52 protein-coding genes and 1 pseudogene (1 of these 53 running past the window's edge) are annotated in these 57,671 nt (G+C 42.9%); 28 read left to right on the top strand and 25 right to left on the bottom strand.

What is annotated here, in order from left to right:
* The 10 genes from ACMWKK_RS20550 to ACMWKK_RS20505 form a co-directional block, all read right to left on the bottom strand.
* Nucleotides 1-218, bottom strand: the 5' portion of a protein-coding gene (locus ACMWKK_RS20550; protein WP_000069824.1) for a hypothetical protein. 211 nt of this gene lie to the left of the window's left edge; only the first 218 of its 429 coding nucleotides appear in the window; it begins with the start codon at nucleotides 216-218; the stop codon falls past the left edge of the window.
* A 91-nt stretch (nucleotides 219-309) separates the two neighbouring features.
* Entirely contained in the window at nucleotides 310-687 is a 378-nt protein-coding gene (locus ACMWKK_RS20545) for a hypothetical protein (protein WP_000645320.1), read from the bottom strand.
* Nucleotides 688-1,092: 405 nt separating this feature from the next.
* Nucleotides 1,093-2,238: a hypothetical protein gene (locus tag ACMWKK_RS20540; RefSeq protein ID WP_000339750.1), complete on the bottom strand. Its 1,146-nt coding sequence runs from the start codon at nucleotides 2,236-2,238 to the stop codon at nucleotides 1,093-1,095.
* Between the two features lie 44 nt (nucleotides 2,239-2,282).
* Nucleotides 2,283-2,579: a type II toxin-antitoxin system RelE/ParE family toxin gene (locus ACMWKK_RS20535; RefSeq protein WP_000581857.1), complete on the bottom strand. Its 297-nt coding sequence runs from the start codon at nucleotides 2,577-2,579 to the stop codon at nucleotides 2,283-2,285.
* 49 nt (nucleotides 2,580-2,628) lie between these two features.
* The gene (locus ACMWKK_RS20530; RefSeq protein WP_000170639.1) at nucleotides 2,629-3,099 is read right to left on the bottom strand and encodes a hypothetical protein; all 471 of its coding nucleotides are present in this window, start codon (nucleotides 3,097-3,099) and stop codon (nucleotides 2,629-2,631) included.
* A gap of 433 nt (nucleotides 3,100-3,532) precedes the next feature.
* Nucleotides 3,533-5,923 (bottom strand): Ig-like domain-containing protein, encoded by a 2,391-nt coding sequence (locus ACMWKK_RS20525; protein ID WP_000694551.1) that lies wholly within the window; start codon nucleotides 5,921-5,923, stop codon nucleotides 3,533-3,535.
* Nucleotides 5,924-6,325: 402 nt separating this feature from the next.
* Entirely contained in the window at nucleotides 6,326-6,577 is a 252-nt protein-coding gene (locus tag ACMWKK_RS20520) for a hypothetical protein (RefSeq protein ID WP_000115760.1), read from the bottom strand.
* A 32-nt stretch (nucleotides 6,578-6,609) separates the two neighbouring features.
* A complete protein-coding gene (locus tag ACMWKK_RS20515) occupies nucleotides 6,610-6,813 on the bottom strand; it encodes a hypothetical protein (RefSeq protein WP_012477421.1) in 204 nt (67 codons plus the stop codon).
* A gap of 221 nt (nucleotides 6,814-7,034) precedes the next feature.
* The gene (locus tag ACMWKK_RS20510; protein ID WP_001251242.1) at nucleotides 7,035-7,466 is read right to left on the bottom strand and encodes a hypothetical protein; all 432 of its coding nucleotides are present in this window, start codon (nucleotides 7,464-7,466) and stop codon (nucleotides 7,035-7,037) included.
* Between the two features lie 103 nt (nucleotides 7,467-7,569).
* Nucleotides 7,570-8,085, bottom strand: coding sequence for a hypothetical protein (locus tag ACMWKK_RS20505; protein ID WP_012695482.1), 516 nt, complete (start codon nucleotides 8,083-8,085; stop codon nucleotides 7,570-7,572).
* Between the two features lie 331 nt (nucleotides 8,086-8,416).
* On the opposite strand from ACMWKK_RS20505, the gene ACMWKK_RS20500 reads away from it, so the two are divergent.
* The 5 genes from ACMWKK_RS20500 (at nucleotide 8,417) to ACMWKK_RS20480 (ending at nucleotide 13,896) form a co-directional block, all read left to right on the top strand.
* Entirely contained in the window at nucleotides 8,417-9,181 is a 765-nt protein-coding gene (locus tag ACMWKK_RS20500; protein WP_000277498.1) for a hypothetical protein, read from the top strand.
* 80 nt (nucleotides 9,182-9,261) lie between these two features.
* Nucleotides 9,262-10,023 carry a methyltransferase gene (locus tag ACMWKK_RS20495; RefSeq protein ID WP_001167418.1) on the top strand — a complete coding sequence of 254 codons (762 nt, stop codon included), beginning with the start codon at nucleotides 9,262-9,264 and terminating at the stop codon, nucleotides 10,021-10,023.
* Between the two features lie 93 nt (nucleotides 10,024-10,116).
* A complete protein-coding gene (locus ACMWKK_RS20490) occupies nucleotides 10,117-10,380 on the top strand; it encodes a hypothetical protein (protein ID WP_000149862.1) in 264 nt (87 codons plus the stop codon).
* A 43-nt stretch (nucleotides 10,381-10,423) separates the two neighbouring features.
* On the top strand, nucleotides 10,424-11,011 hold the full coding sequence (locus ACMWKK_RS20485) for a hypothetical protein (RefSeq protein ID WP_000491820.1): 588 nt from the start codon (nucleotides 10,424-10,426) through the stop codon (nucleotides 11,009-11,011).
* A 464-nt stretch (nucleotides 11,012-11,475) separates the two neighbouring features.
* Nucleotides 11,476-13,896: an Ig-like domain-containing protein gene (locus tag ACMWKK_RS20480; protein WP_000681217.1), complete on the top strand. Its 2,421-nt coding sequence runs from the start codon at nucleotides 11,476-11,478 to the stop codon at nucleotides 13,894-13,896.
* Between the two features lie 2,077 nt (nucleotides 13,897-15,973).
* Here ACMWKK_RS20480 and repHI2 read toward each other — a convergent pair.
* Complete coding sequence (repHI2, locus tag ACMWKK_RS20475; RefSeq protein WP_000159528.1) at nucleotides 15,974-17,062, bottom strand: IncHI-type plasmid replication initiator protein RepHI2; 1,089 nt, start codon at nucleotides 17,060-17,062, stop codon at nucleotides 15,974-15,976.
* 1,107 nt (nucleotides 17,063-18,169) lie between these two features.
* Nucleotides 18,170-20,626: an Ig-like domain-containing protein gene (locus tag ACMWKK_RS20470; protein WP_001232713.1), complete on the bottom strand. Its 2,457-nt coding sequence runs from the start codon at nucleotides 20,624-20,626 to the stop codon at nucleotides 18,170-18,172.
* A 372-nt stretch (nucleotides 20,627-20,998) separates the two neighbouring features.
* Between ACMWKK_RS20470 and ACMWKK_RS20465 the strand changes: the two genes are divergently transcribed.
* Nucleotides 20,999-21,625, top strand: a complete 627-nt coding sequence (locus ACMWKK_RS20465) for a hypothetical protein (protein ID WP_000966518.1) — start codon at nucleotides 20,999-21,001, stop codon at nucleotides 21,623-21,625.
* 57 nt (nucleotides 21,626-21,682) lie between these two features.
* On the opposite strand, the gene ACMWKK_RS20460 is transcribed toward ACMWKK_RS20465, so the two are convergent.
* The 5 genes from ACMWKK_RS20460 to ACMWKK_RS20440 form a co-directional block, all read right to left on the bottom strand.
* Nucleotides 21,683-21,964 carry a hypothetical protein gene (locus ACMWKK_RS20460; protein ID WP_000535423.1) on the bottom strand — a complete coding sequence of 94 codons (282 nt, stop codon included), beginning with the start codon at nucleotides 21,962-21,964 and terminating at the stop codon, nucleotides 21,683-21,685.
* Entirely contained in the window at nucleotides 21,951-22,394 is a 444-nt protein-coding gene (locus ACMWKK_RS20455; protein WP_001805248.1) for a hypothetical protein, read from the bottom strand. Before ACMWKK_RS20455 ends, ACMWKK_RS20460 begins: the two co-directional genes overlap by 14 nt.
* Before the next feature lie 60 nt (nucleotides 22,395-22,454).
* On the bottom strand, nucleotides 22,455-22,631 hold the full coding sequence (locus ACMWKK_RS20450; protein ID WP_000070862.1) for a hypothetical protein: 177 nt from the start codon (nucleotides 22,629-22,631) through the stop codon (nucleotides 22,455-22,457).
* Complete coding sequence (locus ACMWKK_RS20445; RefSeq protein WP_000096325.1) at nucleotides 22,628-24,319, bottom strand: DUF4942 domain-containing protein; 1,692 nt, start codon at nucleotides 24,317-24,319, stop codon at nucleotides 22,628-22,630. Before ACMWKK_RS20445 ends, ACMWKK_RS20450 begins: the two co-directional genes overlap by 4 nt.
* A 247-nt stretch (nucleotides 24,320-24,566) precedes the next feature.
* The gene (locus tag ACMWKK_RS20440) at nucleotides 24,567-25,730 is read right to left on the bottom strand and encodes a hypothetical protein (RefSeq protein ID WP_000114860.1); all 1,164 of its coding nucleotides are present in this window, start codon (nucleotides 25,728-25,730) and stop codon (nucleotides 24,567-24,569) included.
* A 369-nt stretch (nucleotides 25,731-26,099) separates the two neighbouring features.
* Between ACMWKK_RS20440 and ACMWKK_RS20435 the strand changes: the two genes are divergently transcribed.
* Entirely contained in the window at nucleotides 26,100-26,912 is an 813-nt protein-coding gene (locus ACMWKK_RS20435; RefSeq protein WP_001121574.1) for a DNA adenine methylase, read from the top strand.
* An 8-nt stretch (nucleotides 26,913-26,920) separates the two neighbouring features.
* Here ACMWKK_RS20435 and ACMWKK_RS20430 read toward each other — a convergent pair whose 3' ends face one another.
* From ACMWKK_RS20430 to ACMWKK_RS20415, 4 genes are all read right to left on the bottom strand, one after another.
* Nucleotides 26,921-27,775: a hypothetical protein gene (locus ACMWKK_RS20430; RefSeq protein ID WP_000970401.1), complete on the bottom strand. Its 855-nt coding sequence runs from the start codon at nucleotides 27,773-27,775 to the stop codon at nucleotides 26,921-26,923.
* Nucleotides 27,776-28,009: 234 nt separating this feature from the next.
* On the bottom strand, nucleotides 28,010-28,726 hold the full coding sequence (locus ACMWKK_RS20425; RefSeq protein WP_000838219.1) for a zinc finger-like domain-containing protein: 717 nt from the start codon (nucleotides 28,724-28,726) through the stop codon (nucleotides 28,010-28,012).
* Nucleotides 28,723-28,923, bottom strand: coding sequence for a hypothetical protein (locus ACMWKK_RS20420; protein ID WP_000594930.1), 201 nt, complete (start codon nucleotides 28,921-28,923; stop codon nucleotides 28,723-28,725). Before ACMWKK_RS20420 ends, ACMWKK_RS20425 begins: the two co-directional genes overlap by 4 nt.
* A gap of 19 nt (nucleotides 28,924-28,942) precedes the next feature.
* Entirely contained in the window at nucleotides 28,943-29,995 is a 1,053-nt protein-coding gene (locus ACMWKK_RS20415; RefSeq protein WP_001065778.1) for a hypothetical protein, read from the bottom strand.
* 476 nt (nucleotides 29,996-30,471) lie between these two features.
* Here ACMWKK_RS20415 and ACMWKK_RS20410 point away from each other — a divergent pair, with 476 nt between their 5' ends.
* The 14 genes from ACMWKK_RS20410 to ACMWKK_RS20345 all read left to right on the top strand — a co-directional run bounded on the left by ACMWKK_RS20410 (nucleotide 30,472) and on the right by ACMWKK_RS20345 (nucleotide 48,200).
* Nucleotides 30,472-31,347, top strand: a complete 876-nt coding sequence (locus tag ACMWKK_RS20410) for a RepB family plasmid replication initiator protein (protein ID WP_000594611.1) — start codon at nucleotides 30,472-30,474, stop codon at nucleotides 31,345-31,347.
* A 1,148-nt stretch (nucleotides 31,348-32,495) separates the two neighbouring features.
* Nucleotides 32,496-32,849: a hypothetical protein gene (locus ACMWKK_RS20405; protein ID WP_000423602.1), complete on the top strand. Its 354-nt coding sequence runs from the start codon at nucleotides 32,496-32,498 to the stop codon at nucleotides 32,847-32,849.
* A 17-nt stretch (nucleotides 32,850-32,866) separates the two neighbouring features.
* Nucleotides 32,867-33,217 carry a type IV conjugative transfer system protein TraL gene (locus ACMWKK_RS20400; RefSeq protein ID WP_001447770.1) on the top strand — a complete coding sequence of 117 codons (351 nt, stop codon included), beginning with the start codon at nucleotides 32,867-32,869 and terminating at the stop codon, nucleotides 33,215-33,217.
* Between the two features lie 11 nt (nucleotides 33,218-33,228).
* Complete coding sequence (locus ACMWKK_RS20395) at nucleotides 33,229-34,017, top strand: TraE/TraK family type IV conjugative transfer system protein (RefSeq protein ID WP_000783153.1); 789 nt, start codon at nucleotides 33,229-33,231, stop codon at nucleotides 34,015-34,017.
* A complete protein-coding gene (locus ACMWKK_RS20390) occupies nucleotides 34,017-35,288 on the top strand; it encodes a TraK domain-containing protein (RefSeq protein WP_000592092.1) in 1,272 nt (423 codons plus the stop codon). Before ACMWKK_RS20395 ends, ACMWKK_RS20390 begins: the two co-directional genes overlap by 1 nt.
* Before the next feature lies 1 nt (nucleotide 35,289).
* Nucleotides 35,290-35,751, top strand: a complete 462-nt coding sequence (htdO, locus tag ACMWKK_RS20385; protein WP_000521242.1) for a plasmid transfer protein HtdO — start codon at nucleotides 35,290-35,292, stop codon at nucleotides 35,749-35,751.
* The gene (gene trhB / locus ACMWKK_RS20380; RefSeq protein WP_000351841.1) at nucleotides 35,741-37,096 is read left to right on the top strand and encodes an IncHI-type conjugal transfer protein TrhB; all 1,356 of its coding nucleotides are present in this window, start codon (nucleotides 35,741-35,743) and stop codon (nucleotides 37,094-37,096) included. Before htdO ends, trhB begins: the two co-directional genes overlap by 11 nt.
* Nucleotides 37,097-37,103: 7 nt before the next feature.
* Nucleotides 37,104-37,586, top strand: a complete 483-nt coding sequence (locus ACMWKK_RS20375) for a hypothetical protein (protein WP_000377632.1) — start codon at nucleotides 37,104-37,106, stop codon at nucleotides 37,584-37,586.
* A 118-nt stretch (nucleotides 37,587-37,704) separates the two neighbouring features.
* On the top strand, nucleotides 37,705-38,457 hold the full coding sequence (htdT, locus tag ACMWKK_RS20370) for a protein-disulfide isomerase HtdT (RefSeq protein ID WP_182911723.1): 753 nt from the start codon (nucleotides 37,705-37,707) through the stop codon (nucleotides 38,455-38,457).
* Nucleotides 38,458-38,466: 9 nt separating this feature from the next.
* Nucleotides 38,467-39,417: an IncHI-type conjugal transfer lipoprotein TrhV gene (trhV, locus tag ACMWKK_RS20365; protein WP_001022588.1), complete on the top strand. Its 951-nt coding sequence runs from the start codon at nucleotides 38,467-38,469 to the stop codon at nucleotides 39,415-39,417.
* An 8-nt stretch (nucleotides 39,418-39,425) separates the two neighbouring features.
* Nucleotides 39,426-42,107: a TraC family protein gene (locus tag ACMWKK_RS20360; protein WP_000387412.1), complete on the top strand. Its 2,682-nt coding sequence runs from the start codon at nucleotides 39,426-39,428 to the stop codon at nucleotides 42,105-42,107.
* Nucleotides 42,108-44,655: 2,548 nt separating this feature from the next.
* Complete coding sequence (locus tag ACMWKK_RS20355) at nucleotides 44,656-44,817, top strand: hypothetical protein (protein ID WP_001371949.1); 162 nt, start codon at nucleotides 44,656-44,658, stop codon at nucleotides 44,815-44,817.
* Nucleotides 44,818-45,945: 1,128 nt separating this feature from the next.
* Complete coding sequence (locus ACMWKK_RS20350; protein WP_001050364.1) at nucleotides 45,946-47,199, top strand: ParA family protein; 1,254 nt, start codon at nucleotides 45,946-45,948, stop codon at nucleotides 47,197-47,199.
* On the top strand, nucleotides 47,196-48,200 hold the full coding sequence (locus ACMWKK_RS20345) for a ParB family protein (RefSeq protein WP_031942295.1): 1,005 nt from the start codon (nucleotides 47,196-47,198) through the stop codon (nucleotides 48,198-48,200). Before ACMWKK_RS20350 ends, ACMWKK_RS20345 begins: the two co-directional genes overlap by 4 nt.
* 61 nt (nucleotides 48,201-48,261) lie before the next feature.
* Here ACMWKK_RS20345 and ACMWKK_RS20340 read toward each other — a convergent pair whose 3' ends face one another.
* From ACMWKK_RS20340 to ACMWKK_RS20325, 4 genes are read right to left on the bottom strand one after another with little or no spacing between them, the layout of a single operon-like run.
* The gene (locus ACMWKK_RS20340; RefSeq protein ID WP_000815011.1) at nucleotides 48,262-48,651 is read right to left on the bottom strand and encodes a hypothetical protein; all 390 of its coding nucleotides are present in this window, start codon (nucleotides 48,649-48,651) and stop codon (nucleotides 48,262-48,264) included.
* Nucleotides 48,648-49,169, bottom strand: a complete 522-nt coding sequence (locus ACMWKK_RS20335) for a hypothetical protein (protein ID WP_000598517.1) — start codon at nucleotides 49,167-49,169, stop codon at nucleotides 48,648-48,650. Before ACMWKK_RS20335 ends, ACMWKK_RS20340 begins: the two co-directional genes overlap by 4 nt.
* Nucleotides 49,162-49,998 (bottom strand): hypothetical protein, encoded by an 837-nt coding sequence (locus ACMWKK_RS20330; RefSeq protein ID WP_000700976.1) that lies wholly within the window; start codon nucleotides 49,996-49,998, stop codon nucleotides 49,162-49,164. Before ACMWKK_RS20330 ends, ACMWKK_RS20335 begins: the two co-directional genes overlap by 8 nt.
* Nucleotides 49,995-50,942 (bottom strand): metallophosphoesterase, encoded by a 948-nt coding sequence (locus ACMWKK_RS20325; protein WP_000718595.1) that lies wholly within the window; start codon nucleotides 50,940-50,942, stop codon nucleotides 49,995-49,997. Before ACMWKK_RS20325 ends, ACMWKK_RS20330 begins: the two co-directional genes overlap by 4 nt.
* A 363-nt stretch (nucleotides 50,943-51,305) precedes the next feature.
* On the opposite strand from ACMWKK_RS20325, the gene parM reads away from it, so the two are divergent.
* The 7 genes and pseudogenes from parM to ACMWKK_RS20290 form a co-directional block, all read left to right on the top strand.
* On the top strand, nucleotides 51,306-52,343 hold the full coding sequence (parM, locus tag ACMWKK_RS20320; RefSeq protein WP_000818954.1) for a plasmid segregation protein ParM domain-containing protein: 1,038 nt from the start codon (nucleotides 51,306-51,308) through the stop codon (nucleotides 52,341-52,343).
* Between the two features lie 11 nt (nucleotides 52,344-52,354).
* A complete protein-coding gene (locus tag ACMWKK_RS20315) occupies nucleotides 52,355-52,867 on the top strand; it encodes a hypothetical protein (protein WP_031942296.1) in 513 nt (170 codons plus the stop codon).
* 21 nt (nucleotides 52,868-52,888) lie between these two features.
* The gene (locus ACMWKK_RS20310) at nucleotides 52,889-53,857 is read left to right on the top strand and encodes an IS5-like element IS903B family transposase (protein ID WP_031942297.1); all 969 of its coding nucleotides are present in this window, start codon (nucleotides 52,889-52,891) and stop codon (nucleotides 53,855-53,857) included.
* 604 nt (nucleotides 53,858-54,461) lie between these two features.
* The gene (gene hdtA / locus ACMWKK_RS20305; RefSeq protein WP_000952689.1) at nucleotides 54,462-54,914 is read left to right on the top strand and encodes a H transfer determinant A; all 453 of its coding nucleotides are present in this window, start codon (nucleotides 54,462-54,464) and stop codon (nucleotides 54,912-54,914) included.
* Entirely contained in the window at nucleotides 54,904-55,329 is a 426-nt protein-coding gene (locus ACMWKK_RS20300) for a hypothetical protein (RefSeq protein ID WP_000836981.1), read from the top strand. The genes hdtA and ACMWKK_RS20300 overlap by 11 nt, the downstream gene beginning before the upstream one ends.
* 8 nt (nucleotides 55,330-55,337) lie before the next feature.
* A complete protein-coding gene (locus ACMWKK_RS20295; protein WP_000235773.1) occupies nucleotides 55,338-55,892 on the top strand; it encodes a plasmid transfer protein in 555 nt (184 codons plus the stop codon).
* A 119-nt stretch (nucleotides 55,893-56,011) separates the two neighbouring features.
* Nucleotides 56,012-57,550 (top strand): annotated as a pseudogene (locus tag ACMWKK_RS20290) (hypothetical protein); the annotation flags it as partial.
* Nucleotides 57,551-57,671 lie beyond the last annotated feature (121 nt).

Here is a 57,671-nt window from a genome sequence, read left to right as displayed (position 1 = left end):
ACTATTACGTAGTTCATTTCACCTGAAACACGATCCGTGAGTAATTGAATGGAAATATCAGTCGCTCGCGTGGCCTGGCTAGCAGAAATTTTTGCATGTAAGAAAGCTCCCTTTCGAAAGTTGGCCGGAGTCAAACCTGTAATATCCTCGGTGCTAAAATTAAGTGAAGATAGAGTTGAAAATAAATCACAGCTAATGACTTCAGTATTATTAGACATAACCCGGCTCCGCTCATATTCATGTTAAGGTAATTATATCAGGTTGATAGCATTACCTAATAACTTGGTGGCAAAAAGTTGTGGTTTTTGATTAACTAAAATTGATGTTCTCAATACTGCTCAAGAATTCTTTCTTTACACCCGGAGTAAAAGGTATACGTTCAATGTATTTATAAAGCGTCGCAAAGGTTTTGGTTTCAATGTTTCGTGAAATAACATCATCAATCGGGTCTTCGAACATATTAATAAAAACATCAATATGCTGCTCTCCGCTTTCTGAAGCTAAAGAGAGAATACAGACCACTTCAATGTAGCGGTTATCCTGCTCTGCAATGAACAACCAGTGCCCTTCGTTAAAGGCTGGTGCAGCACTGAAGCGTTTTACAACAATTTCTGAAAGAGCATATCCTGCCTGATCCAACAGATTAATAAAGTTGAGTTGAGTTGAAACCACGTCTAACGCTTTCATAAAACCTCCTTTTCATCTGTACTTATTATACTGTTACCCATCCCCCCAGCTAATAACCTCCCAGCAAACTTTCAAAAAAAATACCACCTTTAATTAGAATTGAACACATCCTTTTTAAATAACAAAAAGGATTATGAAACCCACAATGTTTGTGATGTGCCACCAAGGAAAAGTAACTTTTATGTGCTCATAAATCTTATTTCGTATTCACTTTCCTTTGTCTTTCGGTCGTAGATTATCAGGGGAAGCATAAGAAGAATATGTGAGGTTTAAGCAAATGCGGTGATCGGGCATTATAATTTGGTGAGGCTATTATAAGTGGATAAAGATAGTCGTAGGTATAGGATCAGGTTAAATTGCATTTTCCCGGTTGCCTTCCCTGGCCTACCGGTTTCAGCTCAGATACTAAGACCAGCGGTAATACTTAAAATATTCCTCATTTGCAGCTATAAACTCCCTCAAACCGTTCATTAATCCCTTCTCAAACGCTGTCACGATAAACCGGTAACCGTCCAGTGTTTCAATGTAGTAAATACCGCCTGGTGTAATTCCAACATGCAACACCTCGGCTGTCATCATAAACTGGCCTTCCGGAAAATCATGCGAAAGGTAAATGAAACCAGTAGTGGCCGATGCGGGTGTGGCATTCACTAAGACCCCGTTAAACTGCTGCCCGTGCCTCGCCGGTACAAGCTCACTTCCCCTGGTTGACTTATCAAGCAGCCTCTTAACATCTTTTTCTTCTTTTAACGAGGTATAGACCCGCACATCACTGTCATCACCTGGGCGAGAGCCGGTGCCAACATGAGCAAGACGACGGTAAGCACTGCGCATATTAACGTGGCAGGATGCCCCTGCTCTACCCTGAAGCCTTACGCCAAAGTCTTCGCAAAGTAACAAAATCTGACGTAGCTGGTTTTCATGCACGGACGCTGAGAGTGAAAGATTGAAACAGGAAAAGGTCAGTTCTAAAACCTTTTCGCGTTTGTCATTGAAATGAGCTTCCAGCCTGATGACTGGCTTTTCCGACATTGCAAAAGCTTTGTCCGTTACTCTGTACCGGCATTCATCTCCGAAACATTCTTTAACAACGCTGGCTATGACCGTGTCGTGTTCTCCATCTTCCGGAGCTGGCACAAAGATTTCAAATTGTGCCGGTGTATCCGGCTCAAGCAGAACGGGATAGAGACGCGGAGAATTAAGCAAAGCGCATTCAGAATTAATGAGCTTAACCCAGGCGCTTTTGTCGTCCGGATCCTTAAGCTGCTGTCCAAGGTTATCGCAAAAGTCAACTATCTGACGGGTATGCTCATCCGTGACTGCACAGATCAGGTTAAGACCATGCGTGGCCATACGCAGTTCCCGGGTTCGGGACTGGGAATTGATCGACCAGGGGTTAAGTGAAAGCGAAATAGGGCTTATGGAAGGGACGACCGTCTCATTCTGCAAATCTGTAAGCTGGCAGTTCGCAGTAGGCTTCGGGGAAAGGGTACTAAATATGTAACTTGCCTGTTGTTTAGTACTGGCCTGGATATAAAACATCGCGTCCATGCTTGTATCCCGGGATGAAATTGAAAATAGCTTCATTTTTAACCTTAATGGATGAGCGATTTATAGTCATGTGCAGACAAATGAACATTATGTGCGCCATCATTCCATTCAAAGAATAATCGATACTTAGAGTTTACTCGAATGGAGGAATAACGGTTTGACGTCATTCTTAAGCGTTCATAACGCAAGCTGTTGGATAATAACTCCCGCTCACTCTGGACATTATCCAGCGTTTCAAGTCGACACAGAATTGCGTTAATAATTTCAGAAGGAATACCTGCCGTTGTTTTTCCATTACGGAAGAACTTTTCAAGCCGTCTGTCTTTAAATGAATGGATCATAGTTCCTCCGTAATAATTGACCTTAAAATTAAATTAAAAGGGCTTTGAATTAATGAATACCTAAAATGCGGGCGGCAACTGCCAGCTGCTTATCACTTAACTGACGCTGGTGGGTTAAAGAAGACTTAAGGCTTTCCAGAAAATTATTACTACTGGATTGTTGGGTGATTGCATCAACCATTTTTTGATGAGACCTGCACCATGCTGTGAACGCAGAACTGTGGGCGCTTTCAGTCCTTAAACGCTCGTCTTGCAGGGATGCTGACACTTTGCGGGCAGCTTGCGCATTAATGCGGTACAGCGCATTCAGCGTGTAAGCAGTACGGGTCGTTTCGAGGCTGTAACCCGTGGCTTTACAAGCCATACAGCGACTTCTATAAAAATGCTTACGCTCTCCCCGCCCATTGCATTTATCGCAAACAATACGAAAAGTATATTCCGCAGTACCTTTTACAGAATCAACACAGCGGATTTTTGCGCTGGAGATTTCAATTCCACTGCGATCATAATATTTGGTCATAATGTGATTCCTCCGGTTAGTTCTGGAGTAATCATGACAGAATGAATCTACTGGCTAATAACCTGAGAGTAAATATTTTAAAAAAACATTGAGAGAGGGTCTGCAAATTTATACACGAAGGATTCAAATATAATTTGTTTAAAAAATTAAGAGCATTCTGAAGTAAAATTGCATCAAAAAGCATTCATGGATAAATCATGTACTGGTGCCAGCGATTTAAACGAGGACATTGTTCCGGTGTAATTACACAGTTTAGCATCATAGATTATAACCAAAAGGAAGGAGTCCTTCCCGTCTCGGGAATATTACTTTCCCGTTTGCAGTTTAAGAGACACTTAATGAGAAAGTAATAATTAAGTCATGCTCAACTCTACATTTTACATTGAGGATGGCGTAACAGGGTACGGCATACTACCGTACCCTTGTGTAGGGTTTATGTTTGAGGGAATTCTATAGCAAATGTGGCCGTGCCAGATTGACCACTTACAGCGGGAGTAACGGGATATGTGCGCTCTTCACCATTACCAAGATCCAGTGACAGCGATTTAGTTTCACCAGGCTGGACCGTAACTCCGGCAACCGTAACGCCGAACTGGGCGTTTTTCTGAACAGTCAGGGTTCCGTTTAACTGTCCGGTAATGATAGAACCGTCCTGACGACGCAACACACTGGTTCGGATGATGGCCAGCGGCGTGTTGTCCGTTGCTTTCAGTGCTACGGCTGTGGCCAGCGTCTTGAGATTATCCAGCATAATCAGGTTAGCTGGCTGGTAGGTAAAATTAAGCGTTTTAGTGGTCCGGTTACCTGATTCGTCAATAGCCAGAGCCTCCAGATGATACATCTGTCCCGATTCGTCAGTATTGGGGAAGATTCTGGGGTATTCAGGAATAAAGACATCCTTGGATAGCGGCGTGAATGCAAGGGTGACCTTTTCAGAGTTAGGTCCACCAGCGAGCTGAAGCGATATCAGGGAAGCATCCCCAGAGGCATCAGTAACGCTTATGCGTAGGTTCTCAAGCCCTTTAACCAGTTTTCCTTCTGCGTCTGCGCCATTAAAGCTGAACGCAATAACCGGAAGCGTTGAGTCAATTTTCAGCGGTGCATTAAGCGTTTTGGTTCCTGTGTTTCCAACAAGATCCGTGGCAGACACGCTAACAACCGTATAATCCCCGTCCGGTAGACCAGCGTATGAGAAAGTGGCGTTTTTGGTTTTATAATCGCTTTCACTGACAGTCACAGGCTTCAGGGTGAAAGTTTCCCCCCGGGCATTTTTAAGGGTGGCTTCGAAAACTTTGGTATCCCAGTAGCTGATGTTCCAGGCGTTGACGCGATCATTATCGGTGGCCGTCATAGTGATTGTCTTGGAGGCCTTGTTTACCTGAGCGACATTAACCACCGGTGGGTTGTTATCCCAGATAACCGTAAAATTACCAGCAAGCGCATCGAATATGCTGTCACCATCTTTTCCCGAGTAAAGATGCAGATACTCAAATCCTTTGTCACTGGTGTAGTTGAAGTTAACCGTCATCTCGCATGAACTTTGTCCGACAGGAATAGTGCAGAACCAGGCTGCATTTTTTACCGTTCTGAACTTTTGCACGTATGGTCGGGGTTCTGCGGTTACCTTTATGCGGCTAATGGTGGCGGTTTTAACGCTGATTGAGGCCTGAGTTAACCACTCACTGGTATCACTCCGGTACATCTCTTTAGCCACTATCTTCGGGGCTATTTCCATCGCCGGGGCTGGAGTGAAGTTGAGGGAGTTATGATGAATTCGTCTTACTCCTCCCGCCAGAGTCTGAAATTCATGATAAGTATCCCCCACATTTGGATATATGTATTTGAAAGTATAGATATTATAAGTGCTATCGGACGTCTGGAAATTCGAGTCCGCCCAGCCATATTTGGAACCGTTAACAGCAGTAAAGTCACTTTTCTTCCTTAATACCCGTACGGAAATAGGGTTCTGGAAGACGGTCATGCCAGACTGATAGGAGACCCATGATCCGGTAGTGGCGTCCTGCACCTGGATGATATCGTCAGGCTTAACCCGATCAATTACGCTTCGGCGGCTTAGTTCGCTCCTGTTTCCCGCTTTGTCATAAAGGTAGATCCCCACTTTATATTCAGAGCGGTTTTCCGGTGCCAGGGCATTGCTGCTTGCGTCGGCGACTTGAACGGTTACGCTACCTTCCACTGTATTAATTTCCGCTGGCTTTTTACGCTCCACTCCAGCGGCATCGGTTATGAAATATTCAGCATTAGCAAGCCCGGAACCTTTATCACTCAGTCCATTAAAGACCAGTGCCTGGACGCTGGCGTACTGCATACCGGCTGGTACTGAAGTGAAGATCGCTTCGCTGCCAAAGTTCCACCCATTTCTCGTATAACTTATGGTACCCGTTGCCGGAGGCGTTCGGTCAATTGCAAGCGGGTAATCCTGCCGGGAGACCTCCTTCCCTTGCAAGTCGGTAATCACCTCTCTGAGGGTGAAGCTATCTTCTCCCATCGCTGGTACGGTCAGAGTCTTGCCGTAATAATCAAAGCCTGTCGAAGATGTGGTACGGTCATCAACGGTAACCAGGCTGCTTTTCGTGCTCCAGATGAGGCTCCCGTCACTTTTCAGCAGACTGAGCGTAATATAACGGTCCAGACCGGAAATAACGGCAACGTCAAAGCTCGTTACCGGATTAATCCATACGGATGCAGGCGATACGGTCTTTTTAACGTTCAGGGTATCTTTAAAGCTGAATTCTGCGATTTCAGCGGAAGCTCCTGCGCTGAAACCTGCAAATGCAATAAGCAGGGCTAGTTTGATTTTCATGGGTTGTCTCCTGATCAGGTTCCCCATGATACTTTTTCAGTGTTCGTGATCTTTTCGGGAAAATAGCTATTTTTGATGTTTTTCTTTTCTGCCCGGCGGGACTTTTTTTGTTTACGTGAATGCAACAAAACCAGAAAAGTTACTTTTTGATAGGGTAAAATTAGGTTTCCCTAATTTCCAGAAGCAAGCGAAAGCAGAACTAGCTTAATAGCCATTAAGAACGCCATACCTATTGATAAATAACGCTCCTTACATTTAATGATTTGAGCATTTAAAAATGAATTAGCGAAAGAATTTTGGTTTGCTTTTTATTGCATGAGTAAAACAGTATTAATAATCCGGAGCCATTAGAACGTACTCTAAAGACTCCGGTATACAGATATCTTGCCAGTAAAAATGGCCTTACTCCTCATCATCCCCCAGCGCTTTTTTGATGGCGCGGCGGCGGGCTGCATCACCTACACGATATCCGACTGAATATACGTCATTCAACCGGCGCAGAATAAGATTTATTTCCTCATCCTGAATGTAGGCAGGTAAACACAGAACCACGTCGCCATCTTCATCATAGACTCGAACAACTTCCTTCTGCCCATCTCGCTCGCGAATAATCTGGACATGCTGAACCCTGGTGTATTCTGGGTTTACGCTCATTTTAAGTATCTCTCTGTAATTGTTGTTACCAGTTAGCTATAAGCCGGATAATTCTGGTATTCAGTGTTCTGCACAGCAATCGCCTGCTCGTGGATCATTGACACTGCCAGGCGGGCTTTAACTCGCTTGCTGGTGAGAAAACGCTTCACTTCTTTAAGTTCGCTGCCAGCCGACAGCATATTGAAGACATGCTGTTTGAGACTGTTGTTATTTTTGGCCACTTGTTTCTCCATCATCTTTGTACATGGTTATTTCAGGCTGGCCTGCCAGATCACACACGTTATCCATATGCTTTTGGACCCAGTCTGTTAGACCCAGACCTTCGGCCTTTGCCTGATTGACGTAACGCAGTTTACGTTCAGGGGTAACCCGCATCTGTAGTTGTGCCGTCGCTGGAACCGCCTCTTTCAGGGCGTTAAGGCCCCTCTGATCACGGGCCTGAATTGATGGTTTACCGCTAGGCATCTGATGTATCGCTCTCCCGGCGAGCGGTGGACAGCTCTATTTCTTTTGCGATAGCTTTATCTATGGCATCCAGCTGCATGGCAAACTTGATTTCAAGCGAACAGCGTAATGCCTTCAGGGCGCGTTCTTTGGTGCTGTATTGTGGTATGCCGTTCTGGCTACCATTCATGCCTCGCATGCGGCGGGAGGTTGCATCGACAACCTCTCCCTCTTCCCGTGTGCCGTGAACCGTAGTTCCGCTCCATGTCGGATAAACAGTGCCAGTGGCGGTGTTGAAGCTCCAGCCGTTTTGGTATTCCCCCGAGACCTCTGGTACGGGCATATCGCGTTCAACGCCATAGTCAGACCAGCGTAAAGCGCGGTTTATTCTGGCCTGTGCCACCAGCTCATCATACGCGGCTTGTTCTTTTTTATTCATCGCCATTTAGGGCAATCTCCTTAGAGGGGAATTAGGTGTTATATCGGTACGTAAGTGCTTTTCAGGCCTAATCTCTGACAAGGCCTGATGTGCCAGACTGCCGTTGCATTCACCGTTTTATGGCGGTTGACAGAGCCTCATTAAGAGCCGCAATTAGCTCAGGCGAAGTCGGCTCCAGATTTTTGGAAGCGTTCAGCAGCTCCTGAAGTGAAGAGATTTCCTTTGGCTCCACCTGGTTTGTTTCAGGTGCCGTTTTTTGCACTTCATCCAGTGTACGCTGTGCACCGTTATCCAGCACCAGCACCCCCCCGGCACGAATTTCTGAAATGGTGCGCAACGTATACATCAATTTATCCCAGACACGGCTACCAACCTCGAACCCGGAATCAGCTACTTTTTCTTCATTATGCTTTTGAAAAATTTCTTCTAACCAAGTGGTGAAGCGCTTTCCAAAAGTATTGGCGGCTAAAGAAGTGCAGGAATAAACCTGTTCGACCTGTTTTGTTCCATTTTTATCAGTGAATGTAATGAGACCGATTCGGCCACTGTTAACAGTGTAAAAGCGAGGTTGAAAGCCAGCTTTGAGAAGGTTTTCAATAGCTGAAAAAAAATCTTTTTTGAGCATCGGTTTCAAAATGGTTTTCCTTTTATGCCCGGTGCCGCCGGGGCGGTGGCGTTAAATATACGCCATGTAAGTAAATTAATTTATACCCATTTGATTGTCAATACAAACAAAAAAACAAACCATGTTTATTATTTTATCAACGATGCTATTTTAAAGTCCGTCTAAAATAAAAAACCAAAAAGTTAAATTTGAAGCCGTCCTTCCTAAATTCATTTCTTGCGCATATTAGCACCCTGCTTTAAGTAAATAATTTTTGAAAAAGTTGTCTGGAGGTTATTAGCTCGTGCATCTGGATTGGTAATATAAAGCCAACACAGAAAAGGAAAACAAAATGTATAAATTAGTATCTCCTCGTGAACTGACTGAGATTATTACCGGTTTACTGCTTAAACCTGAACTCCTTGGTGAGCTGGACTCACCAGAAAAGCATCGGATGTTTATGGCAGATTTAGGCCGCGTGGTGGCCGAACATTGTGGAGGTCTGGTAAACAGCGTCGTCTTGCCAGGAACAGAAGTTACAGTGTCGGATGGGTTACCGCTTAATGGCCAGCCGGTACGTTATCTCGGAATCAAAGAGAACATCCCTCACCTCCTTGTAGAGCCTGATGCTTCCTTACCTTCGCTCGCTAAAAACGTCTGGATGTATGCAGATCCTGAAGGCTGGAAAGAACATTTTGGAGCTGAGGAAGACTGCCTTACTCCTGAAATGATGCAGCTGTTCCGTAAAGGTATCCAGGCTCTTCAGAAAGAGCATGACACCCCTGAAATTAGCCTCACACTTCAGGACTGGCGCCTGGAGGAGGAAACACTGCCAGAAGAGGACAGTCAGGCCTATCAGGTCAGCGTTACCGGCCAACATAACATCCACTGTGAAGTTGTTAACAAGGAAGGTAACCCCTGTTTTGGTGTCATGTTCGAAATCGATCAGGGTGTGCCTGCCTTACACATCAACACCGGCGGGGATATGTTGCTCCACATTCATTGCGCCCATAACGGACTCGTTCTGACCCCTGATGCAAGCGGTCAGCGATTTGATAAGGCTCCCGTTGACCGCTTCTCTTATAACAGCCCATCCCTGCTGTTGTCTGCCGACTAACCAAGGCCAAATCTGAATTGTCCCGTTTAAGTAACCAACCCGCTGCCGCCAGGCGGGTAAATCCTCTTAATGGAGTTTTAATGCAAATCTCAACTGAAGTTCTGAACGTCTTATCTCGCTGCCGTGCTGAAGGGAACTTTCTTTTCCTGGCCGACCAGCTCGACCGCAGCATTTATGTTAAGACAAACAAAGTGCTCGAAGCCGCCGGTGGCAAATGGAACCGAAAAGAGCAGGCACATATTTTTACGGCGGATGCAGCTGAGCGTATCGAGCAAATCATTCTGACAGGTTCGGTTGACATCCCACGAGATCTGTTCAATTTCTTCCCTACACCTGAGAATTTAGTCACAGATATGGTTCTACGCGCTGAACCAGCTGCCGGGGAGCGTGTACTGGAGCCAGAGTTTGGTGATGGCCGCATTCTGAAAGCCTTAAAACTGGCGGCTCCGGATGCATTGATTACCGGGATCGAATTGAACGATGAGCGATTCCTTGCAGTGAAGAACGATAGTGTCCTTAGCACAGGAGTCGAGCTGGTGCATACCGACTTTCTTGGGTACCAGCCCGATGAAACTTTTGATGTTATCGTTATGAATCCACCATTCCTTAAACGCTCTGACGTTAAACAAGTCATGCATGCCATCGCAATGCTCGCTAAGCGAGGTCGCTTACAGGCCATTCTGTCAGCTGGGGTATTGTTCCGGGAAGACACACTGACAAAAGCGCTCAGGGAGCGAGTCAAACAACTTGGCGGACAAATTTCGCCTCTTCCGGATGATACATTTAGGGAGTCCGGAACAAAGGTCAAAACAGCCCGCCTTGAAATTGATCTTCGCCGCTAACTGACAAGCAACCGGAAAGAAATCTTAATACGAGTAGCCGGTTAAAGTTACCTGACCGGCTTAACTGACTAAATCAATAAAGAGTGAACAGAAATGACGCATACTGCCGTTTCTCAGGCTAATAGTGCTTTGCAGCTACCCACGGTGGAGCATGTCTACGCTCTTCTGAAAGCAAATTGTAAACCTGACCGCTTTGACGGGCGTGACGGACCCGTGTGGGGCCAGGAATACTCGTGGAATCTGGCAAAAGATCGCTTACAGGATCTGGAGAAATACGGTAAGGCATATGTCTCCCGTCATGAAGACCGTATGGGGGAAGGATTTAGTTTTGGTCCTGACCTGTTAATTATTCGCTAACGCTCCTAATGCCTGATGATATGGTAAGCACAACTGGAAAAATATGTTTTCAAAGCCTATGACCACTTTCACACCAGAACGTATTGAACAAATTTTGGAATTTGCCGAGGGTAGTAACCCAAGCGAAGCAATGAGTCTCAGAGCTGACGAAGTTGCTGTACTGGCACGTATTGGAAAGGCAGTTATGTCGATTGCGCCTGTTTATCAGTGCGAGTTTTGCCACCATGACGCAACCGGGCAACTTCAGTGGCACTGGGAAGATGTGAACAAAGCTTTTTATGATAAATACGATCCAGACAGACGCGGAAGACGTCGAATCCTCTATACCGCCCCGCCGATGCCTTTAGTTTCGGCTGACCTGCTTAACATGGCTTCATCTGCTATTGAAGACTTGCTCACTAACAAAGACAGAAGTGGTGCGGGAATGTGGAATGACATTCCAGAACAGCTACGACGCGCAGCAGAACTGGTAATGGATAATAGCCGGGCCGCTGAAACAGAAGCGATGCTGATGCGTCTTTATGTAGAATGTGACACAGGTGAGCGCAGGGGCAACGGCACTCAATCTGGCGTAGCAATGCCTTCTTGGCAAACCGTTGAAGAGGCACGTGTGTTGCTAGGGGTGAAATGATGCAGTTCTCGCCAGGGCAGTTTGTAATTCACAACAAGAAGCGCCTTGCGGAACGAAGGTAGACGTACTGACTGAGGTTCACTCCCCTCTCGACTGGTGGCGTAATGCCGCCAGGTTTTGATTCATATATGCCGTCCGTTAACGCATTTATATCTGACATACCTAATTTATCCTGATTCTTTTTTACACAAAGTAAAAGCATCACTTAATGCGATATGTGGATGCCGATAGTTTCAGGCTAATGTTATAAGTTTTGCAATCGTTGCCAGTTTGGACACCACAGAAATGTCAGATGTAATTCCAAAAAGAAAGATTTCCGTCCTGAACGCACAATAAGGTTTGTCGAAAGGCAAATTATAGATTTGTAATTTCGAGCACCATATGGAGAAGTTTTTTATACTTTTACGAACATAGTGACCTTTAGGAAAAGCTTAAAATAACACCAAACCTAAAGGGGAATAAGAATGAAACATCTCGCTTTTATTACTGCTGTAGCCGGACTCGGTATGTCTGTTCAGGCCCCAGCTCAGATATATGAATCGGCCTTTAAAGACACGAACGGTATTGAGATCCACGCCCCGTCTTCTCGTCTTATGCTTAATCCGGCATCACCGGTAACTTTGACACTTATTTCAGGTCTTGATCGTTTCGTTAATGTCAAAGTCACGAAAGACACTGGAACTGTCATTCTTAATACTACGACTACACGGACGGGTGTATCAGACCGACTAACAGCTGCTGACGGTAGTGAGTTCTACGGCAAAAAAGTAACTTTGCCTGCTTTGGGTGAAGGCAAATTTGTCGTTCAGATAAACGTGTTAGATCTCAATCAGAAGCCTGTAGCGACCTATAACTATAACTGGCTAATTGATGTCACCCCTCCAGCGGCAAATGCTCTTACCGCTAATACTGGTTCTGGCTCTACCGCTGGTGACGTGTGGAAGCTTGGATTAGAGGCAACGGGGCAGTATGACTTCACCTCTTCGGGCGTAAGTGATGCAAATGGTATTGATAAGGGCCTAATATATATTTACAGGCAGGACGGTAGCCTCTACAGCACTACACAGATGCAGTATGACGTATCCGGCCAAAAGATGTACCACACTTACTCTAAGAATTCAGTTAAGGGAACCGGAATACCAGACAGCAACCTGGATGAAGACTTTACTGCAAAAGTTGTTATCTTCGATAACGCAGGTAATAGCCGAACGCTGCCAACTCAAAAATTTCGCTACGACAACACGCTGGGTGAGATGACACTGTGGGCCGTTCATGATCCAAATACGTCTTCCAGCGTCGTACCCGGGGTTTCTAATTATCCGGCTTACAAAGCCGGTATGGTCGTTAACGAAAACCCTATTCGATTAGTCTACCGGATCCCAAAATCTAACTACCGTGCTTATTCAGAAGGTGGGCTTCAGTTCATCAATCAATATTCCGCCCCCAAAGAGATAGCTGTAGACAGCACTTATGCTTATGTTGAAATGACTCTTCCCTATGGCTCAATTAATGGGGATATGGCTCGTATGGCGAACTTTGGCCAGTGGGGAGGGTATTATCCGTCATACAGCCTCGTTCTAAACCCATCTGCAAACCAAACGCCTGCATTTGCGGGTACCTGGGTAGATTTCCTCGATGATAAGGGGAACTGGGTTAAGTGGAAGGATTTTGAGAGTGTGGCTTCATCACGACTGCCAATTAAAATTTCCCGACTTCGTTTTAACGTTGAAGCCCGGCCCTTTGCACAAGAGATCGGCGGTAAGGCGACCTGCACCATTCCGGCAGGAAAAACCTCGTGTGAAGCGCCTGAGACGTTTGATATGGCCTTGGGTACCCAGGGCTACAATAGGATCCTTTACTTCGTTCGCAGCATCAGCAATCCCATTTTGCGGTCTGAGCAATGGATTATGACACGCTGGAACAATAAACAACTGCCGGTAATAAACTCGATATCATATGACGAGACTAACAAGCAGCTGGATGTACTGGCGTCACTTGAAGGCGATGGTAACTGGTTCGACTCGGTCTCATTGAGGGAATTTTATCTTTCCGATAAGAACACCGGTACCCGGATGTCACCCACAGGCGTAATCAAATCTCGTATCTCAGGTAACTACACGATTGCTTATGATTTATCCCGTCAGTCTGAAGGAAAATACAACGTTGAGGTCAACATCAGGGACTTCTTCCAGAACCAGACCAATAAAACTTTCGGAGAAATTGCTCTGGATAACACTCCTCCGACAGTGGCCATAACATTCGACGGAAAGCCGGTAAAAGACGATACGGTAGTGTACGGCCTGGAGAACCTCAGGATCGCTCTGGCAGATAATCTGACAACCCCGAGGATAACCCGTCTTCAGCTCGTAGGTGGCCCCACAGCTGATAACGTTGAGCTTACGTGGTCACCGGCAGGCAAAGATACATACATGCCTGAGTATCCGAGGCTGTTCCCAAATTTCGAACCATCTGAAAATTATTCAATTAGCGTAACAGTTGCCGATAGTCAGTCGAATACCAAAACCTATACTCAGAAGTTCAGTTATCTACCGAATAACCTTGTGCAGTTACATAATCTACGCACATTATCGGTCAGTTCGCCTCTCAAAACGACAGATGGCGTACCCCTTGCGTACCTGTCCACTAACGTTCTGCGTAAGACAAATGGAGAAATTGCTAAAGGGGTCCAGAACGCAACGCTGACTGTGCGGAAGGATGCAGCCTTCGGTATTAAATTTAACGGGGCACAGGCGGCTCCAGGTGAGTCAGTTGAGGTGCAAATAGATATGGGCCAGGGGGATAATCTTCTGTTACCCGTTTATCCTTCCGAAAATGGGAAAGTTGGCACCTCAGAATTCATGATTCAGATCGACGAGTTGAAGTAACTACCCGGAGCCGACAGTAAAACTGACGGCTTCAATTTTACTGCCCTCCTTGACTCCGATCAGCCAGTACGTCTTCAGAGATTCGCAAGGAAGAACCGAAAGAAAAGTTACTTTAATCGTACGTTTCCAGCGATGCTTTTAAAAGACAATGCACACTCGTTGATTACGACAATGGGAGTGAGTGTCGAAACCCTTGAGTAAGGATACCCGGTAAATATACAGCCCCGGGGATCCTCTTCCTTCAACCGGGGATGACAACGGTAGTGAGTCCGGCAACTCACTCCCGTTGTCACTTCTCTGACATATCGTCATACGAGCTTACTCAAGTGCATCCACAAAGATGGGATCGTTTTGAATCTAAACTGGTACTGGTTAGCCAGTCACTTGCATCTATTCCCCCGTCGATACTTAAGTGACAATTGTAGTGATCTGCAATACTGGTGTCTCAGAAACACTGACGACGGTAGAGACTCAATACCCTAACCCCTGACAACAGGAGTGAGCTTAGAGGTGTTACGCTGCTGTCACTTAATGCTTGGGAATTGCCTGACTCACAACCATTGTCATCCGGAGCTACTGATTAACGTTGAACCGCTGGACTTTAATGACAGTGGTAGTGATGGATAGGCTCATTTCCATTGTCGTCATTTTATCGGACAAGCCTCTTCGTCCTACAGGTTTAAGCTGACAATGGTAGTGATTGGATGATCTCACTACTGTTGTCACTCAGTTCTTTGAGCGGACCCTTCCCTCGGTTGGTCGGCATTAACAACGGTAGTGACTCGATTGGCTCACTGCCATTGTCATCGTGTAAATGACGTACCTTATCAGCTCAGCTGAAAGCAATGACAACGGAAGTGACTCTAATTGCTCACTGCCATTGTCGTCGTGTCTATTGAGAGCCTTATCAGTGCACCTGAAAAGCAATGACAACGGTAGTGATTCTAATGGCTCACTACCGTTGTCACCGTGTGTATTGAGAGGATGGTCCACTTAACTGGACGTCTATGACAATGGTAGTGACTTTAATAGCTCACTACCATTGTCGGCGTGTGAATTGAGAGGATGATCAGCTCAGCTGTACGGCCATGACAATAGTAATGACTTAATGAGCTCACTACCGTTGTCACCCTGTTAATTAAGAGGCTCATCTGCTCTTCTGGAAGGCTATGACAACGGAAGTGACTTGCTGGGCTCAGTGCCATTGTCGCCGTATGAATTGAGAGGATCATCCGCTCTTCTGGATGGCAATGACAACGGTAATGACTTAATAGGCTCACTACCGTTGTCATCCTGTAAGTTAAGAGGTTGATCTGCTCAACGGGACGACTATGACAACGGTAGTGACTTGCTGGGCTCACTACCATTGTCACCCTGTGAATTGAGAGGTAGATCCGCTTAACCAGACGTCCATGACAACGGTAGTGACTTTCTGGGCTCAATACCGTTGTCACCCTGTGATTTAAGAGGTTGACCCGCTCTACTGGACGGCCATGACAACGGTAGTCACTTTCTGGGCTCACTACCGTTGTCGCCACATAGAATGAGAGGAGCATCAGCTCAGCTGAACGGCAATGACTACAGTAATGAGCTGGATGAAGCATAACCATTGACATCTGGCCCAACCGGAAGCCGTATTCGCCAATCCAATCGAGATTCACAATGGCCGTGACTCGCCGCATTAAGTTCCGGTGTCCTCCCAAAGCTGAACGCACACTCGGAGGACAATGACAATGCCAGTAAGGTACACATCATTACCATTGTCACTATAGCTACCAGAGAAGCCGGGATTTGAATGTCGATGGTAGTGAGTGGGTCAACTCACTGCCATTGTCACCCCGTTACGATATTTTCCGTTGGATGTACTGGCCAATGAAGTAAAGCGTAGAAACCGGGTGTTAACAGGTGACTCAGGAGAAAGCGTTGAATTCGCAATCTCGATCTACATAGGGTGGTAGAGAACAATGACAACGGTAATGACTTTTGACTCATTACCGTTGACGTGAAAGAGCGGGCTGGGACTAACGAAAATCGAAGAAGTAATTTAGCACCCGGAGCCTGAACCGCCGGGTTAACTTTAGCTGGCGTTGCTGTTCTTTTTCTGGCTTCGAAGACTACGAATATAGCGCAGTTCTTCAGCGGTTAAATCATGGACGGTAAGAACATCATCGCCGTCTATCGGGTCAGCTGGTGGGCATAACTCACCTTCTAAAACAGAAGACCCTGAGTTCTCTTCTTCATCTTCAACCACTTCTAAAGGAGGCTGAGTATTGTTCAAATTCAGATCGGGATCCCGCTTATGAATCTGGAAGTATACTTTTCCGTCTTTCTTAATTTCGGTGTACTGGAGGTATCCTATCGATGCCAACTCTTCAAGAGCCTTTCTCACGGTAGCATTCTGACTATTTGCTCGTGTTTTGAGGTTCAGACGATTTTTCAGCCGAGTAAGGGATATCGGTATAGGATTTGGCGGTAATGACTCTATGAACGTATAGAGAGCCTGGGCGCTTTCCTTCTTGGCCAACTCCTTAATTGCCTTCAGCTGCATCAAAACCTTATGATCGTATTGATAGAGCTCGAAAATCTTAGGATCAACCTGAAGGACAACCTGATCTGATTCCGGGTCTAACAGGGCAGACTGTACCAGATGCGTTGTATAGACTTTGGACGAGTTATTACTGGTGAACGACAAGGTAACGGATGCTAACCTGCGTAAGGAGGCGTCTATACGTTTTCTGGACGCTGTAGATGAGCGATAATTTTCAGGCGTACATAGCTTGAGGAATTCAGTGAATTTTAAGCTTATCGTGTCATTGTTAATCGGATGATTGGCATAGGTTCGAATGATGCCCATCCACGTCTTAAAATCTACTGACATATCAAGACGCTCACCGACAATTGAAATATTGGTGAACCCCTCGCTCTCCATTAAAGAGAGCGTCTGTAACTCTTTCGTTGCGTCAAAGCCAACCGTTTTATATTCCCGATTTTGACGCCCCACACTCTTTGGTGATGGGACGAACAGCCCGAGCCGCATCAAAGCAATAGACTGCACCGTACGGTTGCTGTTAGGACGCAAAATGATGTCTTTACCTGATTCTTTCTCTCTAACAGAGAAAGCCCTGGTGACCAGGTCCTGCTGCTCAGTATCTTTCTCTTTAGTCATAATAAGTTATCACTGAATGTGTAAACAGATTGGTGAATAGTAAGCCCCAGCGAACTCTATGTCACTGGATGGATCATTGTGATGATCCATATCTGTGCATAAGTTCTACCTAAAAAAACGACTCCACTCATTAAAACTTGGCAAAAACTCTTTGCATACAATGACCTGCAACTCTTATCAACAACGGATCAGATCAAGTTAAAAAGATCTAATGAAAAGTCACTACTATTGTCGCTCTGATCACTACTGATGTCAAAAAACTCATTACCAACGTTATAATAATCACTACCAATGTCAAAATAATCACTACTGTTGTCACTGATCACGTCTCAGGCCTTGTGCCGTCTGGCCTGGAGGCAGCGGGGATCTCTTTTGATCTATCAGGAACACTAAGGTACTAATTATTGGAACTACCTTGTGGAAAATGGGGATAAATAAATGCTTAGTTCTTATACAGGTCTCAACTTGCCTCCCTGATAAAAACTGTCGTCAAAGCTAAATCACAGCCACAGGCATTTTCGGTGGATAAATTTTTGAGAAATAGAAGCATACATGCAGACTCGTGTCGCAAGTAATTGAAAGTAATAATTTATTTAAATAATGCGAGTCACCTTACCTTACAGTGGAAGTTTAAGTCTAACCTCACTACCATTGTCACTTAAAATCATTACCAACGTCGAAATAGTCTCTACCATTGTCTTTTAAGTCACTCCCGTTGTCACTTATGTCGCTACTGTTGTCAGTGACAATGCTCCAGCCCAGTAACCATGCGGCCTACAGCGTACCGGGATCTTCTTTGTACTCTCTGGCACCTTTGGGATCATTTATTGGATCTACATGAGGGATAAAATCTTTTGACGATTTCGTAGTGCAGTTATACCAGCGACTTAGCAAGACAAAAGCTGCAATTTAGTGACGAGTTACTAGTCTGCCCAACAAGAGCAATGCAGAGAAGATATGTGGTGAAATGACCATGGTAGTGAGTCTAATCACTACCATGGTCCGCAGTAAGCGTTACTTACGCAATGAACGTCGGACTGATTTGCAACAACATGGGCTACGGCGCATCAGAAGACGGCCGTTGTGCTTCAGCAAAACAGCCCTGCTTTATTTTAATTCTTCAATGTTAATCATGAACTCAGATCTGCCTGTAAGGCCGGATACAGCAGGGAAAATAGGAAAGCTACGGCTGTCCCCGAGCCCCAAATCCAGTTGAAGCTCTTTGCTTTCACCTGGCATCGCAGAAACACCATTTACAGTCACGCCGAATGCAGCGTCCTTACGGACAGTAAGCACTGCGTCCTGAAGCCCTGTAGCGATTGAACCATCCTTTTTACGCAGCTGGCTGGCATACAGAACAGCCAGAGGAGTATTGTCAGATGTTTTGAGAGAAGCATTGACAGCTAAGGTTTTCAGATTCTCTAGCCTGACGAGATTGTTTGGAAGGTAGTTAAATTCGACTGAGCTTTCTTTAACGTTGTTCATCTCATCTTTGGCCTGAACTGTGAGAGTGTATGTTTCGCCTTCATTAAGAGACGGAAAGATCTTGGGATAATTAGGTGCATACAGGTTGTTTCCCAGATTCACCCAAGACAATTCCACCGCATCAGAAACAGGGCCACCGCGAAGAGTCATACGGCTTAAGGATGGTTTAGTTAGAGCATCGGTGAGCTGTATACGGACGTTCTCCAGCCCATATACTGTTACGTTTTTGCTGATCGGTTTTCCTTCGTAGCTAATACTTACAGATGGTGCTGTATTATCAACGACAACAGTTTGATAAGGGAGGTTACCGGTATTGTTGAATGTATCTTGGGCATTAATTACCACGTTATAACTGCCTTCTGGTACCTCTTTCATGTTGAACTCATACGTGTAGTTCCCAGACGCCATATTTCTACCTGTTTGTTTGCCGGTTACGCTTATTTCTGCGTTGTTACGGTTTTTATCTGACAACCAAACTCGATTTACATAAACATGGTCGAAATATGAACCATCTCCAGGTTGATTCACGTAAACCTGGAGAATGTTGGTGGTTTCAATGTAATCAAATCCAGTGACGGAGGGACCCAGTGTATGCCAGGCTATATTCTCCCATATAGGGGCAAAGAAGGTTGCTTCGGTGGTTGACCTTACTTCATAGCCACTATGAAGATAGCCGGTAGTGCCATTTATAATATCCTGGGGCAAAGAGACGGTACAGGTTGTTGAGCCAGCTGGAATACTGCATGTTGCTCCGCCAGTGATTTTTTGATCATATGGCCTAGCCTGTACATTGAACCGGATATTAGTAAGTTTTATAGGCATATCAGATGCCTTGAACAGGTTCCAGTTTACGCTGTTGAACCATGTTCCATCAGCCTTTTGTCGTTCTATGGGTGAACTTCCCCAAGCCGGACTCTTTACAGAGGCAGGATCCCAGTTGAGCCAGCTGGCATACTGACCAAGATCTCCTCCAGACCATTGATATGTATTCACAGGTCTATAGTAGTTTCCATCTAAGGCACCCTGTGGCAGCTTAACTTCCACGTAGACATAGGTGGCATCTTCGGAAAGGACCTGTACTCCGCCATAGTTATTGGTAATGCTCATGCCACCATTTCGATATGGCTTCCAGTTAGTTCTTGGGATACGTATAACCAACTTGTAGGGGTTTTCCAGCACTGTAAGGCCTCGTTTAAACGGGACGTATCCCGAAGAAATGCCGGGTACAACACTGGTGCTTACACGTGAGTCATGAACTGCAAATGGCGTAAATTCTCCCATTTGATCGTCATATAAAAACCGCTGGGGAGGAATGTTAAGCGTATTTCCTGCCAGGTCCGTAACGATGAAATTGAAGGTGAATTCTTCATCAAGATCACTTGAGGGCATGCCAGCCTGGGTGTTCATATCTTTAATCCACGGATAGAACGCACGTTTATTGGCTGTGTCATAACTCAGGTTATTGTCGGAGACCACAGAACCATTACTTCGTTTAATGACAAGACGGATCTTGGCAATTCCACTAGCATCCTCAATACCGTCTGCAAATATAGAAAACTGGCCACTACCGCCTCGGCCCAACTCCCAAAGTGGCCCAGAAAGTACCATGTCGTAACCTGCGTTTTGACTCGGATAAATACTCTTATAGCGTGGAGGAGTTGTATCAACGATGAAATGATAAGTAGATGTGCTCACTACAGTCTGGCGAATATCCAGAGTTTCATTGACTACAGTAAAGGTCCCTTCTCCGAGCGCCGGTAGAACCATATCCTTTCCATAGTATTCTGTTCCATCGGCAGCAACGATACGATCTGCAACGCTCGTTTTGGTCGAGACGGAGGAATACATAACCTTTTTATCGCTGTCTCGTGTGACCGTCACTCGCTCGTACCGATCAAGACCCGATATCAAGTTCAGAGTCAAAACACCAGCGGGATTAAGATATGTTTGTGTTGCAGGCTTAATATTCCGAACAGCCTTATTGGTATCTGTAAATGAGTAGCTAAATACCTGAGCATGTGCCGAAGATACAGTAGCAAGGGCAGTTGCAACCATGCAGCCAATTAGAGTTTTACGCATATGATGCTCCGGGAATAGGTTATAGCCTTATTCTACGGATTCAGCCTACAAGGTCCGGTCGGATAAAGTGATAATTTGCCTGTTAAAAGAGACATCAAGTGAGAAAGCAACCAACGTACAGAATGCAAAATGGCGGCAGTGCATCTGGATGACGCAAAAGTAACTTTTTGTACCCACTTTTTTGGATTTTAGCCTTCAAAATGAGTATTCAACCAATCATAAAAGTAACTTTTGATAGACGCTGCTCCTTTATGTTTGCCAATTGTGCTGATATGTTTTTAAATTCAAGGAAGCGAGATTTTAAAAGCATCTGTTGAGTCAAATTTATGTAAAATAACAGGGTAACCATCACTTCTAGGTTGAGGAAACCCAATGTTATACATGCTCTTATGCTGTTTTCTGATGCTCAACAGTACATTCGTTATGTTCAGAGCAATGTCTGCAATAAGTAAAGGATCCGCTAAAGAAAACCGGTCTGAAATATCGCTGATAGTCCTAGCAACACTTGGAATTGCATCACCATTCATTGTCGCAATGATTACTATTAATGAAAGTATGACATCTAAAACAGTAACAGATTTTTCTTTGGGTGCTCAGTGGTCCGGAATGGTTTCAGCGGTAGCGCTAATGGGGTTATATGCTCGACGCGTTTGGAAAGAGAAGAAGTCCTTATTTACTGGCGCTTTCCTGGCCTCTTCCTTAATGGCCTTTATTTTTACTGACAGCCTTGTTTTCGTATCCCAGAAGGACACCGGCGTTCTGGCTACTTTCGTACTCGATAAAAACGCTGGAGATATTGATTGTAGTCGCCCGGCTATGATTGTCCATTACAGTAAAGGTGTTCCAACGGACTGGCGTTGCCCAACCAGTATCATGTTGATGGCGTATTCTTCATATCCTTTTTTACCTTGGCCTGAGTATAGCCATGGTACCAGCCAGTCTCTTACGGTTGTTATTGATACATTTATGGAAAACGCTGTTAATCTCAGTCAAAAATAATAAATAAACCTCTCTAGTGAGAGGTTTTATAAACCTGAGCCACCAATCTAATTAACTCTATATTTTTGTTTTAGCTTTTTTAAAGGTAGACTTACCGAATAAAACAGCAATTATAGAGCAAAGGCCTGGCGTTAGGACAAAAGCTAATAATGCACTGCCAAAACTTGTCATTTCAGGCACCACGAACCAGCTGATAGGCCACGTCAGGGCAGGTAAATTTAGCGGATCATAAAGCGCATGTAGAGCGCTTAACACACAGTAAAGTGCTAAAAAGCAAACTAGATAAACAACGATCCACATTTTAATTTGCTCAGCAATTTCAAATTTAGGACTGCCCATGCTTTACCTCAGTGGCTGAATATTGATGGTTAATATCTTTAATCACCCGTAAGCACTTAGTGCATACCTTAGTTCGATTTGTCTGCTTGTCCAGAGTGTATTTAACTTCAAGTTGACCTCCAGCATTAAGCAAAGTGAGCATCTCATCTTCTAACACGCTTCGGTAAATGGTCTTGTCCGAGAGTGTGCCCGGTAACGAGTACTCAACATAATTGTTTGAAACTCTTACCGATTTAGGGATTTTACCACTGAGCTGGATTTCATTCGTTGAAGGCATTACAGTTACTTTAATCACAGTTGCCGGTGACCAGAAATCCTGATAACGCACTTTATGAATTTTATCAGCTCTAAGGCCTAACCACACATTTCCGGCGATAAGAACAATAAGCAATCCATAAACTGATCGTCGAATGTTACGCCTTTTAATCACAATGTCCCCCATCCCTCAAATATCATTCTAAATAACTGCACCAGGATATCATGAGCGTAATTAAAAGAATTCTTCATAACCGGGGTTTTCAGTTGAGTTTGCGGACTCTTTACTTTGCGGTTTCTCGCCCTCTATTTGAGTATCCCTGACAGGTTTGGATTTACCCATGCTCCTCTGAAAGGTATCCATAACAAACTCAATATCTTCTTCTGGCAGGCTGGTGGGTTGGTTGCTCATAGGACTTCCTCTTGTTGAATACGTTCGGCGTACAGGATGCGAACCGAAACGGTCGTGTTTTCAAACTCGTTCTCAAAAACGTCCATCCATTCCGTCCGGAATTCTTCCCCCAGAAGGTTATCGAGCCCCTGAAGAGATAATGGAAGAACGGCTGCTAGAGATCCCCCGGCTGCGAGATGAGATGCAGCTGCCTGGAGATGCAGCCTGGCCCGGTTATCGGCAAAAGGTGGGTTCATCACGACATAATCAAACTTCTTCTGTTGATTAGACTTAGACCATGTGAGGAAGTCAGCTTCTGTCGTATCGTATCCCTTAGCCCGGGAGATAAGGCAATTCAAAGTATCAAGCTCGATGCCAGTAACGATCACACCGGCAGGGAATGATTTAAGCAAATCCGCATGGCCAATATTAGGCTCCAGGAGGGTATCCCCTTCCCCTGCACCGAGCAGGGAATATACATATTCGCTGATTCGGCAAGATGAAGGGTAAAACTGATGCGATACAATATCAGGCATCTCCCCTATCTGGCCGATGTAACGAATAACCTCACACGGATCATAGGAAAATGTCACATCGTATTTTGTTACTGTTGCCCCTAAGAACCGAAGGGTGTCAGCGGCAACACTCGAAGATTTGCGTTCGGCGAGAGACCCTAAAGATGTCCAGCAACTCCATTTATTGTCCCCGTCATTTTTAAACATTAGTTCAGAAAGCTGCATCCGGGTATCAAAGTCGATGCACTGCTTAAGTACAGGGAATGCCTCCAAAGATTTCTTGCTATGAGCCATGCGGTCGGCAGGTAATGCCAGCGGTACGATAGCTGATAAAATATTGTTAAGCCGCTCGGCGATATCAGGGTGGACGTCAATATGCATTGATCCATTTTTGTAAACCCTGAAACGAATACTGTTGCCATCGATGCAGATCCATTTTCTGAACCCCTCATGTTCGACCAACGCCTCAACCAATGATTTGGTGTTATGGATCGCCTTCACCTGTTCGCCACGGAAGAATGCGCATATAACGCGGAGCTCGCTCAGTGGTGAAATGCCAGACTCTTTAAAATCCACCCTTAATTTCTGCCAGGGGTATTTAGACGGCTCGCAAACTCCGGTAGTGATCATGCGGGTGGAGAACCCAAAAGCTTTGTTTGTCTTATGACTGCGGCTCAGAGACTGGAAGACGTCGTAAACCCTTTCTTTAATAAATTGATTGCGGTCATTAAGCAAAGCAACGACTGTGCCTACTACAGCGTCAGCTGTGAAATCAGGGATCACCTGAGGCGGCATAATATAGCGGTCGGCCGTAAACTGCTTATCCCATTCGTTACGTTTGGCATCCGACATGATAGGCAAAACATCAGTGAGTGCCATAACGCGTTTCCAGTATTCAGATCTCAGAGCGTTTTCCGCGAACAAGGCATCCGCTTCAGAGATACTGTGGTTGTAGCCTGAGAGATAAGAATAAAGTTTCTGGTGATTGTGGGTTTTGAACTGGACAGCCATGTGTTTCAACAAGCAGAGTTCATCATTATAGGACTCAACAAGATCCGCGATAATGCCGAGCTCTTTGCGCATATCTGGAAGAAATGTTTCAGAAGAGCTAACCACCAGGCTATGAGAGGTTGTTAAAGCCAGTACGCTGTGACCTGCATTATCGGGTTTAGCTTCAGAATCAAGAGATGACATTTTACCGGTCCTTTAGAAAAAACTTTTACCAGGATAGCAACGTCGCTCTGTAACCTAATAGGTTCAGTGACACGAAAAAGTTTTTTATGTCTCTGAATAAAACTTAAAGATGTCAACTCATAGAAAGAAGCAAAAAAAAAGCCCCGCATAAACGGGGCAAGAACGATACATGGAGGTTTAAAAAAGGCGGGCAAAAAGCCTGAATCCTTAATGACTCTGACAAAACCAACACTTTGCCAAAAGTAAATTATTCTGCGTCCGGCTGTGGGTCAGTATCCTGATCGGTCTCTTCCCCTGCCTTCTTAGCATTTTTTTTACGTGGGTATTTTGGCTTCTCACCATTAAGTTTTGCCTGACGATTCTCCGCACGGCGAAGCTGCTTGTTCTCTGATTCTGTGATCTCTTTTGAAAGATTTCTCAGCATCTCCAGAGTACTGCGGTTCAACGTAATGTTGATTTCTTCGTCAGCACTTGAATCTGTCATCTCCGGCAATTCAATATCCCCCAGTTTCTGTAATAAGCTGGTGGTGATGAGTTTGACGCCTTCTACGGCTTTTGTGGCAATAACCGGCGGAATCCGTGCTGGCTTGAAGTCTGAAGGTCTGACTCGTACCTGACCATGTTGGGTTTTTTTCACCGTGATGCCATTCGCATCGGCCTGCTCAAGTTCCGCGATCATCTTCTTGATACGTGAAATTGCTTCTGTTTCACCGAGCTCATCGATCAGTGAAAGCACGTTAACATACGAAATAGCGTCAGCATGAATCCATTTCTTGATAACAACAGAACAGGTTGTCAGGCGGATAAGAGAACTGATGGTCGTCGGGCTTTTATTTTCACGTTGAGCAATTCGTTCGAGTGACCAGCCAGCAAGAGAATGTAGGCGACGATAGGACTCGCCAAGCGCAACAGGAGAAAGCGCAAGACCACGGTTACCATCAATGGTCGCGAGCTCACAGCCAATTTCATCTTCTTTAATCTCAACGCAAAGGATTGTGATGTCATGATCTTCATCACATGCCATCATTGCGGCTTTTAAACGGCAGTGCCCCTGGCGAACAAAAGGTACCCCATCAATGACACGTACTCGGATAGGGTCTACATAGTCACCTCGAATGTAGGCATTCTTGATGTTGTAGATGTGTTCTTCAACCTCAGGGAGCTTATAGTAATCGTCACCCATTCCCATTTCGCGGGAGTTGAAGCCTGGCGTGACCTGAATTACTGAAGGGTGGATAGCCCATGCTTTCTGGTCACTTACTTCAGTACAAAGTTCAGGGTTTGCATCACGGAACTGTTTAAGCCCAGTGACGTAACGACCTGTGCCAGTAACTACTGAAAAGGCAACATGGGCCGTTTTAAAGACCTTGTCATTAGCTTGCTGTGTAGGTTCTGTCAGTAAAACACTCATAGGGGCTCCGTTACATTTTTCTGCTTACTTTCTGCGTAGCGGGGATACTACCGAAAAAAAAATCCATAATTTTTCGCAAAAAAGGTACTTTTTGAGCCTATTCTGATTTTTCACAAAAAAAGAGGGCTCCCCATTTCTTGTGATGGCATCAAAATCGCTTCATAAACAAAGACATAAATCCAAAACATAAAGTTCAGGTATCAGTGAGGAAAAATCTTATAAATCCGCAATGCTGAAAGTCAAAACTGTGCGTCTTAAACAACTTTTTTTTGCTCCCTAAGTTATTAGTTAAAGCCCGTGGTTAGGTACGATACCAGCACCTAAATTTCTCTCTCAGGTATAGACACTTTGACTCGACATCTCAGACACATGCCGATAATCAAATGGGCTGGTGGAAAAACGAAACTGATGCCTTTCATCAGCCATCACTACCCACACGATCATAGTTGCCGGTGGGTAGAACCCTTTATAGGCGGTGGTGCCGTTTTTCTGAACATGTTTGCACAAAATGCATTGCTTGCAGATAGCAATCCAGACTTGATCAACCTATACAGGACTATTCAAAGACAGAAAACTAACTTTATAAATCAGGTCCAAAACCTAGCGGATAAAACCTTTGTCGAAAAGGACTACTATGAGATGAGGGACCGTTTCAACAAAACCTGTATTTCTGGTCAACCGCTTCAAAGAGCGGCTTTGTTTTACTCCCTGAATCGCCTGGGCTATAACGGTATGTGCCGCTATAACTCAGAAAGAATCTATTCAGTGCCCTGGGGGAAACATACAGAACTGAAGCTTGACTTCAATAAAATAGACTACCTTTCATTTCGTCTTTCAGGTATTGAACTGATCACCGCTGGTTTTGAGGAGACTCTGGCCGCAACCGGCGAAGGAGATCAGATTTATTGTGATCCGCCATATGACAAAACAAGCAAAACTAGTTTTGTCAGTTACGATGGTAAACCGTTCAGCCAAAGCGACCACGTGCTGTTAGCAAATATGCTCGTTGACGCTCACAGAAAAGGCGCTGCTGTTGCGATATCAAATAGCCTGACACCATTCACTTTGGGCCTCTATGAAGAGCGTGGATTCGTCATACACAGACTCAGCGCTTACCGATCCGTAGGAAGTAAGCCAAATACACGGAAAACGGAAACAGAAATACTGGCCGTGCTGAAATAGAGTTAATTCTAATCAACGGGGCTAATCCATTCCTGAAAAGTTAATACCTCAGGGTGAGTTCGTTGAACATAAGGTATAAACTGAAGCTCTTCTATTCTCCGGTCGCCCCTCTTTCCTTCGCAAATAAATGAAATGAGTCCTTGCTGAGAAAGCCCAGTAAGGACGCTCATAAGTCTTATATTTAGAGTTTTAAGCTGTAAGTCGTTATTAATGTCCTCCACTTTATGAGAGCTCTGGCCTGAACGTTTAAGATACTCGTAAACCATGAAATTCGAATTTCGTCGTTTTAACAATTTTTCGGTTATGCATTCCTGAATGAAACCGCCAAGAGCATCTAAAAGCGGACTGAGAACTACCGGGAAAGTTAATGTGTAACTTTGAGAAGTTTTAGACAAAGTAAATGAATTTAGAAAGCTAAAGTTAAGTCTCTTTTTTGAATATGGAGCGTAAGCGACAAGAGTAGTTGACATAACAGTAAGTAAAGCTTCAAGATGTTCCACTGTTATTAATGTGGTTTTATCTGTATTTCTTAGATTATGGAAATCAATAAACGCTACTCTTGAACGGCTAAGCCAATCTTGTACTTTAATGTCGATAGAAAATTGCGATATATGATTTGAACATTCATTTTGGTTGATAGGGCATGCAGACGAAAGATGGTTATGGATTATCATGCATAGCACAAAAAAAGGAAATCGGCAGGCTGTGGGGCATTGAAAACCGGTTAAAGAAAGCTTAGACGTTTCATATGCGCTTACCGGAAAAGTAACTTTTCTTAACGTTGGCTTTGACGATGTTCTTGCATTTTTACAAATGAAACCGAGACCCAGATCATTGTGCATTTTAAAGTCCATCTCCATCATCACCTTTTAGCCTTAACTGTATGGTATTGGTATACAAAAAATTAAAAATTATAATTAATAAGATTATCATTTTTTTACTATTGAAAAGGTTGTGATAGAGGGGAATTTAAATGTAAAAGATTTATACTCGCAGATCTTTATGAGGGATAAAACCCATTGCGTAAGCAACAATATTACGTGAGTGAGTCCTAACGACAGTTTAAGTCTTGGCTCTATATTTAAGCAGTAAAACATTTAACTGTCTTGGAGTTTACTTAACTTAAAAACTGTTATTGCAGCATAATTTTTCGAATCAAAATCATAGAATTTTCTGACTTTTCCAGTCAAATGATAACGTTCACCCAATAAAATGTGATCCTGTTTATCGGCCGTTAAAGCGATCCCGTCATTTCTAACTTTACCAGTAAATGTAAAAAAATAACTCCCTTTACTTTTTGCGTACGCGGCCCTGACTTCAGTAAATGTTAGTTCAATGCTTATGACCTGGCCGATATTGTAGCTATGTTTTAAAATTTCTTGTTCATTTTCCGGAGTTTCAGACAACATCACATCAAAGGTTGTAAAGAAACAATCCAGCTGGCGTTCTGTCAAAAAACGGTTATTGTCTAGTTGCGCCAATATACTATTAGAAAACTTAGTGTTAGCCTTTTTTGCTTTCTCAATAAGTACGTGGTTTCTGGATTTCCATGCTTCGAGTGTTGGGTTAACACGCAGTTCCGGAATGTTATCGAGAAAGGTAATTGGCTCTAGTACCACTAATTTTTCAATAATGGGTCCAACTGTTTGCACCCCATGACACTTTTCACATACATCAGCCCCTTTGTGGCCTGTGCCCGCACATTCGTTACATTCTCTTTCGATAGGTGCATAATAATTTCCATCTCCGTTAAGGGATACATTCACTGAGGCTGGTACCATATGACCATCAAGAGTAAAGAAAAGAGATTTCATTTTCGAAACACCTCCAAACGTGCCTCTACGATTGCTACAGCTTCTTTCACAGTTTTTTCATAGTGGTCATGCCCTTCAGGAAATTGGTCAAAACGTTTACCGTGTTCTAACTCTTCCATGTTGCGTTTAAGGACTTCATGAGTTAGAAGCAAATCATTATAATTATCGATAAGAGTCAGCTTTATAGGTTTAATCACTCAACTAATCCTCGGGTTTTTATTCCTTAAGGAGATCTCGAATTTCCAGAAGCTCTTCTAATTTTGGTTTAGAAAGAATGATTGCTGTATTTTCGTCGTTAAGTAAAGACAATAAAATATTTAGCTTTTCATCATTCAAGATTATTTGAACACCATCATCAGAAAATATTACATTTTTACTATCAACATTTTTGAACAAGTGTGCACTATCTCTACCAAATTTTAGTTCTGTTTGAGTATTCGTTATAGATTCCGTATGTGTACTTTCCACAAGCTCAAGAAATTCAGATTTTAGCCGTTCTGTTTTCTTATGCGAGAGGCGCTTAATACCCAAAGTCTTACGTGTGACTGCCGAATTTTTCTTTTCTGGTCCGCCTTTATTTAAGGTGTCTGGTCCTGCTCCAGCTGCATTGTGTTCAGGTATGCCTACAATTTTGCTCGTTGTAGTCTCAATATTCTTAACGCCAGGTAAGAAACCTTCTATATGTTTTAAAACCATTTTGTGATCGTTGGAATATTTTAACATTATTTCAATGGCGAGCGTTTTTTTGATTAGATTTAGGCTAATCAAACGTTGAAGCTCTAATGGCATATCAAGGATTTTTAGCATATTACGAATTGCGGTAGTTGATCGTTGATATCGCATTGCTAGTTCTTCAACCGAATACCCGAGACTAACAGCATGAGCTAATGCATGAGCTTGCCCAACCGGATTTAGCCCATTGCTTCTGTTACCATCGAGGTTCTCAAGGTATTCTTCAATTTCGTTTTTATAATCGATTAAGATAACAGATAATTTTGGAATATTAGCACCTTCAGAAATTGCTAATTTTAAGCCATGAAAACGAGTATGACCTTGACGAACTAAATATTTACCTTTTCTTTTTACGACCTTGATCATATCAACCTGCCTTCCTTCCTTAAAGGCTTGTTTGATTGACACAATCATCGATTTGACAGGTTCTTGTTCGTAACACAAATCTCCGATTACCGCCTCTCGGGGATTAAATCCCTTTTCAATTTCAACTAGATTAGTATCCACTTCAATGACTGTATGTTTGCTGTTGTTCATATCTTCCTCCTGTTTACTACATGATACATGAACCTCAAATTTGCCAAATAGGGCTGATACATCTAAAAGGTAAACTCAAAAAATTTGCTTAATAAAATTAAAATAAAAACTGTCTTGAATAAAACAATGATAGTAAACCCACTTTCATTTCCGTTTGCGATCTGTAGATATTGATAAAGGAGCGCTATTCCTTGTTTTATATGGACTTATCATTGTTTTCAACAGGTTAGATCAATTCTTTAGATCACTAAAGATCAATAGAGTTCAAGTAAAGATCACGGCATCTTTAACTCATTGATTATAGTAACTTTATGAAAGGATCCGGCATTCGGATGCATGCGAAAAGCATTTGAATGAATAAGGAAGGCATTTACTGGAATGCTTATGGCATTTAGGTAAATGCGTAAAAAGCATTTGCAAGAATATGTTATAAACAGTTTGCCAAATGAAAATCTTATCACCGACGAGTTAAGTTAATGATTAAAAACAACGAGTTAATCCATCCTTTTGACGTAACCAGTAATGAATCAGGTAAGACTTATCAACTGACGCCTAACTCGTCCAAGTCGGTTCAGCCCGTGGCCCTGCTGAGATTGAGTGTATTTACCCCTGTCGGCACAAAAGAAAACCGCGACCGAAACTTTGAAGTTGATGCCTCTGATGAGCTTTCGTGTATGGAAATTGCAAGATCGGAGGGTTATGACGACATCAAGATAACTGGTGTCAAACTATCTATGTCTACCGACTTTAAGTGCTGGCTCGGGATCATCATGGCTTTCAGTAAATATGGTTTTACTTCCGAGAAGATTAGCCTGACTTTTAACGAGTTTGCGAAGATGTGTGGTATCAGTTCAACAAACATCAACAAACGAACTCGTGCGCGCTTTAAAGAGTCATTAATGAACCTTGCATCGGTAGTGCTTGCCTTCTCAGACTCTCGTAGTGGTCGGTTCACAGTAACGCATCTGGTGCAGAAGGCTATGATTGATCCAAAAAGCGATACTGTTGAGCTGGTTGGGGATCCTTCTATGTGGGAACTGTATCGTTACGACCATAAGACATTGTTAAGCCTTCAGGTTCTATACATTTTGGCTAAAAAAGAAGCTGCGCAATCTCTCTATATTTATTTTGAAGCAATGCCAGCTGGTACGTTGTTCGTTAATATGAAACGGTTGAGGGAAAGGTTGCTTCTTACAACCCCTATTCGTACGCAAAACCAGATAATTCGTAAAGCAATGCGGGAACTTGAATCTATCGGATATCTCGATTATCAAGAAGTTAAGAAAGGTCGCGACATACAATTTCAGATCTTCAAAAGAAGCCCTAAGCTGGCCCTTGCCAAACAAGGTTGAAAGCTATCTGGTATGCACTGGTTATAACCTGCTGAAAAATAAGTTATTTATCAGTGCTATGCTTAGTGCTTCTTTTACTACTGGTCTTACATCTCGGCTTAATGTGCAAAAAAGTAACTTTTCAAACGAACTCCTGACTATTCATCTGTATGCCTTTCTGACTCAAGCGTACATGCTAGCCCATTCATTAAATGCCGTTGAGCAAGATGGTTTCGTGCGCACTCTATTCACGTGAATGCCTTTTGTGGATTACGCCTCTTACATTCATACAAATGCTTTTGATGTCGGTATCCCAAAAATTCATTCATTGAAATGCTTTTGTTTGCCACTGTATCCCGAGCATAGCTATGCAGTGGTATAAAAAGGCATTTTGGTGAATGGCATTAGGTCGAATGACACACAGTTCAGCTTTGTTAAGAGCGAGAATGGTCCAAGACATCTATGACATTGGGCATCAGAAGGACTATGTGCTTGATATGAGATCAAAAAAATATCAGAAGCATCACAACTCCAATGGCATTCAAAGAAATGCCTTTGTTTTGTTAGTACACCAAACAACCCAAAATTCATGCAGTTATATCAAAGACTCATTCGCAAAAGGACTCAGCCAGAAAGCATTTGCTTAAATAGCATTGGCCAAAAGCATTCGAATGAATGATGTTCGTATGGACAAGACAAAGTCCCACTCACGCCCAGAGGTGTAAAAGGCATTTAGATGAATGACGCACCGGCCCGAGGATTGTATGTAGTTTCTCCAACTGATAGTTGCCGAACCAGGGAGCACAGTGATATGCGGCCTTCTCAGAATCAAGAGATAGATAATAAGGGAACAAAAAAGATTAGATATGAAGCTTAGTTACCTGCCCGATATCTAGTTAGAGCTTTTCAAACCATCAAAAGTGACTTTTATGCTTGAGGAGTCTCATCAGCTTCAGGATTGAGCTTAACGTAATCTTACCCCCTCCCCTCTTTCAAACTTTTACTAAGCGTTCACTGGTACCTTTCAAAGATTATGCTTTAGGCCCTTTGCTTAAAAATTCACCAATCGCTAAACGTTAAAAAAAGGGGGTTTATGCGAACGGAAGGATCGGAATAAAAAAGTATTATTCATTCGCGTTTACGTGAACTCAAATCTACACGGAGTAATTATGGAACTTTCTTTAAATATTGGCCTTAGTGAAAAGAAATCTAACACGGCTGCACTTTTTAAAACAAAAAGCGCAAAAGTGATTTTGTTTGTTCTGCTGACCGTGCTTTTTTGCGGTCTGGCATATGCGGGTTCAGATGATGGGGCACTGGGAGATATTTGGTCATACATGAGTGAAAGTATGACTGGAGCTCCGGGCAAAATTCTGGCAGCCGCGATGTTGATCTCAAGCGTATATTTCTCTGTCCTTAAGCCTAACCCGGGCCTGGCACTGGTTTCATTATTCATGATGCTGGTAATGGCCAACGGCGAGAAAATTATCAGCACCTTTATGGATGCTGGCGTACCGCTGTAATTTATTGTTAATCATGCATGAGGGGGTTCATCCCCCTCTCTGGATTTTTAATGAGTAAGCAGAACGACGTTCCTCAGCATACCTATAGATTCCCTTTCAGGATCAACATGCCTCTACTGATTTTGTTTTGGGATGCCAAAAAATTAGGGCTTGCATTCATTCTGGTTGCATTTGGGAATATCTTCGAATGCTTCGGGTTTTCTGTTGTAGCAGCGGTTGTGTATTGGATTGCGTATAACAAAGCAGCTGAGTCAGGAATAAGAGGATTGCTAAAACACAAACTCTGGTGGCTCGGTTTTTTGCCAGGTAAAGCAGTTTTTAGTAGCCGTTATTTCAACGATCCATTTATCAGAGATTTGTATTCTTGATGGAGCTATGAATGAAAATGCTAAGTGGCATTAACATCCCTTTTTTCAAAAAATCTAAAAAGGATGAAAACGGTGATCTTGAACAGTCATACGTAAAGAAAGATGAAAGTGCTAAGGGACGTTTTTTGGACATTAAAAAACGATTTAGCCCACAAGCTGAAGCGTCAGGTGCTGGAATTACATACAGCGCCCTGATTAATCGTGATACAAAACTTATCCGCATTAATACTGTTTCAATAGCCGTCATTGGGTTATTGGTTGCAAAGATTCTTTTTTTCACTGACCCAGTGACGATTGTTACCCCTCCAAACATGAATGAAGAGATCACGGTTGTTGGTAACAAAGCATCGGAATCTTATAAAACACAATGGGCTCTCTTTTTTAGTACCCTTTTAGGGAATATTAATCCAACTAATATTTCCTTTGTGACGGCCTATGTCCTCGATGCCCTTTCACCTGAACTACAGGCTAAAACGAGTGAGTCTTTACAGGAGCAGATAAATATCATGCAGGCTCGTGGTGTTGAGCAGACCTTTAAGCCTAATGATATTTACTTTGATCCAAAAAATGACATGGTCTATGTCTGGGGTACCAAAACGACTCGACTTGTAAATGTTCCGGACAAAACTGAATCATCGAAATGGACTTATGAATGGGTTCTCGGGATGAAAAATGGTCGCCCAAGAATTGCATATGTAAATCAATATTCCGGAACACCGAATATTAAAAAAATTACGATAAACGGCAAAGAGCAACTGGCAACGCTGGATAATCCGCCACCGTCTACAGGTAACAAGTGATGATTAAAAAAAAGGGCTTAGGCTTCAACGCAATTACAGCATTGATCATGCTCACGACTTCGAACTGCGTAATCGCTGAAGAATACCAATTGCCAGCAACAATTAATAACCCGGTTGTAATGCCAGTTGGTGCTGACGGATTTCAGAATGGAGCTGCAAAAGCCATTATTCCGGGTCAAGCTGGTTCTGAACAGTCAGGTGCACAAACAAACCTTAGTGAAGCCGGTAATGCGCAGGGACAAAAACCTACAACTGATCTCCCTACCGTGCAACTTTCCCCAGCCAGCAATGCTTCGCCTGCGGTAAGCGCTATTACTGGAGCATTATCAAATAATCCTAGTCTCCCCGGATTTGACGCACAGACCCGATCTGGTGCAATTGATAGCTATGGGAGACCAACAGGTACCTCTTCCCAGCAGAATGCAACCAATGCGACCGCCACGTCAAAAGCCGATGAACTTTATGTCGAAGCTCGTAACCGATATAAAGAAGTTCAGCGTGTAAATGTGCCGCCTGGTGGGAATGTGGTACTGCCAGTTTCACGAGGACTTCAAAACAGAATATCGACCAGCTTCAAGAATGCTTCTGTCAGTACTTCTACCCCTGCTGAAGAGGCAAGCATATTTGTTAATGGTGGCGATGTCTTTATTTCAACTAATACCGATAAACCAATCGGGATTATGTTGTCTGAAGATCAGGTACCTGAATCGACCTATAACCTGACCCTGGTACCGCTTGATGTTCCCGGTGCGATGATTTCAGTTACTACATCTTTAAGCCCATCTATGCAAGCCAAACGTGAAACCTCATTGGATAAGCAAAACTATGAGGAAATGTTGGCCCGCTCCCAGTCAGAAGAACTGGCTCCAACGGATCCAAAACAAGACGATCATAAACAAAGAATCATTGATTTATTGACTCCTGTGGCTCTTGGTGAGGTCCCTTCAGGATTCAGTTTACAACAGGACCGACTTTCTCGTATTCCTGCGCCAGAGCAGTCACCATGTAACTTTAATATGTATGCAAAGCTCGGTCAGAGACTGGTTGGCTCACGTGAACTTATTGATGTAATTCTTGTGAAAAACGATAAACCATACGGTCAAATCGTTGCTGATCAGCAGTGTATGGCAGAAGGCGTTATTGCAAGTGCTTTATTTGATAAAGCATACCTGCAACCGGGAGAAGAAACAGAGCTTTACATAGTCCGGGATAAATTGTTCAAGGAACGCGAGGCCCGGGTTACAACCAGACCAAGTCTAATCAGAAAATAATATGGGAAAAGTTACTTTGCCTGCTCTGCTTGGGGCCACCGTGATTGGTTTTGTCGTATTTGCTTTAACCAGCTTTTACTACAGGTCAGAATATATACCAAAAAGGAGTGTATTAATCGTTCCGGACGCACCCATTAGTATCGAAGATGGCAGTAACGCTTTTCCCGTTCAGACAGTAATAATGAACGATCCAACTCTTATTGATAAATTTGTAGGAGAGGGCAATATTAATGAGGAGAATGCTTTTGACTATCACAAAAGTAACGTTTTGGAACCTAATTACAAACATGAAATATCTAGAACGAGCCAGATAGATAAAGCTGAAATGAATCATCCATCTGTTCGTGAAAACTGGGCCAGAGCAGGTGAACCCTATATCGTTCCTCAGATGTCTGACAGCGAACGAAATCTAAAAATTAAACGATTCCAGAAACCTACAAGTGGAGCTAATCATGGACATTAAAAAGGCCTGGGAAAATAAGACCGTCAGACTTTCTGTTATTGGCGCTCTGCTGGTAGTGATTGTTTATATTATTAGCCAGTCTATTTTTTCCACACCAGTTAAGAAAGAAAAGAAAACACAGAAAAAAGACATGCAGACCAATTTGTTGTTAGATGATTCGCAAATGAACAAATTGAGTAATGAAGAAAGCCAGAAAGTATATAAAGAAATGGTTAAGCAAAACCGACTTGACCAAAATGCGGCGAAAGAGGACCGCGAAAAAGCAGAAAAAGCCCAACAGGAAACTAAAGCCCAAGTTGCAAGTTTAACTTCTCAACTTCAGCAGCTGTCTCAGCAAATTAATGATATGCAGACAAATCGAAACGGCAATCGTAACTTGGATGCTGGTAGTTCGCGTAAAACGATTAATGAGCAGGCACCGGCAGCTCCTTATCAGCTTAATGCTAATGCGCCGATTAATGGCGTAAACCCTAATTACGCTTCTATCACACCTACGCGTAATAGCCCAATGAGAACAATCACACAAAGTTCCATTAAGACTAATGGTACCGATGGTGTCATTCAGGTTATGCCCGTGTCTGAAAACAGAATCAAGGAAGGCAGAGAGGTCATTGCAGGAGATAAAGCGCCAACTCGGACTGTACGAGGTGATGGTACTGCGCCAGTTGATAGCAAAGCGCGGCATGCTGCCCGAAAAGATGAAATGTTTCTTCCGGCAACATCTATTATCACTGGTGTTCTGATTACCGGGCTTGAAGCGCCTACAAGCCTTTCTTCCAAATCAGAACCAATGCCAGTAACGATGCGTATTAAAAAAGATGTCATCATGCCCAATAATTTCACCATGGATTTGCGTGACTGTAACCTTCTGGGTTCAGCTGTTGGTGATCTGGCGTCACAGCGTGCTTACATACGTGCCACTTCTATCTCTTGTGTTAATTCAAAAGGGAAAGCTTTTGACGTAAAACTGGAAGCATATGCTGTAAGTGAAAATGACGGAAAAAATGGGATCCGAGGCACGCTTATCAGCCGAAATGGTAACGCAATTGCAGGAGCTGCATTTGCCGGTGGACTTTCTTCACTTGCCGGTAGCTTAAGTCCCAGTAAGGTATCTTCACTTAACATCGACCCTAATTCACAGGCTCAGTATCAGTCCCCTAATTTTGGTGCACTTGGGGCATTAGCCGGGGCTGGTGCAGCTCAAGGTGGTCTTAATCGACTCGTCGATTACTACACCGCAATTGCAGAACAACAGTGGCCAATCGTAGAAATTAGCCCTGGCCGAGCTATTACATTTGTCGTTCAGACCGGAACTACAATTCCAACGAATCTGACCAGTCGCTGAGGTTTAAATGGATAGTTTAGAAAAAAAAGAATCGCCTGAATCAGCTGGACCTGAAATCACTAAAAAAATGGTGCGAGAAAGGACAACAAAAAAAATTACCTTCGAAATTGATATTGAAAAAATATTGAAGTATTTATTTTTCTTCGCCTTTGCCGTATTGGTCATTATTTATGGTTATAAAGGCTTTATGAATGTTTACGATTACTTCAATAAACAATCCCAGCCTTCGTACAAGATTGCAGTGCTTGACATGCCTGAATTACGTAAGGAATTTTTCAAGCATCACGGAGGCCGTACTGCTGACAATGATAGATCTCAATTCGAAGAATATTTCAGAACATTAATGAAGATCTACCGTGACCGTGGCTATTTAATTATTGATGCAACGCTTGCCGTTACTGTACCGGATAGTGTTGAAATCGTCACTTATATGGAACTTGAAGATAGCTCTGAAGCGGTACAATCAAGTTCTTATAATGCAAAGAAGTAGAGGGCACCCAATAGTGAAAAAGTTACTTTTCCCTTTAATGGCGGCTTTCGCCATTATGGCGAATACGGTCACTTATGCTTCAGAGCAGGTCCTAACTAATAGTGATGCTGCTGCGTTAATGGCAAAGGCAAAGGAAGGTGGCGTTTCACCCAGTCAGATCTCGGGTGTGTTATCAAAAATGAAAGGATATAAACCTAAGGATGCCATATACATTCCTTCTGGTGGGCTATACCTCTTTCAGGACGAACGTTCGCAGCTAATGGCAGTAACGACCGATGGCCGATACTCCCTTACTGGGGGAAGCCTTGTTGATGTAATTAAACGTAAACCTGTTCTGACTGTAGAAGAAATCAGGAATTCCTATTTTATTAGTCTTGATGAGGCCCCCTTCCCTCTGGAAACTGTAGCGTCCATTCCTCTGGGAAATTCAAAGCTTAAAAGACAAGCAGCCATTTTCATAACACTTGATTGTGACGGTTGCATGGAACTTGTTAAGAAATTCTATGCAGATCGGGACAAGTATCGGATAGATATTGTTTTAGTTCCCTCACCCGGTGAGCCAAAAGAAGAGCTTAGAAGGCTCTGGTGTAGTAAAGAAAAAGGAAAAATAAACAACCTCGATATTCTTCGTTGGCTAATGGGAAGCAAATCCGACATTGAAAAAAGATTGCTCTCTCAAAAAGAAGCAGAAGAATGTCCGGCGGAACCTTTGGTAGCGTCATTGATGCTCGCAGGAATTTATAAATTGCAGGGTGTACCTTCAGTTGTCAGACAGGATGGTTTGGCTGGTAATGGCATTCCAAAAGATTTCGACTACTGGTTGAACCAAAGCGTTGAACCTCTCTTAAAAAATCCATTTGAGACAAATTAAGGCTAGTTTATGAACATCAAAAGATTGGTACTCAGTGCTCTGGTTGTAGGTACATCCTCATATCTTACGGGGTGCTCCATCGGTAGTTCCGAATCCGAATGTCCAGGCATTGAAAAGGGCGTTATCTGTAAAGGTCCTCGCGAAGTTATGGAGTTAACTAATAATCGAGATGATCTGTCTGCACTGGCGGGGGAAGAGTCGGAATCGGGAAAGGAGAAATCGGCTGTCAATGACAGCCGTTATCCAACTGAAATTAGCCCTCCAGGGGAAGTCAAATATCCACAGTCTACTACCCTTAAAAATCAGCCTGTGGCTTATTCAAAAACCGAAATTAAGCCAGTTGGTCAGTTACCTGTCATGTACGATAAAACTTTAAAAATGGGTGCCCCTACTTCATCCATTGGACCACGGCCTATTTCTGGTGTACCGGTTAATTCAAACGTAAGGATGACTAGCAGTTATAGCACTGCCTCTTCAACTGGTAACCCTTTCGTTCATCCGGCTGCGGAAGTCGTTAAACAAACAAGCTATCCGGTTTCTGCTGGAAATGCCCCACGCTACGTTGCACCTAATTCTGATATCAGCCCTGGTAAGGATATGTACTCTCTTTACAATGGCCAGCCCGTTAACCCGACTCTCAACCCTGGGCAGATCCAGCAATACCGTTCGCAAGGTTATAAACAAGCTGTAGTGGCTCCTGAACCACTTGCTGTTCTGCAACAGGGGAAAGTAATGAGAATTACTTTTGCACCTTATACCGATGATAACGATGCGCTTAATCTTCCCGGCTACGTTTATGTCAACGTAAAACCGCAAACATGGATTGCTGGCAAGAATTCGACCTCAAACCCAGCTCGCATAGTTCCTTTAGAAGTACAGGATGCGGCCCGGGAAAATATGCAGCAGCAACAAAAAGCAACTAAAGCTGTCTCTTCGAACGGCATTGTTAGACAACTGTAAGGTCAAATATGGAAGCTATCAATAATTACAATAGCGGTTTAAATCGCCATCAATTAGGTGGGTTTATCCCTGTTTACGATCAATTAGCAGGGACTCACTATTTTTTGATTGATGGCAACAGATTAGGGTTTATGTTTATCTGTAATCCATCCCCTGGAGTTTTTGATAATCAGCAAGATGTTCTTGCTGAAATGTTCAAAATGGATTTCCCTACAGATACTGTCTGTCAAATATCTCTGACTGCATTGCCAGACCTGACTTTACAGCTTAGTGCTTGGTCAGCTGTGCGAGGTGGGCGTATGACTGGGAACGATAAGCTTAAAGCAGATCTGCTTAATGGTTATCAGTTGGACTACTACGACAGAAGTATGCATAAGCCTTTAAAACCTGATCATGATAACCTTATGTTGAGGGATTTTCAGGTATGGATCTCGCTATCGATTCCTTTACAGTCTGCCCTTCCTACCGAGCTGGAACATTCGCGTATCGATTCACTTTACTCTGAACTTGTAAGTAAGTTAATTACGATTGGATTGCATCCGTTTAAGGTCGATGCAGAAAACTGGCTCTATTGTATAGATAAGGTCGTAAACCCCGGAAAGAACTCCCGGTGGGCTGAAGGTTTCATAGACGTTAACACTATGAAAAGGCTTAATGAACAAGTTAACGTTCCCGGCCGTAAGTATACAGTCACAGAAAATCATTTCTCATCAGTCACACAAAGTGACGACGAATCTGAGCATCGTTACTTCAAACAACTTTCCGTTGTAAAGTTTCCTGAATACGTCAATTTCGGTTGTATGTATGAGTTAGTAGTTAACTGGATGCATGGACGTAAGACAATTTTCAGCCCATTTATGATCACTCAGACTGTTCAGTTTGCCGATCCGCTCAAGTTGTCAAAAGAAAACGTCCGCTACAAAGCAATCACTAATAAACAGGCAAGTATACCTTCAGTTGTCACATTCTGCCCTCGCCTGCGGGATATGGATAATGACTACATGGCCGTAACTCGCGAGCTTGAGGATGGCGCAAAGCTTTTAAGAGGGTATCTTACTTTCACTGTTATGGGTAGTAATGCCAATTCTGTGCAGACAGCAGCTAACGATCTCAAATCCTTTTACCTCGAAAGCCGGGTCAAAGTAGCAGATGATTCCTTTATCGTTTTCCCGTCATTTATGTCATGTCTGCCAATGTGCAATGACCCAAAGACAATTTTCGACCTTGACCGTTCCGAAGTAGTGAGCAACACCGGAGCGGCTCATATGACACCGATCTTTGGGCCCTGGAAAGGTAATACAGATAGACCAGTACTGAGTTTAGTTTCTCGTGAAGGTCAACTCATGGGACTTGATATTTTCAAGACTTCTGCAAGCTATAACATGGTTATTGGTGCAACGTCAGGTGCAGGGAAGTCATTCTGGACAGCATATCTAATCAATAACTATCTTGGAGCTGGACCGCGATCTAATAACCTCGTTCATTATCGCTCAACATTTAAGCATTTTTTAGAAAACGAATACCCAGATGATGATCCTGACGGTGCTCAAGTATTTGTTGTGGACGTGGGCCGTTCTTACCAGGGGATTGCGGAACAATATACAAACAGTCAATTTATTGATTTCGGTAAAACCCCTGACTTCACCCTAAATCCCTTTGCCTTCCTAACTGACATCACTGTTAACGACGATGTATTTAACGAAGCACCTGAATTTACCGGTGAATCAACTTCAAACGATGCAGAAAAAGACAAAGTTGCTCAGACCATAATGGTTTTGAATCAGCTAAAAATTATGGCTTCAGAGAAAGGCCTTATCGATGATTATCAACAATCAGTGATGCTTCAGCTTATTGCAGAAGAGTACCAAGAATCCAGAAAATCAGGTCGGACCGGTTCAATAACCGGCTTTGCTCTGCGTTGCAAGAAGCATGAAGACAAACGTATAAAGGATATTGGGGAGCAACTCGGAGCATGGTGCGAAGGTGGAATTTATGGGCACCGGTTTACCGATACGTTGCCTCCAATCAACTTCGACAGCAGATTTATTGTTTTGGAACTGGAGGAGCTAAAAGGCACCCCCCACCTTCAGACAGTTGTATTAATGTCTATCATTCAGGCTGCTCAGCATGCAATGTTCATCAAAAAAGATGGGCGTCGTCGCTTGTTCATCCTTGATGAAGCATGGGAGTACATTCGTCCTGATAATTCATCAGGTGCCGGAAATCAATCAAACCAATTCTTCTCTTCCTTCCTCGAAGCGGCATGGCGTAGGTTCAGGAAAACAAACTGCGCTGGCATCTGTATCACACAGTCGTTTGAAGATTATTTTACTTCTTCTGTTGGCCGGGCCCTGACTGCTAACTCGCCTTGGAAGATAATCATGAAACAAGAAAAAGAAAGCATTGAAGCAATGAAGGCTAATAAATATTTTTCTACTTCAGATGCAGAATATGAACGTATGAAAAATATTCGTACAGTCAAAAAGGTGTTTTCAGAGATGTTAGTCAGGTTCGAAAACTTCCAAGAGATCTGTCGGTTATACGTAGACCGGAAAATGGAGCTTTGTTTTACTACGGATAGTGCTGACAGGAGTAAATTATGGGAAATTCAAAGCCGCGAGAATTGTAGCTATGGCGAGGCAATAGAAATTCTCTATGCTCAAGAAGTAGCAGCGGGTTTGGCCGCGTAGAGTAAATATCTTCAAGCAAAAATAATTAAACCAGATGTCTCATAAGAATCTGGTTTTTTATTGTATGCCTTAAGTAAACAAATGAGGTTGTGACTTAATGAGTTCATCACTGTGCTGCAAATTTTGGTTTTATAATTAATGTGGTGTAAAAACAGTGACATAAATACAAATCGCAGTTAGGTTGTGTACGCATTAAGTAAACAAAATTTATAACTTCAATACTGACATTATAAGATGAAAATCACGTAAATTACATTTTTGTTTACCAAAGGTAATCAAAGTAGCGCGGCATTATTAGTGAAAACAGATCACTGGTGTCATTTTGCATACAAAACTTAATATCCTTTAATCATTCTTCTAAAAGTTTATTATTAACGGTTTGGTTTCTGAAAATTTATCCAATTTGCTCACCGAAGACTTTTAACTTATTTAACCCCCTTTATCGCCAAACTGTGATTTTCTAATGTTAGTCTACAGTTCTAGGGCCCTTGCTCCCATGATGCGAATCCTGCCACCTAATAAAGATTAACGCCTCATTCCTGTATGCCGGTCTTACGACGCCAGTGCACGGACTATTTTTGGTCATCACAAGGACAGGCGGGAGATTTAATCAGGGCGTGGTGTTGCTGAGCAGCAGCTGCGGCACTGTAAGCCGAAGGCGGAATTAACTCCTTTATCACCATCTGGGGACGTCATTATGGGTAGCCCTTTTAACTTGCTCAGGACCATTAAGCTAAAATTCCGGATAGCGATTGACGTAAGATTTAGGCTAAGCAGGTAAAGTGATCCCCGCTCCCGGGGTGACAACTTTATACAAAAGGCCGAGCGGAAGATTGTCCTTAGGGAATATTTCTTTAACACAGCACGGGCACTTACTCACGCTGCCGGATTTAACCCCCTTAATCGCCAAACTGGGGTTCTGTCCTCATGCTGGCCTTCAGTTCTGGGCGGGGTTGCTATCACTTGCTCCCTAATGCGAGATGTACCTGCTGATACAGATTAACGTCATATTCCTGCGTGCCGGTCTGCCGACACCAGTGCACGGGCTTTTTTCGGTCATCACATTACCGGGCAGGAGATTTTATCAGGACGTGGTGTGACTGAGCAGCAGCTGGGGCACTGTCATCCGCTTGCAGATTTAACCCCCTTAATCGCCAAACTGGCGTTCAGTCCTGATAGTGTCCTTCCGTCCTGGGCAGGGTTGCTAACACTGGCTCCCTTAATACGAAATGCGCCTGCTGATAAAGATTAAAGTCACATCACTGCATACCGGTTTGCCGACTCCGGTGCATGGCCTTTTCCGATAATCACAAGGACGGACGGGTGATTATATCTGTGCATAGTATGTCTGAGCAGCATCAGAAGGCACTGTCAGCCACTGGCAGATTTAACCCCCTTAATCGCCAAACTGGCGTTCAGTCCTGATAGTGTCCTTCCGTCCTGGGCAGGGTTGCTAACACTTGCTCCCTTAATACGAAATGCGCCTGCTGATAAAGATTAAAGTCACATCACTGCATACCGGTCTGCCGACTCCGGTGCATGGCCTTTTCCGATAATCACAAGGACGGACGGGTGATTATATCTGTGCATAGTATGTCTGAGCAGCATCAGAAGGCACTGTCAGCCGCTGGCAGATTTAACCCCCTTAATCGCCAAACTGGGATCAGTCCTGATAGTGTCCTTCCGTCCTGGAGAGGGTTGCTAACACTTGTTCCCATGATACGAAATGCGCCAGCTGATACAGATTAACGTCTCATTGCCCATGCCGGTCTGCCGACACCGGTGCATGGCCTTTTCCGATATTCGCAAGCACAGATGCTTGATTTTTTCAGGGTGTAATATACCTGAGCAGCATCTGAAGGCACTTTCAGTCGCTGTCAGATTTAACACCCTTAATCGCCAATCTGGGATTTTATGATGTTAACCTCCAGTTCAAGACCCTTGCTCCCATGATGCGAACCTTGCCACCTGATAAAGATTTACGCCTCATTCCTGTATGCAGGTCTTACGACTCTAGTGCACGGACAATTTTCGGTCATAACAAGACCTGGCGGAAGATTTAATCAGGCGTGGTGTGACTGAGCAGAAGCTGGGGCAATGTCAGCCGCTGGCAGAAAAAACCCTTATTCGCCATCTCAAACCGTCATTATGGGTAGTCCTTTTAACTTTCTCAGGACCATTAAGCTTAAACTCCGTTTAGAGAATGACGTAAGATTTAGGCTAAGCAGGTTAAGTGATCCCTCTCCCGGGTTGAACACTATATTCATCGTACGAGCGGAAGATTGTCCTTCGGGAAATATTTCTTAAACACCGCTCGGGATCTTATTGCCACTGGCGGATTTAACCCCCTTAATCGCCATACTGGGGTTCTGTCCTGATGCTGGCCTTCAGTTCTGGGCTTGGGTTGCTATCGCTTGCTCCCATAATGCGAAATGTGCCTCCTGATACAGATTAACGTCATATTTCTGCGTGCCGGTCTGCCGACACCAGTGCACGGGCTTTTTTCGGTCATCACATTTCCGGGCAGGAGATTCTATCAGGGCGTGGTGTGACTGAGCAGCAACTGGGGCACTGTCAGCAGCTTGCAGATTTAACACCCTTAATCGCCAAACTGGGATTCTGTTCTGATGTTGACCTTCCGTTCTGGGCGGGCTTTGGTTTACTAACACTTACTTCCATAATACGAAATGTGCTTGATGATGCAGATTAAATTCACATTACTGCATACCGGTCTGCCGACACCGGTGCATGGGCGATTTCCGACGATCTCAAGAACATATGGGAGATTATATCAGGGAGAGTAGTATGCCTGAGCAGCATCTGAAGGCACTGTCAGCCGCTGTGAGATTTAACCCCCTTAATCGCCAAACTGGGGTTCTGTCCTCATGCTGGCCTTCAGTTCCGGGCTGGGTTGCTATCACTTGCTCACATAATGCGAAATGTACCTGCTGATACAGATTAACGTCATATTCCTATATGCCGGTCTGCCGACATCAGTGCTTGGGCTATTTTCGGTCAAAACAAGACCTGGCGAGAGATTTAATCAAGCGTGGTGTGACTGAGCAGCAGCTGGGGGCACTGTCATCCGCTTGCAAATTTAACCCCCTTAATCGCCAAACTTGGGTTCAGTCCTGATGTTGGCATTCCGTTCTGGGCGGCGTTGCTATCACTTGCTCCCATTATGCGAAAAGTGCCTGCTGATACAGATTAACGTCATATTCATGCATGCCGGTCTGCCGACACCAGTGCACGGGTTTTTTTCGGTCATTACAATACCGGGCAGGGGATTAAATCAGGGCGTGGTGTGACTGAGCAGCAGCTGGGACACTGTCAGCCGCTGGCAGATTTAACCCCCTTAATCTCCACACTGGGGTTGCCTCCTTAAGTTGGGTTTCATTTCGGGGTGAGGTTGCTAACTCTGCTCCCATAATTCGTAGTGTGCCTCCTCAAGAGATTAACACCTCATATCTTTAGACTGGACTGACGACAACGGTTCACAGTTAGGAAACGTATATCAGCACACCGGTGAGATAGATTTTAGGGTCTAAGCAAGAAATAGGGTAGGCGTGAAGATTCATTAATGGAGCTCTTAACTTCAAAGCGTAGAGAAGGAGACAAGAATCGTGGTTTAAACAGGTTGTGCATTAGGTATGGACTAGAGAGTCTGAGCTCACATCTGCAAGTTAAGCTCACAAAAAATCATAAAAAAGTAAACAAACATTAGCTTAAGATTGAAACTAAGGATAGAATTGTACGCATAACAAGGAAATGGACGCATTATACGTAAAGTTTACATATATGCGTAAAAGTCGGTTTTCAGTGCAAAAAGGTCATAACCATGAATTTACTTGAAAAGATCGCCCTCGTTGGTCAGCGCATGAAAAGCGAGCAGATTTCTCTAAAGGAATCTCTGATGGCTTCATCAAGAGTATCTGTTTCTGATGATAGTGTTGATGGTGTTGATAGACTGATCTATAACCACTGTTTGAATAAAAAAAATCTCTCTGATTTTTTTGGGAAGTCACGAGTAACGTTCAATAAAATACTTTCGGACTTAGAAGAAAAAGAACTTGTTGGTGCACCTATTTATCAAAACAAAAATCATCTTTACACCCGCTGGGATGTTCAAAAAATAATGGATGCCCTGGGTTATCCCAAGTACCGCGATCATTACTTTAGCAGAGCTATTGTTACTCAGAATCATAAAGGCGGTACAGGGAAAAGCACTACATCTGTAGCTTTAGCAGTAGCAGCTGCTTTAGATCTACAACTCAATGCACGTGTATTAATGATCGAATGGGACCCACAAGGTTCGATTGGAAGCAGCATGATTCAAAGTGTCTCAGAAGATGATGTCTTCCTTACAGCAATTGATGCAATCCTTGGAATTTATGAAGAAAATTCTGAGTATAAAAAATATTTAGATTCAGGATTCTCTGAAGAAGAAATCATCACTAATATGCCTTTTTCAACGCATCTGCCAAACTTGGACGTAATAACGGCTTTTCCGACAGATGCTCGTTTTAAAGATAAATACTGGCAATGTTCTAGAGAAGAACGTACGTCTTTGTTACTACGTTTCAAGGAAGTTATCTTACCGGTACTGAAGCAGAACTATGATTTGATTATTATAGACACTCCACCTGAAGATTCACCTTTGATCTGGGCTGCTGACGAAGCGGCCGATGGGATTCTTGTCGCAGTGTCACCACGTGAATATGATTACGCCTCTACTACAGACTTCATGCTTACAATAAGTGAAAGGTTTAAACAATCACCAAGTAAGGGCGACAATTTAAAATGGTTCAAAGTTCTTGCTGTCAATGTAGATGACAAAAGTCCATATGAAAGAATAGTTTTGGATAAATTAATCAGAACTGTTCAGGACCTTTTGATGTCCGCTAACATAAAAAATTCTGAAGCATTTAAGGCAGCTGCTTCCAAAGGGCGTACAGTGCTTGATATCAAAAAATCAGAGGAACTTTGTTCCGCAAAGCAGCTTGATGTCGCAGAAGAATCTGTATTACAGGTATATCAGCAATTTATAAATGAAATAAAAAGTTTTTCAGCTAAGCAAGGAGTTAACGCATGAGCGATGAGCAACATATCGGGAATGATAAATCTCGATATTTAAACGCACCAAAGCGGACAGAAGTCGGTCACCGTTCAGGTCTTGCGGGTTTGAAAACAGCACCTCGCATAAAAAAGTTATTCACTCTTCATAAGGGCCGGAGACTTGAAGCGGAACATGTGATTGTTCCAGCCCAGAGAGTGGAGAAGGAGACCTTAGTCCATCCAGCGAACCCACGAAATCAAGAAGCCCTTACAGATTATTCTGTTAGAGATATTCTTAAGCAGATTGAAGAAAGAGGGGTCGATACCGAAGGGATCGCTGTAAAAAGAGATGGGGTTTATTTATTAATAGAAGGAAGTCGCAGACGTTTCTGCTGTATAAAGGCAGAAAAGGATCTCCCCCTGTGGGTTCTTCCGGATGAACTAACCGAAGATGATATAAATTCAATTATATCCGCAGCACAAACATCTCGAAAATTTTCATATAGAGAAGTTGGGTTTCAATTTATCAAAAAAATGGAAGAAAAAGGATTTTCTACTAATGAAGAACTCGCAGCATATCTTGGGATTAGTCATGTATCGGTAGCCAAAAGAATCCAGGCGGCCCGTATTGACGAAACATTGATCTCTTTATTCCCGGATTATGAAGGAATCCCGAACTCCTATTATAGTCGCTTGTCTCGTTTACAGAAATATGTGCAAAAAAATCTATTTCCTTTAGATGAAGTAATAGATAATGTTAAAGAGGAAACAAAAGATTTAGACATTGGAGATCTCCAGGTTGCTCAAAAAGTTGTAATGGAAAAAATCACACAATCTGTGGAAAGTGTTTGTGAAAAAACTTATTCCACAAAATGGGAAACAAGTGATCTTATTACTTTTGATAACAAAGATAAGTATGCAAGAATCAGTAAAAACAATACTGGTAGAAAAATTCGCTTTGAATTCAATAGGATAAATGCGGGTTTTATTAAGGAACTAGAGGAGTTCATAAAAGAAAAATTAAAAGTACCAGAATAAATATTGAACTGCATCTTTATGATGCAGTTCATATGATTTATATTTTTAATTTCTTGTTATATTAATATGGGGTGTGCGCAGGTTCTGACATATAAGGTCTTAGTTCTATATGAACAGAAGCGCCATTCCCATCATTTACTACGTTTAAAGGTGCTTTTCCCGGCAATGACATAGTTGCAACGTCAGGTCCAGAAACAGCAAAATTATTTTCTGCTGAAGGCATTACTGTAAAAATCTTTATAGCAACATTTTCATGTCTAAATAATGAAATCCCAAAAGTAGAACCAGCTTCGGTATTGCTCACGTCCACAACCACAGGGGTTTTTCCTAGATATTCATTAGTTAGTATGTTTTTTACTAATGCCCCTTCCGGGACAGTATAGATACGGTATGGATATGCTAAAGCCGTGTGACAAAAACATATTAAAATAACAATTAATGTTTGTTTCATAGATTATCCTCATTCAAAAATAAAAGATATAACTCTTGAAAATCGTGGTTAGTAATTAGGTCCGCTTTTCCGGGAAAATCGTAACTAACAGAAAATAAAAGCGAAAGCGAATCTTTTCCTTTTGCTTTGGGAGAGATTCTGCTAAAAGCACGGTTAATAAACATAAGTTGATCTTCATTGTTGAAGCAAAGTCCAAGCATTCCAACCGTAGGAACTACGAATGTGCTTACGCTGCCTGGGGGCAAAAGTTGCTTACTACGGGCATTGTAAGCACAACGACTACCACCTAGCGTTAGGCCTGAAAGCTCAATAAAACTTCTGGTTCCATTCTTGGCGACAAGCCAAACATCAGTTCCTGAACTTTCGACACGTAAAGTAACTTTTCCGTCAGTAAAGGCCTCACTTTTATTGTATAGAATAGGGTCAAAACCAACTGTCGGGAGTTCTTCGATTTTACTTTCTACTGACTGACAACCAGTCAGTAATGCAAACAATAAAAGTGTGATAACTTTAATCATCCCGCTTCCTTAGATTGTTTTTGGCGCTCGTTATAAAAGATAATGATTCACCGGGGTAGAGAATTGTTTCTTTCGTCCAATAACCATAACCACCGAGGATATTTTTTCTTTTCTCAATATAAACGGGTTCAGAAAATACTAAATGTTGATATTTAGGAAGAGATAAGATTTCATATTTTCCTTGTCCAACTAAGAGGTAATTCTTCTCTTTAGGATTGATGGTTACTGGATTACCAACACTTTGAGGTATGTTAAGTTTTTTTATATTTAGGTCAGAATAGTCAGGAACGGACACTTGATCATTAGACGTATTTCCGGGAAGAGTAAACCCTTTACCCTGATCCGGTCCAAAGATGGCAATTATATCTTTGTTGTTTCTTGTGATCGAAACGATAGCCTGAAGGGGCGTATTAGCAAGGTCATTTATAAACGATATAGTTAGACTTGATTTTGGCTCGACCCAAACAATGCTTTTTCCGGATGTGCCTTCGCTTAATGCAATTTTTTCATTTAGTAAGATTTTATTTTTGGCAATGATATTATACTCAAGTTTTGGTATCACAATAAAAAGTGATTCTTTATTTGAAACATTCATGATTTCTAAGAAATTGGTTTTGGTCATGCTGGTCTTTAGAACAGGCCTATATTTACCATTTATAAACCACCTTCCGTTTATAAGCTCCGCTTTAGCAGATATAAGTGAATCACTTTTCTGTGCGGCAGAAGAAAAAGCATCTTTTCTATGCTCTTTCTCTTGATGTGGTGCAGCTGCTGCGTGAAGATGCAAAAGTAATGTTGAAATTGAGATAATCTTCCAATTTATCTTCATCTTGTTACCTCAATGTTGTTTTCAATCGAATCGAGTTCTAAAGGATAGGTTTTAAGTGAATAAAACTTGTTTGTTGTTTGTATTAGCTGATGACACAATAAAACTGGATTGTTCTTCATGATTATTTCTACTAATGTAAGTGCTGGTGAGTCAGTTTGCGGTATACCCGGAGCAACTATTACCTGGTCTTCTAATTTTGACATATAGAGTGATCCAGTATTTATATGCAAACAATTACCGATCAGTACTGGAAGATTGTTTTGAGTACGACCATGGGCTTTTCGAATGCTGTTTACAGGATTCCTACCTAGGACCATAAGGTTGACGTCATTTATCATCATTGGTATTACGGCATGGTCCATACCGAATAGAAACTGGCTCTGAAAAATATTCACATTGGCATAGTTGAATGCTTGAAGCGCATTATAAGTATCAGTGAATGATGTGCGGATAGGGGCGTAATCAGAAGGGCAAACCCCAATTTTTATATCGCCTTTTAGTAAAATCTGCATCATCGTACCAAGCTGGGTATTAAGAAGTTTTTTTACCTCTTCCTCTAAATAGTAACGATTCACAGCTTTATGCCACTTTCCGCCCATTACACACCATCTCTCATTGAGGTATGTGCTGGGGTAAAATGTTCTCCGGTCTTTGTTTAATGGTAACAATTTTTTTAACATTTCTTCTCCGGCTCCGGCAGCTGAGAAATGCCTCACAAAACGTCCATCGAAAAAGCCACTGTTTATCGCCTTCATCAATTCTATGGGTTCCGGCCCATAGTCAAACAAATTTCCAGTAGAGAAAATTACTATCTCTTCTTCTGGCTTTGTAACTGATTGGATCAAGTTGCACAGCGCAGAGTAATGTCCATGAGGATCTGCCAGAAAGAAAATCCTTCCGGAGAAGTTTGTAAGGTCTATAGTTTGGACGTGCTCAGCTGCCATAAATTCCTCTACGTATGTTTACATCGATGATACGGTATTTCGAACTATGATTTTTTTACAAAAAGGCGTCATTTTGGATTCTAAGCCTAAGGACCTTTGTTACTTACAGGTAAAGGCCCCAGTCCTGGCTCTCAAACAGTTCATACTTAGGATGCAAAGTAACTTTCTGATTATAATTGGCTCCTTTATAAACATGGTTAATACATGAATACAGGAAATTTAACGGTAAGGTATTTAAAATGGAAGGATGCTGAAATAACATAGACTTACGTATTTTTTTAATAGTGTTAATGTTGATAATAGGTCACCATTAATGTATAAAGTTAATATCTAATATGGTCCTATTAATAAAAGAGAGTTTTTATGGCTGAACTATTAAAATCTGAAAGTCCTGTTTCACCATCAGTGCAGGATATCACTGAAGCTTTAAAAATCGTTGTCGATGATGGAAGTAAAGCTGCAAAACTGGTTTGTCTTAATGAAAGAAACGAATTAGTTCCCTTGCTTACACAAAATAGTTTTGTTCCAGATTTCCGTGTTCGCCATGAGGGTCTCAATCCTTTTAACTATCTTATTGATGGGCTGGAAAGGTTTTCGCATCACAGCGAATCTAGTAACTCACTGGAATCGACTGATGTATCTCACCAATACGATGAAATTAGCCGGTTAAATGTTCACCATGCACTTCATGCTTCTGGTTTAGTTCCTCAGGATGTTCACCTCTTTGTTACTTTACCACTTAGCCAGTTCTATACTGCTTTAGGGGAAACGAATATTGAAAATATTCAGAGAAAAAAAGATAATCTGATGAAACCAGTAGAGCGTTATCTTGACGGTAAACGCTATTCTTTTAACGTTTTGTCTGTGACTGTTTTCCCTGAATCTTTACCAGCTGTGACCCGGGCAGATGAAATTGAGGATATTGCTTCATTTGAATCAAGTTTGGTAATTGATCTTGGTGGTACTACTCTTGATGTTGCAAGTATTACTGGGCAATTAGAACAGATTTCGAAAGTAAAAGGTTTTGACCGTATTGGTTGTTCTATTGTTTACGATGAGATCAGCAGGTATCTTGAATCTGAGAAACTGAATACGAGTAATGCTTACATTCATCATCTTGTTGATAATCGTCATGATAAATCAGCTTTGAAGGTTGCAGAGGACAAGCGTGACGGTGTTTTTGATGCGGTAAACTCTGCGGTACAGAAGTTGCAAAGTAAAGTAATCAGAGCGGTTACACAAGTCGAAGAGAGGCCTCATAATGTTTTCCTTGTTGGGGGAGGTTCATATCTCATCGAAACAGCTATTCGTAAACATTTTGAAACGGCTAAAGTTATCATGGTAGACAATCCGCAGTTCGCATTATCTTTGGCAATTGCTGATACTATTTATTCAGAATAATGAGCTAGAACATGGCTAAATACCCTATCTCAAATAAGGCAGATAACGACCGGATTCAGATCCGGTCTTTCTGGATATCCGAAAGAAAAGCACCCTATGTTTATAGTTTCTTGAAAAAAACAGAACTTTGTCATAGGGGTGACCAACTGGATTTAATTAGGTCGGCTATTAGTACCGGGTTGGTATTAAATAATTTATTTCCTGACTTGGCAAATTTTATAAATGGTTTAAACGAAAGATTAACACTTGCAGATCTTAATAGGTTTCTGAATGATGGAAATACTATAGATACTGAACCTAAGCCTCCTATTAATGTATTGCTAGAGAATGTCTTAGATCAAAAGTTTATGGAGTATTTAACACCTCTACAATTAGATAATTCAAAGCAGGATTCTGTTTCTGTAAAAGAAACCTTCCTTGTACAAAAGGAACATGCCTGCTTTGGTGTGAAGATTGAAAATGAGGGAAGCGATACCTCTATACCATCTGAAAGCCCACTTTCTTCAGGTGCATGGCTTTGTTGAATAAATCGAACTTTTGCTGAGTTGAAGGATCAGATCACGCATCTTCCCGACAACGCAGACCGTTCCGTGGCAAAGCAAAAGTTCAAAATCACCAACTGGCCCACCTACAATAAAGCCCTCATCAACCGTGGCTCCATAACTTTCTGGCTGGATGATGAAGCTATTCAGGCCTGGTATGAGTCAGCAACACCTTCTTCACGAGGCAGACCTCAGCGCTATTCTGACCTTGCCATCACGACTGTGCTGGTCATTAAACGCGTATTCAGGCTGACCCTGCGCGCTGCGCAGGGCTTTATTGATTCCATTTTTTCTCTGATGAACGTTCCGCTACGCTGCCCGGATTACAGCTGTGTCAGCAGGCGGGCAAAGTCGGTTAATGTCAGTTTCAAAACGTCCACCCGGGGTGAAATCGCACACCTGGTAATTGATTCCACCGGGCTGAAGGTCTTCGGTGAAGGCGAGTGGAAAGTCAAAAAGCATGGCCAGGAACGCCGCCGTATCTGGCGTAAGCTGCATCTCGCCGTTGACAGTAAAACACATGAAATCATCTGCGCTGACCTGTCGCTGAACAATGTTACGGACTCAGAGGCCTTCCCCGGGTTAATCCGGCAAACCCACCGGAAAATCAGGTCAGCCGCCGCCGATGGCGCTTACGATACCCGGCTATGTCACGATGAACTGCGGCGTAAGAAAATCAGCGCGCTTATCCCTCCCCGAAAAGGTGCGGGTTACTGGCCCGGTGAATATGCAGACCGTAACCGTGCAGTGGCTAATCAGCGAATGACCGGGAGTAATGCGCGGTGGAAATGGACAACAGATTACAACCGTCGCTCGATAGCGGAAACGGCGATGTACCGGGTAAAACAGCTGTTCGGGGGTTCACTGACGCTGCGTGACTACGATGGTCAGGTTGCGGAGGCTATGGCCCTGGTACGAGCGCTGAACAAAATGACGAAAGCAGGTATGCCTGAAAGCGTGCGTATTGCCTGAAAACACAACCCGCTACGGGGGAGACTTACCCGAAATCTGATTTATTCAACAAAGCCCAGGTGCATCCAAAATTTCAAAAGAAAAGTCCATTTCCTCTGTGGTGCCAGTGCTAGAAAAAGTATCGGATGAAAATCAAACCGCCTCCATAAGCATAAAATCTAAAGCTAAGGCAAACAAGCGACTAGCGACTTTGGCAAGATAGGTGAGAGACAGTACAATCGACTTCTGAGTTCAACTTGTCTTACCAGGAAAGCCAGCATACTTGCTGGCCTTTTTTTTGTTATAATAAACTCAGGCTTCAGCTGAATCTGTAAAATTACTGTTAATGAAACGGTATTTTAGGTTAATTTGGATGCTGTTACAGGAAGTGCGGATTTTTCCTAAATTTGTAAAAAACCTAAGAATTATCTTAATAAATCTGGTACTTAATTATTATTTTACGTAAAAAGTCTTTGTGGTTTAATGGTTATGTAAGGATTTTTTGATACCCTTATACCCGATGGACCTAAGGTCACTGACAACGATGTTCATGTAGAATCTTCGTTTCTGTAATCCCTTTTGTCCTTGTCCCAAATGATTGATTATTATAATAAAGGCTGATCGAATGCTATCTCGCAACTCACTAATACATGGTTTACGCCGAGACCAGTTAATCGGAGTTCTGACTATTTCAGAGTTTCCGGTAGTTATGGTAGAAAGCCACTTCATTCAGTCTGAGGTTATGGGAATAAAACCCGTAATTTTTAATATTGATGAGCTTCTTGTTTCTATATCCCCAATTTCCTCTCTTAAGTTCGATTGGGAGTGGGCCCCAGTTGATACAATACTCATTGAAGTTATCATTCCACCTGTAGAGTCAGACCTTGTAAGTGCAGAAAATGACTTCCTCCGTGATTCTGGTATTGGCCATATCCAGTGCGAGCCTGGCGGAGCATCAATACGACGTACAGTTACCTTCGTTGGTGGAATAACCGCTGATAACTTACTGTATCAGTTGAGGCTTATGTGCGTAAGCGCGTTAAAACTTTTAGGAGAGGAACTGGGGGATGAAGTCTAAGATTAGATATGTTTTATCTGGTTTTGTTGTGTTATGTGCATTTGCTGGAGTTTATAAAATCCTAAACAATGTTCCGGTTAAACCTGACCTTTTGGACTTCACTGGAAACACATTTAAAAAGACATCACTCTTCCTGCCATGTGATAAAAGCTCGCCTTCTTTAAACATTAAAATTGCTGATAACGAGAAAATCGTGATCAACGGCATCGCTTCAAAAGTAACTTTTGTTGAAAAGGCTGACCCCGTCAAAAGCCCTGGTTTTTGTGATGATCTTGATCTAAACAATTCTCGCCTTGTACATACGGCATCTTACAGCCTGGTGATTTCTGAAACCAAAACAGGATTTACACTATCAAATTTCAAGCATCTTGCCGATGATGAATCATTAGGCGGTATGTGGTTTTATCAAAAGTGACTTTTTATATGGCAACTTCAGACTTCGCTCTTAAAAACCATAATGTTAAAGCATTTGGTCAGGATGCAGCCCTTGTCATTGAGATGAACAATGAAGATGTTAGCTCATCAAAACCTTCACCTTTTTCAAATGAGATTGATAATTATTATCTTACATTGCACGTCGCTCCAAGGAACGCAAAAAAAGATTATGACTGGGGCTCAAACCGTTCTGTACTTCTAAAATTGTCGACGAATGAAGTTATGCAGATGGCATCTGTATTTCTTAGAATCATGCATACTTTAAAGATTGATAAGAGGAAAACCTCACATCATGGCCACGTCGTATACAAAAATATAAGCGTTACCCCAAACGAGAGGGGCGGTTTGTTGTTATCCGCAGGGATAGTTCCAGTCGATAAAGATGGCTTAAAACCCTTCATGCACATGGTCCCCGTCTCACAAATGGATTGCGTTAAAATTGGCCTCTACATACTTGGATATCTTGCTCAAAAAACGCCCTGGGTAAGCTCCGAGTCTATAATTACCGCGCTTCGCTTATCTGAAGCCAAGAATTCAAAATAGCGCATTAACATACGGAATATACGGAAAAATACAGGTTTTTTTAAATGTTATACGAACGGATATTTCTGTTTTTCATCGTAAAGTGAGTTTAATTTTGCTCAGAAAAACAGGTATTCGTCATGAGAAAATCAGGTTTAGGTTTAGCCCTGTTGTTTTCTTTAATTGCTCCGATTAAAGCGGTCTATGCTGAAGCGATTATGATTTCAGGAAAGCTACAGGCTGATTTGCCAGCCGTATCCTTTGACCCGGGGCCGGGCGACTTTGTTGCATACGTTAATTCTAACACTATCACTGCCTCAGGTGCAGGCACAGCCTGTAATGTAACGGTTGATGATCGAGCGACTTCCTCTGTTGATAACCTCGTTTGTTTTTTTGAGTGGTTACCCAATACCTTGGGATTAACTTCTAACGGCTTCACTCTTTCAGGCGTTCCCAACACCACCGGTGATTTAAAACTACCTTACAAGATTTCTTACTTCTCTGGTTCTGAACGGAAAAAAGTTGAAATAGTAAAAGGTGAATATTCAATCAAAAGTGTGGCACCGGTAAAACCAACTATCACCGGTCTTAAATCATCCCTGAACGGATTAGTCTATGACGGCTTTTCTTTCAAATCGTATTTAAAGGATGAAGCGATCAAAGATATCGCTGTTTCTGTTGAACCCCGCAATTATATTCAATACATCTCAATAGGTTCAGGCTCCGCCTGTGAAGTACCTATTGGCGGAACTTCCTGTACCATTGAAGTTGGAAGCATTAAGGCCAGTGATACAGATGAACTTTTGGGTTCACGTGATATCACAATTACAGCAAACTCTAAGAATAATTATTTCGCACCTCCTGAATCCAAAAAGCTTGTTGTTAACTGGGATTATCGGCCTCCTGTAGTAGACCATACACTTTGGAATTTTACCGATGAGGCTAAAACAATCAAAGTAGGTGGCCAGGACATCTATACCGGAGCCAAAACCGTTGCTGTGGCCGTTAAGGTACCCCAGCAAGAAACAGAAGGTGAATGGTGGCTCCCAACAGCTATGTCGCTCACTATGACTCCGGATGGCGTGTTTAAGCCGACGACTAAAGTGACTTTAGATGATGGCACTGAGATTGATTTCAAACAGTCCTGGGCAACCCCTTTACGTAGAACTTTACAGCCGGTAAGTGGACCTCAAAAAGTCGGTGATGAGTACCTCTATATCTTTGACTTAACGGATCTTATAAACGGGTCCTACGCAGCGACTTTTACAGTAGAAAATACGAGCAAAAACTCTTCTACGTACACTGAGCCTGAAAGCAAACTGATGCTGTCTGATAACCCAACGCTTATGGTTCTCAAAGATGGGCAGGTATTAACTAAACGAGCACCCGTATACTTCCTGAACGAGATTATCGTTGCAGCTTTCCAGGGGCAGGCTGGGGTTGCTGACATAAAATCAGTAACAATAGACAACAAAGTAGTTTCGTTAACACCTACAAATTATAAAGGTATTTACTACCTGCCGGTTGGAGACGATTTAGCAGTTAATTCGGATCACGAGATTACTGTGGTGGCTGAAAACCTTTATGGAAAAAACGTAAATTTCAGTACCGTGTTCACTTATCAACCTACTGGATTCACTCTTAAGAATCTGGAAAAAAACGTAACTCTTTACTCGCGCTGGATTGGCCCCTATATTTCCATACACTTTTTATCACTTAACCCATGACTGGTTCGTCGCCGCAGATATTCCCGTGGCGAACGATACCCCAGTGCACTATGCGGATGCCATTCGTTGTAAT

Source organism: Enterobacter sp. 01-M-03-SI-ECC (assembly GCF_047530215.1).
GTDB classification, from domain to species: Bacteria; Pseudomonadota; Gammaproteobacteria; order Enterobacterales; family Enterobacteriaceae; genus Enterobacter; species Enterobacter chengduensis.
This window is presented reverse-complemented; position numbering and strand designations above follow the sequence as displayed.

Coding starts and splice junctions, on each gene's coding strand:
- trhB (WP_000351841.1), top strand. CDS start 35,741: ATGGACATTAAAAAGGCCTGGGAAAATAAGACCGTCAGACTTTCTGTT.
- ACMWKK_RS20500 (WP_000277498.1), top strand. CDS start 8,417: ATGTATAAATTAGTATCTCCTCGTGAACTGACTGAGATTATTACCGGT.
- ACMWKK_RS20410 (WP_000594611.1), top strand. CDS start 30,472: ATGATTAAAAACAACGAGTTAATCCATCCTTTTGACGTAACCAGTAAT.
- ACMWKK_RS20325 (WP_000718595.1), bottom strand. CDS start 50,942: ATGGCAGCTGAGCACGTCCAAACTATAGACCTTACAAACTTCTCCGGA.
- ACMWKK_RS20465 (WP_000966518.1), top strand. CDS start 20,999: ATGTTATACATGCTCTTATGCTGTTTTCTGATGCTCAACAGTACATTC.
- ACMWKK_RS20400 (WP_001447770.1), top strand. CDS start 32,867: ATGAGGGGGTTCATCCCCCTCTCTGGATTTTTAATGAGTAAGCAGAAC.
- ACMWKK_RS20525 (WP_000694551.1), bottom strand. CDS start 5,923: ATGAAAATCAAACTAGCCCTGCTTATTGCATTTGCAGGTTTCAGCGCA.
- ACMWKK_RS20470 (WP_001232713.1), bottom strand. CDS start 20,626: ATGCGTAAAACTCTAATTGGCTGCATGGTTGCAACTGCCCTTGCTACT.
- ACMWKK_RS20425 (WP_000838219.1), bottom strand. CDS start 28,726: ATGAAATCTCTTTTCTTTACTCTTGATGGTCATATGGTACCAGCCTCA.
- trhV (WP_001022588.1), top strand. CDS start 38,467: ATGAACATCAAAAGATTGGTACTCAGTGCTCTGGTTGTAGGTACATCC.
- ACMWKK_RS20330 (WP_000700976.1), bottom strand. CDS start 49,998: ATGAAGATAAATTGGAAGATTATCTCAATTTCAACATTACTTTTGCAT.
- ACMWKK_RS20315 (WP_031942296.1), top strand. CDS start 52,355: ATGGCTAAATACCCTATCTCAAATAAGGCAGATAACGACCGGATTCAG.
- ACMWKK_RS20350 (WP_001050364.1), top strand. CDS start 45,946: ATGAATTTACTTGAAAAGATCGCCCTCGTTGGTCAGCGCATGAAAAGC.
- ACMWKK_RS20390 (WP_000592092.1), top strand. CDS start 34,017: ATGATTAAAAAAAAGGGCTTAGGCTTCAACGCAATTACAGCATTGATC.
- ACMWKK_RS20535 (WP_000581857.1), bottom strand. CDS start 2,579: ATGATCCATTCATTTAAAGACAGACGGCTTGAAAAGTTCTTCCGTAAT.
- htdT (WP_182911723.1), top strand. CDS start 37,705: ATGGCAAAGGCAAAGGAAGGTGGCGTTTCACCCAGTCAGATCTCGGGT.
- ACMWKK_RS20490 (WP_000149862.1), top strand. CDS start 10,117: ATGACGCATACTGCCGTTTCTCAGGCTAATAGTGCTTTGCAGCTACCC.
- ACMWKK_RS20485 (WP_000491820.1), top strand. CDS start 10,424: ATGTTTTCAAAGCCTATGACCACTTTCACACCAGAACGTATTGAACAA.
- repHI2 (WP_000159528.1), bottom strand. CDS start 17,062: ATGACTAAAGAGAAAGATACTGAGCAGCAGGACCTGGTCACCAGGGCT.
- ACMWKK_RS20460 (WP_000535423.1), bottom strand. CDS start 21,964: ATGGGCAGTCCTAAATTTGAAATTGCTGAGCAAATTAAAATGTGGATC.
- ACMWKK_RS20435 (WP_001121574.1), top strand. CDS start 26,100: ATGCCGATAATCAAATGGGCTGGTGGAAAAACGAAACTGATGCCTTTC.
- ACMWKK_RS20295 (WP_000235773.1), top strand. CDS start 55,338: ATGGCAACTTCAGACTTCGCTCTTAAAAACCATAATGTTAAAGCATTT.
- hdtA (WP_000952689.1), top strand. CDS start 54,462: ATGCTATCTCGCAACTCACTAATACATGGTTTACGCCGAGACCAGTTA.
- ACMWKK_RS20415 (WP_001065778.1), bottom strand. CDS start 29,995: ATGAACAACAGCAAACATACAGTCATTGAAGTGGATACTAATCTAGTT.
- ACMWKK_RS20505 (WP_012695482.1), bottom strand. CDS start 8,085: ATGCTCAAAAAAGATTTTTTTTCAGCTATTGAAAACCTTCTCAAAGCT.
- htdO (WP_000521242.1), top strand. CDS start 35,290: ATGGGAAAAGTTACTTTGCCTGCTCTGCTTGGGGCCACCGTGATTGGT.
- ACMWKK_RS20340 (WP_000815011.1), bottom strand. CDS start 48,651: ATGAAACAAACATTAATTGTTATTTTAATATGTTTTTGTCACACGGCT.
- ACMWKK_RS20545 (WP_000645320.1), bottom strand. CDS start 687: ATGAAAGCGTTAGACGTGGTTTCAACTCAACTCAACTTTATTAATCTG.
- ACMWKK_RS20515 (WP_012477421.1), bottom strand. CDS start 6,813: ATGATGGAGAAACAAGTGGCCAAAAATAACAACAGTCTCAAACAGCAT.
- ACMWKK_RS20495 (WP_001167418.1), top strand. CDS start 9,262: ATGCAAATCTCAACTGAAGTTCTGAACGTCTTATCTCGCTGCCGTGCT.
- ACMWKK_RS20530 (WP_000170639.1), bottom strand. CDS start 3,099: ATGACCAAATATTATGATCGCAGTGGAATTGAAATCTCCAGCGCAAAA.
- ACMWKK_RS20360 (WP_000387412.1), top strand. CDS start 39,426: ATGGAAGCTATCAATAATTACAATAGCGGTTTAAATCGCCATCAATTA.
- ACMWKK_RS20450 (WP_000070862.1), bottom strand. CDS start 22,631: ATGAGCAACCAACCCACCAGCCTGCCAGAAGAAGATATTGAGTTTGTT.
- ACMWKK_RS20375 (WP_000377632.1), top strand. CDS start 37,104: ATGGATAGTTTAGAAAAAAAAGAATCGCCTGAATCAGCTGGACCTGAA.
- ACMWKK_RS20430 (WP_000970401.1), bottom strand. CDS start 27,775: ATGATGGAGATGGACTTTAAAATGCACAATGATCTGGGTCTCGGTTTC.
- ACMWKK_RS20300 (WP_000836981.1), top strand. CDS start 54,904: ATGAAGTCTAAGATTAGATATGTTTTATCTGGTTTTGTTGTGTTATGT.
- ACMWKK_RS20445 (WP_000096325.1), bottom strand. CDS start 24,319: ATGTCATCTCTTGATTCTGAAGCTAAACCCGATAATGCAGGTCACAGC.
- ACMWKK_RS20335 (WP_000598517.1), bottom strand. CDS start 49,169: ATGATTAAAGTTATCACACTTTTATTGTTTGCATTACTGACTGGTTGT.
- ACMWKK_RS20395 (WP_000783153.1), top strand. CDS start 33,229: ATGAAAATGCTAAGTGGCATTAACATCCCTTTTTTCAAAAAATCTAAA.
- ACMWKK_RS20405 (WP_000423602.1), top strand. CDS start 32,496: ATGGAACTTTCTTTAAATATTGGCCTTAGTGAAAAGAAATCTAACACG.
- ACMWKK_RS20480 (WP_000681217.1), top strand. CDS start 11,476: ATGAAACATCTCGCTTTTATTACTGCTGTAGCCGGACTCGGTATGTCT.
- parM (WP_000818954.1), top strand. CDS start 51,306: ATGGCTGAACTATTAAAATCTGAAAGTCCTGTTTCACCATCAGTGCAG.
- ACMWKK_RS20510 (WP_001251242.1), bottom strand. CDS start 7,466: ATGGCGATGAATAAAAAAGAACAAGCCGCGTATGATGAGCTGGTGGCA.
- ACMWKK_RS20440 (WP_000114860.1), bottom strand. CDS start 25,730: ATGAGTGTTTTACTGACAGAACCTACACAGCAAGCTAATGACAAGGTC.
- ACMWKK_RS20345 (WP_031942295.1), top strand. CDS start 47,196: ATGAGCGATGAGCAACATATCGGGAATGATAAATCTCGATATTTAAAC.
- ACMWKK_RS20540 (WP_000339750.1), bottom strand. CDS start 2,238: ATGGACGCGATGTTTTATATCCAGGCCAGTACTAAACAACAGGCAAGT.
- ACMWKK_RS20520 (WP_000115760.1), bottom strand. CDS start 6,577: ATGAGCGTAAACCCAGAATACACCAGGGTTCAGCATGTCCAGATTATT.